This window comes from Streptomyces sp. NPDC001568 (genome assembly GCF_042893755.1).
Classification (GTDB): domain Bacteria; phylum Actinomycetota; class Actinomycetes; order Streptomycetales; family Streptomycetaceae; genus Streptomyces.
This window is the reverse complement of sequence record NZ_JBIAVF010000002.1, coordinates 519072-574404: the sequence shown is the minus strand read 5'-3', so window position 1 is coordinate 574404 and position 55333 is coordinate 519072. Positions and strand designations below refer to the sequence as shown.

The 55333-nt window shown below is 72.6% G+C and carries 54 protein-coding genes, 1 pseudogene and 1 riboswitch (1 of these 56 running past the window's edge); of the genes and pseudogenes, 22 read left to right on the top strand and 33 right to left on the bottom strand.

Going from position 1 to position 55333, the window contains the following annotated elements; all coding sequences use genetic code 11:
* Positions 1-72: 72 nt before the first annotated feature.
* From ACFY0I_RS05725 to ACFY0I_RS05700, 6 genes are all read right to left on the bottom strand, one after another.
* Positions 73-786, bottom strand: a complete 714-nt coding sequence (locus ACFY0I_RS05725; RefSeq protein ID WP_388890595.1) for a hypothetical protein — start codon at positions 784-786, stop codon at positions 73-75.
* 165 nt (positions 787-951) lie between these two features.
* Positions 952-2832 (bottom strand): SIP domain-containing protein, encoded by a 1881-nt coding sequence (locus ACFY0I_RS05720; RefSeq protein WP_388890592.1) that lies wholly within the window; start codon positions 2830-2832, stop codon positions 952-954.
* Positions 2833-2971: 139 nt separating this feature from the next.
* Positions 2972-4018 (bottom strand): ABC transporter substrate-binding protein, encoded by a 1047-nt coding sequence (locus tag ACFY0I_RS05715; protein WP_388890589.1) that lies wholly within the window; start codon positions 4016-4018, stop codon positions 2972-2974.
* 15 nt (positions 4019-4033) lie between these two features.
* A complete protein-coding gene (locus ACFY0I_RS05710; RefSeq protein WP_388890586.1) occupies positions 4034-4915 on the bottom strand; it encodes an ABC transporter ATP-binding protein in 882 nt (293 codons plus the stop codon).
* On the bottom strand, positions 4912-6105 hold the full coding sequence (locus ACFY0I_RS05705; RefSeq protein WP_388890583.1) for a FecCD family ABC transporter permease: 1194 nt from the start codon (positions 6103-6105) through the stop codon (positions 4912-4914). Before ACFY0I_RS05705 ends, ACFY0I_RS05710 begins: the two co-directional genes overlap by 4 nt.
* Positions 6102-7151 (bottom strand): FecCD family ABC transporter permease, encoded by a 1050-nt coding sequence (locus ACFY0I_RS05700; RefSeq protein WP_388890581.1) that lies wholly within the window; start codon positions 7149-7151, stop codon positions 6102-6104. Before ACFY0I_RS05700 ends, ACFY0I_RS05705 begins: the two co-directional genes overlap by 4 nt.
* Positions 7152-7397: 246 nt before the next feature.
* Here ACFY0I_RS05700 and tsaD point away from each other — a divergent pair, with 246 nt between their 5' ends.
* Positions 7398-8459, top strand: coding sequence for a tRNA (adenosine(37)-N6)-threonylcarbamoyltransferase complex transferase subunit TsaD (tsaD, locus tag ACFY0I_RS05695; protein WP_388890714.1), 1062 nt, complete (start codon positions 7398-7400; stop codon positions 8457-8459).
* A 64-nt stretch (positions 8460-8523) separates the two neighbouring features.
* On the opposite strand, the gene ACFY0I_RS05690 is transcribed toward tsaD, so the two are convergent.
* From ACFY0I_RS05690 to katG, 6 genes are all read right to left on the bottom strand, one after another.
* A complete protein-coding gene (locus ACFY0I_RS05690) occupies positions 8524-9438 on the bottom strand; it encodes an ABC transporter ATP-binding protein (RefSeq protein WP_388890578.1) in 915 nt (304 codons plus the stop codon).
* Positions 9438-10535: a FecCD family ABC transporter permease gene (locus ACFY0I_RS05685; RefSeq protein ID WP_388890576.1), complete on the bottom strand. Its 1098-nt coding sequence runs from the start codon at positions 10533-10535 to the stop codon at positions 9438-9440. Before ACFY0I_RS05685 ends, ACFY0I_RS05690 begins: the two co-directional genes overlap by 1 nt.
* A 5-nt stretch (positions 10536-10540) precedes the next feature.
* Positions 10541-11530, bottom strand: coding sequence for an ABC transporter substrate-binding protein (locus ACFY0I_RS05680; protein ID WP_388890574.1), 990 nt, complete (start codon positions 11528-11530; stop codon positions 10541-10543).
* A 91-nt stretch (positions 11531-11621) separates the two neighbouring features.
* On the bottom strand, positions 11622-11795 hold the full coding sequence (locus tag ACFY0I_RS05675; protein WP_388890572.1) for a hypothetical protein: 174 nt from the start codon (positions 11793-11795) through the stop codon (positions 11622-11624).
* A 113-nt stretch (positions 11796-11908) separates the two neighbouring features.
* A riboswitch (cobalamin riboswitch) is annotated at positions 11909-12047 on the bottom strand.
* 201 nt (positions 12048-12248) lie between these two features.
* Entirely contained in the window at positions 12249-13157 is a 909-nt protein-coding gene (prpB, locus tag ACFY0I_RS05670; RefSeq protein ID WP_388890570.1) for a methylisocitrate lyase, read from the bottom strand.
* Between the two features lie 207 nt (positions 13158-13364).
* Complete coding sequence (gene katG, locus ACFY0I_RS05665) at positions 13365-15602, bottom strand: catalase/peroxidase HPI (RefSeq protein ID WP_388890567.1); 2238 nt, start codon at positions 15600-15602, stop codon at positions 13365-13367.
* 265 nt (positions 15603-15867) lie between these two features.
* On the opposite strand from katG, the gene ACFY0I_RS05660 reads away from it, so the two are divergent.
* The 5 genes from ACFY0I_RS05660 (at position 15868) to ACFY0I_RS05640 (ending at position 21434) form a co-directional block, all read left to right on the top strand.
* Positions 15868-16281 (top strand): Fur family transcriptional regulator, encoded by a 414-nt coding sequence (locus ACFY0I_RS05660; protein ID WP_388890564.1) that lies wholly within the window; start codon positions 15868-15870, stop codon positions 16279-16281.
* Positions 16282-16513: 232 nt separating this feature from the next.
* Positions 16514-18013, top strand: coding sequence for an MFS transporter (locus tag ACFY0I_RS05655; protein ID WP_388890561.1), 1500 nt, complete (start codon positions 16514-16516; stop codon positions 18011-18013).
* Positions 18014-18227: 214 nt separating this feature from the next.
* Complete coding sequence (locus ACFY0I_RS05650; RefSeq protein WP_388890558.1) at positions 18228-19541, top strand: extracellular solute-binding protein; 1314 nt, start codon at positions 18228-18230, stop codon at positions 19539-19541.
* 13 nt (positions 19542-19554) lie between these two features.
* The gene (locus tag ACFY0I_RS05645; RefSeq protein WP_388890555.1) at positions 19555-20529 is read left to right on the top strand and encodes a carbohydrate ABC transporter permease; all 975 of its coding nucleotides are present in this window, start codon (positions 19555-19557) and stop codon (positions 20527-20529) included.
* Between the two features lie 80 nt (positions 20530-20609).
* Complete coding sequence (locus ACFY0I_RS05640; protein ID WP_388890711.1) at positions 20610-21434, top strand: carbohydrate ABC transporter permease; 825 nt, start codon at positions 20610-20612, stop codon at positions 21432-21434.
* A 238-nt stretch (positions 21435-21672) separates the two neighbouring features.
* On the opposite strand, the gene ACFY0I_RS05635 is transcribed toward ACFY0I_RS05640, so the two are convergent.
* The 4 genes from ACFY0I_RS05635 to ACFY0I_RS05620 all read right to left on the bottom strand — a co-directional run bounded on the left by ACFY0I_RS05635 (position 21673) and on the right by ACFY0I_RS05620 (position 24676).
* Positions 21673-22422 carry a hypothetical protein gene (locus ACFY0I_RS05635; protein WP_388890553.1) on the bottom strand — a complete coding sequence of 250 codons (750 nt, stop codon included), beginning with the start codon at positions 22420-22422 and terminating at the stop codon, positions 21673-21675.
* 178 nt (positions 22423-22600) lie between these two features.
* Entirely contained in the window at positions 22601-22942 is a 342-nt protein-coding gene (locus ACFY0I_RS05630; RefSeq protein ID WP_388890550.1) for a tyrosine-type recombinase/integrase, read from the bottom strand.
* Between the two features lie 362 nt (positions 22943-23304).
* Complete coding sequence (locus ACFY0I_RS05625) at positions 23305-23619, bottom strand: 4a-hydroxytetrahydrobiopterin dehydratase (protein ID WP_388890548.1); 315 nt, start codon at positions 23617-23619, stop codon at positions 23305-23307.
* Between the two features lies 1 nt (position 23620).
* Positions 23621-24676, bottom strand: coding sequence for a Twin-arginine translocation pathway signal (locus ACFY0I_RS05620; protein ID WP_388890545.1), 1056 nt, complete (start codon positions 24674-24676; stop codon positions 23621-23623).
* Between the two features lie 363 nt (positions 24677-25039).
* On the opposite strand from ACFY0I_RS05620, the gene ACFY0I_RS05615 reads away from it, so the two are divergent.
* From ACFY0I_RS05615 to ACFY0I_RS05600, 4 genes are all read left to right on the top strand, one after another.
* Positions 25040-25249 carry a hypothetical protein gene (locus ACFY0I_RS05615; protein WP_388890542.1) on the top strand — a complete coding sequence of 70 codons (210 nt, stop codon included), beginning with the start codon at positions 25040-25042 and terminating at the stop codon, positions 25247-25249.
* A complete protein-coding gene (locus ACFY0I_RS05610; RefSeq protein ID WP_388890539.1) occupies positions 25246-25386 on the top strand; it encodes a hypothetical protein in 141 nt (46 codons plus the stop codon). Before ACFY0I_RS05615 ends, ACFY0I_RS05610 begins: the two co-directional genes overlap by 4 nt.
* An 84-nt stretch (positions 25387-25470) precedes the next feature.
* Positions 25471-26010 carry a glycine-rich domain-containing protein gene (locus ACFY0I_RS05605; protein WP_388890536.1) on the top strand — a complete coding sequence of 180 codons (540 nt, stop codon included), beginning with the start codon at positions 25471-25473 and terminating at the stop codon, positions 26008-26010.
* Positions 26011-26042: 32 nt separating this feature from the next.
* Positions 26043-26249 carry a hypothetical protein gene (locus ACFY0I_RS05600; RefSeq protein WP_388890533.1) on the top strand — a complete coding sequence of 69 codons (207 nt, stop codon included), beginning with the start codon at positions 26043-26045 and terminating at the stop codon, positions 26247-26249.
* Between the two features lie 323 nt (positions 26250-26572).
* On the opposite strand, the gene ACFY0I_RS05595 is transcribed toward ACFY0I_RS05600, so the two are convergent.
* Positions 26573-27043 carry a Dps family protein gene (locus ACFY0I_RS05595; RefSeq protein WP_388890530.1) on the bottom strand — a complete coding sequence of 157 codons (471 nt, stop codon included), beginning with the start codon at positions 27041-27043 and terminating at the stop codon, positions 26573-26575.
* Between the two features lie 257 nt (positions 27044-27300).
* Here ACFY0I_RS05595 and ACFY0I_RS05590 point away from each other — a divergent pair, with 257 nt between their 5' ends.
* Entirely contained in the window at positions 27301-27780 is a 480-nt protein-coding gene (locus tag ACFY0I_RS05590; protein WP_388890527.1) for a peroxiredoxin, read from the top strand.
* A gap of 126 nt (positions 27781-27906) precedes the next feature.
* Here ACFY0I_RS05590 and ACFY0I_RS05585 read toward each other — a convergent pair whose 3' ends face one another.
* From ACFY0I_RS05585 to ACFY0I_RS05550, 8 genes are all read right to left on the bottom strand, one after another.
* A complete protein-coding gene (locus ACFY0I_RS05585; protein ID WP_385587028.1) occupies positions 27907-28062 on the bottom strand; it encodes a DUF6131 family protein in 156 nt (51 codons plus the stop codon).
* A 143-nt stretch (positions 28063-28205) separates the two neighbouring features.
* Positions 28206-29087, bottom strand: coding sequence for an ABC transporter substrate-binding protein (locus tag ACFY0I_RS05580; RefSeq protein ID WP_388890708.1), 882 nt, complete (start codon positions 29085-29087; stop codon positions 28206-28208).
* Positions 29088-29244: 157 nt separating this feature from the next.
* A complete protein-coding gene (locus tag ACFY0I_RS05575) occupies positions 29245-31170 on the bottom strand; it encodes an ABC transporter permease subunit (RefSeq protein ID WP_388890705.1) in 1926 nt (641 codons plus the stop codon).
* Positions 31171-31354: 184 nt separating this feature from the next.
* Positions 31355-32470 (bottom strand): glycine betaine/L-proline ABC transporter ATP-binding protein, encoded by a 1116-nt coding sequence (locus ACFY0I_RS05570; RefSeq protein ID WP_388890525.1) that lies wholly within the window; start codon positions 32468-32470, stop codon positions 31355-31357.
* Positions 32467-34044: a GMC family oxidoreductase gene (locus tag ACFY0I_RS05565; RefSeq protein ID WP_388890523.1), complete on the bottom strand. Its 1578-nt coding sequence runs from the start codon at positions 34042-34044 to the stop codon at positions 32467-32469. Before ACFY0I_RS05565 ends, ACFY0I_RS05570 begins: the two co-directional genes overlap by 4 nt.
* A 16-nt stretch (positions 34045-34060) precedes the next feature.
* Positions 34061-35638: an aldehyde dehydrogenase family protein gene (locus tag ACFY0I_RS05560; RefSeq protein ID WP_388890520.1), complete on the bottom strand. Its 1578-nt coding sequence runs from the start codon at positions 35636-35638 to the stop codon at positions 34061-34063.
* Positions 35639-35829: 191 nt separating this feature from the next.
* Complete coding sequence (locus ACFY0I_RS05555; RefSeq protein WP_388890517.1) at positions 35830-37137, bottom strand: ion channel protein; 1308 nt, start codon at positions 37135-37137, stop codon at positions 35830-35832.
* 91 nt (positions 37138-37228) lie between these two features.
* Positions 37229-38509, bottom strand: a complete 1281-nt coding sequence (locus ACFY0I_RS05550; RefSeq protein ID WP_388890514.1) for a ClC family H(+)/Cl(-) exchange transporter — start codon at positions 38507-38509, stop codon at positions 37229-37231.
* A 245-nt stretch (positions 38510-38754) separates the two neighbouring features.
* Between ACFY0I_RS05550 and ACFY0I_RS05545 the strand changes: the two genes are divergently transcribed.
* Positions 38755-40434: a BCCT family transporter gene (locus ACFY0I_RS05545; protein WP_388890511.1), complete on the top strand. Its 1680-nt coding sequence runs from the start codon at positions 38755-38757 to the stop codon at positions 40432-40434.
* Between the two features lie 25 nt (positions 40435-40459).
* Here ACFY0I_RS05545 and ACFY0I_RS05540 read toward each other — a convergent pair whose 3' ends face one another.
* Positions 40460-41050: a TetR family transcriptional regulator gene (locus ACFY0I_RS05540; protein WP_388890508.1), complete on the bottom strand. Its 591-nt coding sequence runs from the start codon at positions 41048-41050 to the stop codon at positions 40460-40462.
* A 154-nt stretch (positions 41051-41204) separates the two neighbouring features.
* Between ACFY0I_RS05540 and ACFY0I_RS05535 the strand changes: the two genes are divergently transcribed.
* Positions 41205-42188 (top strand): aldo/keto reductase, encoded by a 984-nt coding sequence (locus ACFY0I_RS05535; protein WP_388890506.1) that lies wholly within the window; start codon positions 41205-41207, stop codon positions 42186-42188.
* Between the two features lie 182 nt (positions 42189-42370).
* Positions 42371-42601 carry a chaplin gene (locus ACFY0I_RS05530; protein ID WP_388890703.1) on the top strand — a complete coding sequence of 77 codons (231 nt, stop codon included), beginning with the start codon at positions 42371-42373 and terminating at the stop codon, positions 42599-42601.
* Positions 42602-42683: 82 nt separating this feature from the next.
* On the opposite strand, the gene ACFY0I_RS05525 is transcribed toward ACFY0I_RS05530, so the two are convergent.
* Complete coding sequence (locus ACFY0I_RS05525; protein ID WP_388890503.1) at positions 42684-43103, bottom strand: C40 family peptidase; 420 nt, start codon at positions 43101-43103, stop codon at positions 42684-42686.
* A 154-nt stretch (positions 43104-43257) separates the two neighbouring features.
* On the opposite strand from ACFY0I_RS05525, the pseudogene ACFY0I_RS05520 reads away from it, so the two are divergent.
* Positions 43258-44319, top strand: a pseudogene (locus tag ACFY0I_RS05520) (YhjD/YihY/BrkB family envelope integrity protein); the annotation flags it as partial.
* 231 nt (positions 44320-44550) lie between these two features.
* Here the strand turns inward: ACFY0I_RS05520 and ACFY0I_RS05515 are convergent.
* Positions 44551-44733: a CsbD family protein gene (locus tag ACFY0I_RS05515; RefSeq protein ID WP_388890700.1), complete on the bottom strand. Its 183-nt coding sequence runs from the start codon at positions 44731-44733 to the stop codon at positions 44551-44553.
* Positions 44734-44918: 185 nt separating this feature from the next.
* On the opposite strand from ACFY0I_RS05515, the gene ACFY0I_RS05510 reads away from it, so the two are divergent.
* Complete coding sequence (locus ACFY0I_RS05510; protein WP_388890500.1) at positions 44919-45767, top strand: PP2C family protein-serine/threonine phosphatase; 849 nt, start codon at positions 44919-44921, stop codon at positions 45765-45767.
* Between the two features lie 45 nt (positions 45768-45812).
* Positions 45813-46841, top strand: a complete 1029-nt coding sequence (locus ACFY0I_RS05505) for an MASE1 domain-containing protein (RefSeq protein WP_388890697.1) — start codon at positions 45813-45815, stop codon at positions 46839-46841.
* Positions 46842-47054: 213 nt separating this feature from the next.
* Here the strand turns inward: ACFY0I_RS05505 and ACFY0I_RS05500 are convergent, their stop codons facing one another.
* The 4 genes from ACFY0I_RS05500 to ACFY0I_RS05485 all read right to left on the bottom strand — a co-directional run bounded on the left by ACFY0I_RS05500 (position 47055) and on the right by ACFY0I_RS05485 (position 49512).
* A complete protein-coding gene (locus ACFY0I_RS05500; protein ID WP_388890694.1) occupies positions 47055-47465 on the bottom strand; it encodes a rodlin in 411 nt (136 codons plus the stop codon).
* 121 nt (positions 47466-47586) lie between these two features.
* A complete protein-coding gene (locus ACFY0I_RS05495) occupies positions 47587-47766 on the bottom strand; it encodes a hypothetical protein (RefSeq protein ID WP_388890497.1) in 180 nt (59 codons plus the stop codon).
* 46 nt (positions 47767-47812) lie between these two features.
* Positions 47813-49099 (bottom strand): RNA polymerase sigma factor, encoded by a 1287-nt coding sequence (locus tag ACFY0I_RS05490; protein WP_388890494.1) that lies wholly within the window; start codon positions 49097-49099, stop codon positions 47813-47815.
* The gene (locus tag ACFY0I_RS05485) at positions 49096-49512 is read right to left on the bottom strand and encodes a YciI family protein (RefSeq protein ID WP_388890492.1); all 417 of its coding nucleotides are present in this window, start codon (positions 49510-49512) and stop codon (positions 49096-49098) included. Before ACFY0I_RS05485 ends, ACFY0I_RS05490 begins: the two co-directional genes overlap by 4 nt.
* Before the next feature lie 390 nt (positions 49513-49902).
* On the opposite strand from ACFY0I_RS05485, the gene ACFY0I_RS05480 reads away from it, so the two are divergent.
* The 3 genes from ACFY0I_RS05480 (at position 49903) to ACFY0I_RS05470 (ending at position 53245) form a co-directional block, all read left to right on the top strand.
* Positions 49903-51177, top strand: coding sequence for a class I SAM-dependent methyltransferase (locus tag ACFY0I_RS05480; protein WP_388890489.1), 1275 nt, complete (start codon positions 49903-49905; stop codon positions 51175-51177).
* A complete protein-coding gene (locus ACFY0I_RS05475; protein WP_388890486.1) occupies positions 51174-51893 on the top strand; it encodes an alpha/beta fold hydrolase in 720 nt (239 codons plus the stop codon). The genes ACFY0I_RS05480 and ACFY0I_RS05475 overlap by 4 nt, the downstream gene beginning before the upstream one ends.
* Before the next feature lie 110 nt (positions 51894-52003).
* Complete coding sequence (locus ACFY0I_RS05470) at positions 52004-53245, top strand: NAD(P)/FAD-dependent oxidoreductase (RefSeq protein WP_388890484.1); 1242 nt, start codon at positions 52004-52006, stop codon at positions 53243-53245.
* A gap of 6 nt (positions 53246-53251) precedes the next feature.
* Here ACFY0I_RS05470 and ACFY0I_RS05465 read toward each other — a convergent pair whose 3' ends face one another.
* Complete coding sequence (locus tag ACFY0I_RS05465; protein WP_388890691.1) at positions 53252-53518, bottom strand: UBP-type zinc finger domain-containing protein; 267 nt, start codon at positions 53516-53518, stop codon at positions 53252-53254.
* 268 nt (positions 53519-53786) lie between these two features.
* On the opposite strand from ACFY0I_RS05465, the gene ACFY0I_RS05460 reads away from it, so the two are divergent.
* Entirely contained in the window at positions 53787-54257 is a 471-nt protein-coding gene (locus tag ACFY0I_RS05460) for a cation:proton antiporter regulatory subunit (RefSeq protein WP_281209480.1), read from the top strand.
* A 7-nt stretch (positions 54258-54264) separates the two neighbouring features.
* Positions 54265-55333: the 5' portion of a cation:proton antiporter gene (locus tag ACFY0I_RS05455; RefSeq protein WP_388890481.1), read on the top strand. Its footprint extends 197 nt past the window's final position; only the first 1069 of its 1266 coding nucleotides appear in the window; its start codon is at positions 54265-54267; its stop codon lies beyond the right edge, outside the window.

The following is a 55333-nucleotide window of genomic DNA, read 5'->3' as shown; positions in this document are numbered from 1 at the left end:
GGGGCGGGCCCGCGGCTGCCGGGGTGGCGGGTCGCGGCCCGCCGCGGAAGCGGGGGAGGAGCCGGGGCGCGGCTACGGCGGATCGCGCTCCGCGTTGCGGCCCGGGAAGTCGCGGGAGACGCGGGCGGAGCGGTCGGCCGACCGGTCGCGACCCGGCGACGGGCGTCCCACCGGGCGCGGCGACAGCAGCGGGTCGTCGAGGTGCACGAGGCGGTACCCGGCCGAGGGCTTGCCCCGGGTGGAACCCGGCGCGGGGCCGGCTCCGCGGGAGCGCCGGGTGGTGGCCCCGCGGAGCTTGGGCCGGGCCCGTTGGGCGGCCTCCACCAGAGCCCCGACGGCCGGCGCCTCCTGGCGCAACCGGTTGAAGCCCCGTACGGAGAAACCGGCCAACTTGGCCGCGTACGGCCAGGGAGCGCCCTCGCGGATGGTCCGCAGGACCAGGTGGATCATGGCCGGTGTGGGCCCGTGCCCCGCGTGCAGCCCGCGCGAGGCGGCCAGGGTCCGGGCCGCGCCCATCGCGTGCGCGAACGCGGGGTCCTTTTCCAGCCACTCGCCCAGCATCCGGTCGGTCAGACCGGCCGCCGCGGCGGCCGCTTCGACGGACAGCCCCTGTGCCGAGGCCTTCAGCGCCTCCGCCATCCTGCTCGCGATGTCCCACCGGTGGCTCGACATCTCGGGCAGCGCGGCACGCAGCCGGCCGTCCGCCTGGTCGTGGCCCTCCAGCCATTCGACGAGGTCCCCCGCCCAGTCCTGCGGCTCGGGTTCCGCGCTCCGATCCCCGTGCATCCCCTACACCCCCACGCGAACGTGGACGGTGAGGCGTTCGGCCGGCCGCCCCGGCCCGCCCCGCCCGCGCCGGTCGGGCGCCGTGCTGCGATCCTGCATGTCTTCCTGCCCCCTTCAGGTCCCCGTCCCGGGTGCCGCGCCGTCGCGGAACCCGGAACGGCACTTTCAGATCTCGTCCGCCGCGGGCGCGAGCACCCACAGCCGGTGGTCCCAGCCGATGTCGCGGCAGTCGCGGACCCGCAGGCCCGCGCCCCGCGCCAGCTCCGTGATCTCCTCCTGCGAGCGCACGGCCGAGCCGAACGCCGAGGCCAGGCGCAGGTGGTGCAGCGCGGCCTCCACGTCGTCGGCGTCCGCGGTCGCGACCTGCTCCACCAGCAGCAGCGTTCCGCCGGCGGGCAATGCGGCGCCGCTCTCGCGCAGGACGAGCGCCGCGTCCGCGTCCGGCAGCAGGTCGAGCAGCCGGCACAGCAGGACGGTCTCGTCGCCGGGCGGAACCGGTCCGGTCGTGCCCACCAGCTCGACCCGGGGCAGCACGTCGGGATCCAGCACCCGTTCGCCGAGCACCCGCAGGGCCGACGGCTGGGCGGCGACCGTCACCTTCAGCCCGGGGAAGGCCTTGACCAGCGCGTTGGCGACGGCTCCGGCGCCGTGCCCCCCCGCGGTCAGCGAGGCCGCCGACGCCCAGTCGTACCCCGCGACGACGCCCGGGGCGATCCACAGGGCCTCGTCCTCGACGGCCGCGCGCGCCGAACCGGCCAGCCGCTCGTCCGAGGCCATCGCCTCGGCCAACGGCAGCCCCGACAGCGTCCGGTAGCCCGCCGCTCCGCTCCACAGGCTCTCCGCGAGACCCGCCAGGGACAGGTCCAGCGCCGCCTGCGCGCCGCGCAGGTCGTACTCCTCCAGGGAGTGGTCGTCCTCGACGAGTTCCTCGCCGACCGGCGTCAGCCGGTAGCGGGCCCCGCCGCCCGCGGCGTCCCCGCCCGCGGCGGACTCGTCCGCCGCGAGGACGTCGAGCGCGACGAGGTAGGTCAGCAGCGCCCCGAGGGTGCGCGGCGCGGTCCCGGTGCGGGCGGCCAGCTCGGGCGCCGTCCGCACGCCCTGGTAGACCAGGTCCACCAGACCCAGGGTGACCGCGGCCCGGATGGCCAGACCCGGTGCGAGGTCGGTGAGCTCGTGCAGCCGGTCGTGCGGGTCCGGCTCCGCCTCCACCGCCTCGGCCGCGGCCGGCCCCGGGGCGGGCTCGGTGCGGCGCCAGTAGCCGGTGACGTGCGTGCGCTCGCGCGGTACCTGACGGTCCGCCGCGAGGTGCCGCCGGATGCCCTTGAGGGTGACGGCCTCGCCCGCGGCCCAGGCGAAGACCTCGCCCGGCAGCCACTCCATGCCGCGAACCGCCTGCTCCAGGAGGTCCGTACGGCCGGCCGGGGCGCCGTCGCGCACCAGCCAGGTGATCTCGGCGTCGGCCCGCGTGGGCAGCTCCTGGCGGTGGCTCTCCTCGCCGACCTCGATGAACACCCGGGCCACCGCGTCGGCCGGCATCTCCGCCAGCCACCGCGCGATCGCGGGCAGCGCGGTCTCGTCGCCGATCACCAGCAGCCAGTCGGCGCCCTCGGGGTGGCCGTGCGACATCTTCGGCCCGGCGATCCAGGTGACGTCACCGGGCTTAGCGCCCTGCGCCCACGAGGAGGCGACGCCGCCCGCGTGGTTGACGAAGTCGAAGTCGATCTCCCCGGCCTGCGGGTCGTACCGGACCGGGGTGTAGTCCTTGGTCAGCGGACGGGCGTCGGGCCAGTCCAGGCTGGAGACGTTCTGGCCGGGCAGTACGGGAAGGTCCGCGCCGTTCTCGGCGAAGAAGAACTTCACGTGGTCGTCGAAGCCCTCCGAGCGCAGCGCCGGCAGGTCCAGGCCGTCCTTGGCGAACGCGCCCAACTGCGGCCCGCCCAGGGTCAGGCGCCGCATGCCCGGCGTGACGTCCCGGACGCGGAGCACGGTGAGCTCGCGCAGCACGATGGGGAAGGTGACGACCGGACGGGGATTGCGGCTGGACATCGGCAGGGCTCCTCAGGGGTTCGGGAAGGCACGCGCAGTGCGGTGCGCACGGGGGGCGGGAGCCCCGGGCGCCTGGGGTTGGTTCCGGGCGGCGCCCCCGCACCGCGCGGGTGCGGGGCCGCCGTGGTGCACGGGCCGACTACTGGCCGGCGACGGCCTTCGCGAGCAGCGGCGTCAGCTGCTGCGTGACCCACGGCGCGCTCAGCGGGTCCGGGTAGGCGATCGCCGAGGCGAGGGTGTTGTCCGACGGGACGACGGCGAAGTGCTTGTTCTTCACGGAGTTCAGCGACTGGAAGAGCTTGTTGCCCTCCAGCTCCTTCGGGCTGATCACCCCGCGGTCCCCGAACGGGTAGGTCACCAGCAGCACGTCGGCGTCGAGCTGGTCGAGGTTCTCCAGGCTCACGCCGTTCTTGTCCGGGCCGTAGTTCTTGGCCTTGTCCGTCTTCGTGAAGCCGAGCCGCTCGAACACGCCCGGGTCCTGGGCCGCGTACGACATGAAGCTGATCTGCTCCGGGTGGACCACCGTGTAGGTGTACGTCTTCCCCTTGAACTCGGGGTGCGCGGCGGCGGCGTCGTTCGTGGTCCTGTCGTTCGCCGCGATCACCTCGTTGGCCTTGTCCTCCAGGCCCAGGGCCTTCGCCGCCGTCTTCAGGCGCTCCTGCCAGGTGAGGGTGTCGGCCTGGGCCTTGTCGGTGAAGGTGACGACCGGCGCGATGGGGGACAGCTTCGCGTAGTCCTTGTCCATCTCCCAGGTGTTCATGCCGAGGATGATGTCCGGCGCCTCGGCGGCGATGGCCTCGTAGGCGGTGCCGTCGGTGTCGTCGTACGTCTTCAGCTTGGCCGCGCCGAGCTTGGTGATCGCCGCCTGCTTGTACTCGGCGACCTGCGAGCCGTCCTCCACGTCCGGGGTGATGACGGGGACGAGACCGAGGGCGAGCGCGATGGCGGTGTCGCCGTCGGAGACGGTGGCGACCTTGACCGGCTTCTTCTTCACCTCGGTGTTGCCCCAGGCGTTCTTCAGGCTGACGGGTGCGAAGGCCTTCGCACCGGCGTCGGCGGAACCCGCCGCCGCGGGCTTGCCCTCGTCCTCGGCGGAGCCCTCGCCGCAGCCGGCGAGCAGGCCGACGCAGGCGGCGGTGGCCACGAGGGCGCTGAGGGCACGGAGTCTGGTGTTGTTGCTGTGCATCGGGATGTTCTCCGTTTACGAGGTGATGTGACGGCCCAGGGGGAAGATCTGGGGCCGGTCGGAGCGGGGATGGGGGACGACGAGGCAGTCGAGGCCGAACACGTCGGCGACGGTCCGCTCGGTGAGGACCTCGGCGGGGCTGCCCTGCCGCACGATCCGGCCGTCGCGCATGGCGACGATGGTCGAGGCGTACAGAGCGGCCTGGTTGAGGTCGTGGGACACCAGGACGATGGTCTTTCCGGACTGCTCGTTGAGGTCCGCGAGCAGGTCCATGACCTCGATCTGGTGGGCGATGTCCAGGTAGGTGGTCGGTTCGTCGAGCAGCAGCAGGGGAGTCTCCTGCGCCAGCGCGAGGGCGATCCACACCCGCTGGCGCTGCCCGCCGGACAACTCGTCCACCGGACGGTCGACGAGCTCCGCCGTGCCGGTGGCGGCCAGGGCCCGGGCGATGACCTCGTCCTCGGCGGCCGTCCGGCGCTGCCCGAACCGCTGGTGGGGGTGGCGCCCCCGCCAGACCAGATCGGCGACGGTGATGCCCTCGGGGGCGATCGGCGACTGCGGCAGGATGCCGAGCCGGCGGGCGACCTCCCGCGTCGGCAGGGCGTGGATGTCCCTGCCGTCCAGGAGGACCGAGCCGCGGGACACCGGCAGCAGCCGGGCCATCGACTTCAGCAGGGTCGACTTGCCACAGGCGTTCGGGCCGACCAGGGCCGTGATGCGGCCCGGCTCGATCGTCAGCGACAGTTCCTCGATCACGTGCCGCCGGTCGTAACCGGCGCTGATCGCCCGTGCCTCCAGCCCGGGAGCCGGGGGACGGGCATCGGTGGGGTCCGAGGGCGCGAGGTCCGCGGACGTGAGGTGCGGGGAGGCGGGGCCGGGGGCCACGAGGTCCTTCATGAGCGTGCTCCTTGCCGCCGCAGCAGCAGCCGGACGAAGTAGGGGGCGCCGATCAGCGCCGTCAGGACCCCGGTGGGCACCGGGCTGATCAGCGGGCCGTGCTGGGCGAGCACGTCCGCCCCCAGCACGATGACCGCACCGACCGCGGGGGCCACCGGCAGCGTCCGCTCGGCGCCGACCAGCCGGACCGCGATCGGCCCGCTGATCAGCGAGACGAACCCGATCGGCCCGGTGACACCCGTGGCGAGGGCCGCGGCCGCCGCGCCGAGCAGCAGGGTGGCGGTCCGGGCGGCGCGCACCCGGGAGCCGAGCCCGTACGCCAGCTGGTCACCCAGGGTCAGCGCGCCGAGCGCCCGGTTCAGGGGCAGTACGCACACCGCGGCGCCGCCGAGCGCCACGGCCAGGACGCCCACCCCGGCCCAGTCGGCGCCCGAGACGCTGCCGACGAGCCAGCGGGTGACCTGGGCGATGCTGTGCTGACCGGCCGAGGAGAAGAGGTAGTTGATGTACGCGGCGCACACCGCGGACAGTGCGATGCCGATCAGGACGAGCCGGTTGGTGTCCACCCGACCCCCGCGCCGACTGAGCAGCAGGATGACGCCGACCAGCAGGAACGATCCGCCGATGGCGGCGCCCTCCACTCCGTACGGCAGGGCCGGGGCGAACAGCAGGACGGTGACCGCGCCCGCGCCGGCGCCGGAAGAGATGCCCACGATGTCGGGGGTGGCGAGCGGGTTGCGGATCAGTCGCTGGTAGAGGGCGCCGGAGAGCCCGAACAGCGCCCCGGCCAGTAGCGCGGCCAGTGCCCGCGGGAGCCTGATGCGGTGGATGACGTAGTCGGCGAGACCGGTGCGCATGCCGAACGCCGCGGGTAGCACGTCCCCGCCGGGTATCCCGCGCAGTCCGCCGAGCAGTACCGAGGCGACGAGCAGGGCGAGCGCGAGGGCGACCAGCACGCCGACGACGACCGTCGCACGGCGGGACCCGGCCCGCCGGGCGGCGCGGAGCCGGGCGGCCGTGGCGGCGACGGTGTCGGCGGAGGCTGCCTTGGCGGTGGCGGTGGCGGTGGCGGTGGTCGTGGTCGTGGTGGTCGTGGTGGTCGTGGGACGGGCCGTCACCGCGACGGCCGCCGTCCCGGAGGTCGAGGTGGAGCTCGTGTTCGCGGTCGTCTGGGCGTTCGTCGCGCTCATGCCTGCACCGCCCCGCGGCGCCGGGCCAGCCAGACGAAGTAGGGGGTGCCCACGATCGCGGTCATCACCGACACCTGCACCTCTCCGTGTTCGAGCACGAGCCGGCCGGCCGTGTCGGCCCCGACGACCAGCACCGCGCCGCAGAGCAGGGCCAGCGGCAGGGACCAGCGGTGGTCGCTGCCGACGAGGAGCCGGGCGACGTGGGCCGCGACGAGTCCGACGAAGGCGACGGGACCGACGGCGGCGGTGGCGGCGGCGCACAGCGTCACCGCGACGGCGGCGCTCGCCAGCTGGGCGCGCTCGACGCGCACCCCGAGCCCCCGCGCCGTCTCCTCACCGAGACCCAGCACGTTGAGCGTCCGGCCGAGGGGCAGCGCCAACAGCAGCCCGACCAGCGCGAACGGGGCCATCTCATCCAGGACTTGGGCCCGTCCGGTGAGCTGCCCCACCGACCAGAACCGCAGCGAGGAGTAGACGGCCTCGTCGCGGACGACCAGCAGGGTGACGATCGAGGCGAGCACGGCGGCGGTGGCGACGCCTGCCAGGACCAGTCCGAGCGTCGAACTCCCGGTGTTGGTGCGGGTGCCGATCAGATACACGAGGACCGCGGTGAACGCCGAGCCCGCCAGCGCCAGCCAGAAGAAGCCGCTCGCGTCCGACACGTCGAGGAAGAGGATGCCCACCACCACGAAGAGCGCCGCGCCCTGCTGGATGCCGAGGATCCCCGGATCGGCGAGCGGGTTCAGCGTCAGTGCCTGCATGACGAGGCCGGAGGCGCCGAGGGCGGCTCCGACCAGGAGCCCCAGCAGGGTGCGCGGGATCCGTTCGGTCCACAGGACGTCGTGGTCGTAGCCGGCGGCACCGGGATGCAGCAGGATCTTGACGATCTCCAGGGCGGAGATGTCGCGGGCGCCGAGGCCGACGCTCGCGACGGTCACCGCTGCCAGGATCAGGCCGGCGGACACCAACGCGACCGAACCGCGCGAGAACGTGGTCCTCGGGGCGCGGGGCGCGGACGTGGCCACCGACAGGGCCGATTGAGTCATGGGGGTGCGAGAACTCCTCAAGTGCGAACGTGTACTTAGGTTAGCCTTATCTAAGTCTGGTGATCCATTGCGGAGCTCGCGGCGATCGAACCGAGAGGCCGGAATGCCTACTTCCGACACCTCCGGCCGTCCGGTGTGAAGGGGCGGGAGGGCGCGCGCTTCGGCGACGTCGGGCGAGCCGGTACCTTATTGCACATCACTTGCAAGTGCGGAAACTGTGCGAAAGGGGCCGTGGTGGGCTCTCCTGTGGTGCTGGGCATCGAGTCCTCGTGCGACGAGACCGGGGCCGGAATCGTGTCCGGCGGCCGGCTCCTCGCCCACGTGGTGGCGTCGAGCATGGACGAACACGCCCGCTACGGCGGGGTGGTGCCCGAAATCGCCGCCCGCGCCCACCTGCACGCCTTCGACCCGGTCGTCCGGGAGGCCTTGGACCGCGCGGGACTACGGATGGCGGACCTCGACGCCGTCGCCGTCACCACCGGCCCCGGCCTCTCGGGGGCCCTGCAGGTCGGCCTCGCCGGGGCGAAGACCCTCGCCTACGCCGCCGGGATCCCCCTGTACGGGGTGCACCACCTGGCCGGACACGTCGCCGCCGACACCCTGGAACACGGGCCGCTCCCCGACCCCTGCGTGGTGCTGATCGTCTCGGGCGGCCACACCTCGCTGCTCCTCGTACGGGACCTCGTGCGCGATCCGATCCTGCACCTCGGCGACACCGTGGACGACGCTGCGGGCGAGTGCTTCGACAAGGTGGCCCGCGTCTTCGGCCTGCCCTACCCGGGCGGGCCCGCCATCGACCGGGCGTCCCGGGGCGGCGACGGCCGCGCGGTGGCGTTCCCGCGGCCGTTGACCCGTCCGGGGGACGCCCCGTACGCCTTCTCCTTCTCCGGGCTCAAGACCGCCGCCGCCCGCTGGGCGGAGCAGCACCGCGTCCGCGGTGAGGAACTGCCGCTCGCCGACGGCGCCGCCTCCCTCCAGGAGGCCGTCGCCGACGTGCTCACCCGCAAGGCGCTGGCCGCTTGCCGGGAACACGGGGTGCGCACGCTCGTCGTGGTGGGCGGGGTCGCGGCCAACTCCCGCGTCCGGGCCCTGGCCGAGGAACGGTGCGCCGCCGCCGGGGTCGAACTGCGGGTCCCTCCCCTCACCCTGTGCACCGACAACGGCGCCATGATCGCCGCCGTCGGCGACCTCCTGGTCCGCGCCGGAGCCTCCCCGGCCCACCTCGACGTCTCCGTCGACCCGTCCGCCCCACTGGAGTACGCGTCCCTGCACCCCGGCGGGACCCTCCGTACCCTCCGGACGGCATGACCCGTACCTGCCGGACCCGGCCCCGACCCGCGTCGTCCGGCAGGACGGATCCGGAAGGGACGGGCTAACCCACCGGACCGTCGAGACCCGGTAGCACGCTGATGAAGGGCACCCCGGTGCGCGGGTGTTCCATGACCTCGGCCTCCACCTCGTACACGTCGGACAGGAGTTCCGTCGTGAGCACCTCCCGGGGAGTGCCCGTCACGATGACGCGGCCCGCGGCCATGACGCAGATCCGGTCGCAGAAGGCGGCGGCGAGGTTCAGGTCGTGCAGCGCGACGACGGCGGTGACCCCGAGGCGCCGGACGAGCCGTAGCGCGTCGAGCTGGTGCCGCAGGTCCAGGTGGTTCGTCGGCTCGTCCAGGACCATCGTCCCCGTGCACTGGGCGAGCGCGCGGGCGATCAGCACCCGCTGCTTCTCCCCGCCCGACAACCGGTCGAACGGAGCGTGCGCCAGCGCGCCCACGTGGAGCTCGTCCAACGACCTGGTGATGACGTCGCGGTCTGCGGCGTCATCACCGGCGAAGGCCCGCTTGTGCGGGGTGCGGCCCATGGCCACCACGTCGTACACCGTCAGCTCGAAGTCCCCGGACGTCTCCTGCAACACGGCCGCGAGCCGCTGGGCGAGCCGCTTCCCGGGCATCCGCCACACGTCGTCGCCGTCCAGCAGGACCCGGCCCGACGTGGGCCGCAGCGCCCGGTAGAAGGTGCGCAACAACGTCGACTTGCCCGCGCCGTTGGGGCCGACCAGGCCCACCACCTCGCCGGGCGCCGCCCGCAGGGACACCCGGTCGACGAGGACCTCGCCGCCCAGGACGACGCTGACACCCTCGGCTTCGAGGGCACCGGGTGCTCCCGTCGTGCCGGTCGTTCCGTTCGTGCCCACCGTTGCGTTCGTCGTGTTCGTCGTGTTCGTCGCGTCCGTCGTGTCCCGCGCGTCCCGCGTGTCCCGCGCGTCCCTCGCGTTCGGCTCGTTCATCACCGGGCCGCCTTCCGTCGCATCAGCCAGAGGAAGAAGGGGCCGCCGACCAGGGCGGTGAGGATGCCAACGGGAATCTCCTCCGGGCTCATGATCGTCCGCGCGGCCAGGTCCGCGGCGATCAGGAACGCCGCCCCCAGGAGCGCGGCGGCGGGCAGCGCCCGCCGGTGGTCGGCGCCCACCAGCAGCCGCACCACGTGCGGCATGATCAGCCCGACGAAGCCGATCTGCCCGCTGACCGCGACGATCGTGCCGATCATCAGGGCCACCAGCGTGAACAGGGCGCCGCGGAAGCGGTGCACGTCCAGCCCGAGGGCCGCGGCGGCTTCCTCACCGGCCAGCAGGAGGTTGAGGGGACGGCAGACACCCAGCAGGACTGCCGTGCCGATCAGCACCGCGCCGACCGGGACCCACACCGTCGTCCAGGTGGTGCCGGCCAGGCCGCCGAGCATCCAGCGCAGGGCGGACTGCGTCTTGTGCGGATCGTTCGAGGTGACGATCAGGAAGCTCGCCACCGCCGACAGCACCTCGGCCGTCGCCACCCCCGCCAGGACCAGCCGCACCGTCGTCATCCTCCCGCCGGAGCGGGCGAGGAAGTAGACGGCGACCAAGGCCGCCAGCGCCCCGCAGAACGCCGCGATCGGCAGGGTGAACAGGCCGAGCAGGCTCAGGTTCAGGACCAGGACGAGCACCGCCCCGACCGAGGCCCCCGAGGACACGCCCAGCAGCATCGGGTCGGCCAGCGGGTTGCGGACCAGCGCCTGGAGCGCCATGCCGGCCACCGACAGGCCCGCGCCGACCACACCGGCCAGCAGCACCCGCGGCAACCGGACGTCGATGACGATCGTCTCGCGCACCGGAGTCCAGGTCGGCTCGACGAGGGCCGGGACCACTTGGTGCAGCAGGATGCTCCACACCTGACCGGTGGGGACGCTGATCGAGCCGACCGCGATCCCGGCCGTCGCGGTCCCCGCCACCAGGACGCCCAGGAACGCCAGCACGACCGGATAGGGCAGCCCGGGCCGCCGCCCGCGAACGGTCGCGACCACCGGACCGACGCCGGTCCCCGCGGCCTCCTCGGACGCCGCGGCCTTCACCCCGATCACCGGACCCGGCCCGGGTGGAGCTGACGCGCCAGCGACTCCACCGCCGCCGGCATCCGCACACCGAGCACGGTGGACGACAGCGGCAGCACCGCGAACCGCTGGTTCTTGATCGCCGGCACGTCCTTCAGCGCCGGATGGGCGAGCAGGAACTTCTTCTTGTCCTCGACCGACTGGTCGCCGTAGTCGTAGATGACGATGGCCTCGGGCGCCCGCTGCGCCACCTGCTCGAACGACACGTCACCGAAGGCCTTGTCCAGGTCCGCGAAGAGGTTCACGCCGCCGGCCCGCCGCATCATCTCGTTGCCGATGCCCTTGCCGCCCGCCGTGAAGGCCGTCTTGTCACCGCTGTCGTACACGAAGAGCTTGACCGGCGGGACACCCGCGAGCTGCGACTCGACGCGGTCGAGGACGCCGTGCAGCTTCGTCACCTGCTGCTCGCCCCGCTCGGGCACCCCGAAGATCTTCGCGACGGTACGGATCTCCGCGTCCATCGCGGCCGCGTCGACGGGGCCGGTCGGGCACTCCTCGCTGTTGAGGTGCGTGTTGATCCCGGCCTTGGTGAAGGCGGCGCGGCTACGGCCCTCCTTCTCGTCGAACGTCGAGGACCACCCTCCGTAGACGAGGTCCGGTTCGGCCTGCAGCAGGACCTCGAAGGAGGGGTACTCCTTCGACAGGACCTTCACGCTGTCGTAGGCGCCCTGGTACTCGGGGAGGATCCGGTCGTCGAGGTAGCCGGTGCCGACCATCGACTTCTCCAGGCCCAGCGCCAGCATGATCTCGGTCGCGTGCTGGTTCAGCGAGACGGCCCGCCGCGGCGGACGCTGATAGGTGTTCTTGACCCCGCAGTTGTCCACCGTGACCGGGAAACCCTTCACGGGCGCGGCCGACGAGGAATCGGCGGAGGGCTCGGCGCCGCCCCCGCAGCCGGATATGAGCAGGGCCACGGCGAGCGCGGGGAGCAGGGTCTTCGGGAGGTTGCGGGGCATGGGTGGGTCCTCTCACCGCGGATGGAACGGATGGTCTTCGGTGCCGGGTCGGCCCCGGGGCACGACGGTCGGGGCGTCGGGCGTGGGCGCGTCAGGTCGCGTACTCGGCCGATCCGTCGAGGAGGTCGCGCCCGGAGCGGGGCAGCCGTCGGGGGAGCGTGAGGAAGGCCACTTGTGTGCCGGGGGTCGGGAGCGTCGCGGCGACCGGGGACGGCAGGTGCCGTCCGGTGCGGGTGCGCCGCGTCTCCAGTTGTTCGGTCGCCACCGCCGGCCTCTCGTCCCTGCCGGGCGGGCTCGCTGCGTGGCGATGCACTCCCGTACACGGTCGAGCCGCGGGGGAGGTGCTGACGGCCACACCGTAGTCCGCGACGGCGTTCCTCGTGTACGTGACTGCGCGCCAGGTGTTCCGACTCGCCCGGCGGATGCCGGGCCTACGGTTGCGGGTCAGCGCCGGATTTCGACCGGCTTCCCCTGGAGCTGAGTACTTATCAGCCGGAGTGCAACACGGTCCGGCCCGGGGCGTCAAGCCGGCAGCCGTCCCACCGTCGTCACCGGCCCGCCGCGCCGGCCCGCGAGGTTGCCGATCTCCTGATCACTCGGGTACCGTCCACGGCCGCCCCGCGCGGGCACGCGCCGGGCGGCCTGCGCCGGGGACCTGGGCGCGGCCCTCGGCGTCCCGGGTCCGCACGACCCCCACGCCTCCCGCGTACTCCGGGGATCAACTGTCGCAAGGGGGCGGACCGACCTCGCGGACGCCGGTGTCGAACGCGCCGTACGAGCCGTAGTCGAGCACCTCGTACAGCCGGGATCGGGTCTGCATCCGGGGCAGCAGCGGTTCCTGGGTGCCCTCCTCGGCGAGCGTGCGCAGACCGTCCTCGACCGCGCCCATGGCGAGGCGGAAGAGGGTCACGGGGTAGATCACGATGTTGTAGCCGAGGTCTTCCAGGGTGCGGGCCCGCAGCAGCGGCCCCTTGCCGAACTCGGTCATGTTGGCCAGCAGCGGGACGTCGACCGCCCTGCGGAAGGCGTCGAACTCGGCCTCGTCCGCGAGGGCTTCGGGAAACACCGCGTCGGCCCCGGCGTCGACGTACGCCTTCGCCCGGTCGATCGCGGCGGCCAGTCCTTCCACGGCCCGGGCGTCGGTGCGGGCCATCAGCAGGAAGTCGGCGTCCCTGCGGGCGTCGGCGGCGGCGCGCACGCGCCGCACCATCGTCTCCCGGGACACCAGCGCCTTTCCGTCGAGGTGGCCGCACCGCTTGGGGTTGACCTGGTCCTCCAGATGGAGACCCGCGAGACCCGCGTCCTCCATCAACTGCACGGTGCGGGCGGCGTTCAACGGCTCCCCGAAGCCGGTGTCGGCGTCGACGAGCGCGGGCAGGTCCGTCGTCCGGGTGAGCTGGCCGGCGCGCGCGGCGACCTCGGTGGCGGTCGTCAGCCCGATGTCGGGCAAGCCGAGGTCGGCGGCGATCACCGCCCCGGAAAGGTAGACGCCGTCGAACCCGGCCTCCTGGATCAGCCGCGCCGAATACGGGTTGACCGCGCCCGGCATCCGCAGCAGACGCCCGGAGGCGAGCTGCTCACGCAACGTCCGGCGCCGGCCGGCCGGGGTGGTACGGGTGTGCAGCATCGGAATGCTCCCTTCGCGCCGACCCCCTCACCCTTCCCCGTTCCGCCACCGCGGCGGCGCCGCCATCCCGGCGATTCCCGCAGCCGCGCCCGGGTCCGCGCTCATCCGACGCGCTCATCCCACGCGCCCGCCCGACGCGCCCGCGGGCGCGTGGGGCGGGCGCGTGGGGGAGGGGCCGGCCGCAGAACACCGGCCGGCCCCCGGACGTCACCGTCGGACCAGGTCGAACCGGTCGAGGTTCATGACCTTGTCCCAGGCCGCCACGAAGTCCTTCACGAACTTCGCCTTCGCGTCGTCGCTCGCGTAGACCTCCGCGAGCGCGCGCAGCTCGGAGTTCGAGCCGAAGACGAGGTCGGCCCGGGTGCCGGTCCACTTGACCTCGCCCGTGGACGCGTCGCGTCCCTCGAAGGAGTTGCCGTCCCCGGCGCCGGCCGACCACGTCGTGCCCAGGTCGAGCAGGTTGACGAAGAAGTCGTTCGTCAGGGACCCGGGCGTCGTGGTGAGGACCCCGTGCCGCGACTGCTGGTGGTTCGCGCCGAGCACGCGCAGACCACCGACGAGCACCGTCATCTCGGGGGCGCTCAGGTTCAGCAGGTTGGCCCGGTCGATCAGCAGGTACTCGGCCGGCAGGCGGTTGCCCTTGCCCAGGTAGTTGCGGAAGCCGTCGGCGGCGGGTTCCATCGCCGCGAACGACTCGACGTCGGTCTGCTCCTGCGAGGCGTCCACGCGGCCCGGCGCGAACGGAACCTCGATGTCGAAGCCGGCGTCCTTCGCGGCCTGCTCGACGGCGGCCGCGCCCGCGAGGACGATCAGGTCGGCGAGCGAGATCCGCTTGTTCCCGGACGCGGCGGAGTGGAACTCCTCCTGGACCGACGTCAGGGTGCGCAGCACCGTCGCCAGCTGGTCCGGGTCGTTGGCCTCCCAGCCGCTCTGCGGCTGGAGGCGCACGCGCGCGCCGTTGGCGCCGCCGCGCTTGTCGCTGCCGCGGAACGACGCGGCCGAGGCCCACGCCACGGAGACCAGCTGGGACACCGACAGGTCCGAGCCGAGGATCCGCGCCTTGAGGGAGGCGACGTCGTCGGCGTCGACGAGCTCGTGCGCCGGAGCCGGGAGGGGGTCCTGCCACAGCAGCGTCTCGGTCGGGACCTCCGGACCGAGGTAGCGCACGAGCGGGCCCATGTCACGGTGGGTCAGCTTGTACCAGGCGCGGGCGAACGCGTCCGCGAACTCCGCCGGGTTCTCGTGGAAGCGCCGGGAGATCTGCTCGTAGGCCGGGTCGAACCGCAGCGAGAGGTCCGTCGTCAGCATCGTCGGCGCGTGGGTCTTCGACGGGTCGTGGGCGTCGGGCACGGTGCCCGCGCCGGCGCCGTCCTTCGGACGCCACTGGTGCGCGCCGGCCGGGCTCTTGAACAGCTCCCACTCGTAGCCGAAGAGGATGTCGAAGAAGCTGTTGTCCCAGGTGATCGGGGTGTCGGTCCAGATGCCTTCGAGACCGCTGGTGATCGCGTCGCCACCCTTGCCGGTGCCGTACGTGCTCTTCCAGCCGAAGCCCTGCTGCTCGATCGGCGCGGCCTCGGGGTCGTCTCCGACGCTCTCCGCCGGGCCCGCGCCGTGGGTCTTGCCGAAGGTGTGACCGCCGGCGACCAGGGCGACCGTCTCCTCGTCGTTCATCGCCATCCGGCGGAACGTCTCACGAATGTCGCGAGCCGCGGCGATCGGGTCGGGGTTGCCGTTCGGGCCTTCCGGGTTGACGTAGATGAGGCCCATCTGGACCGCGCCGAGCGGGTTCTCCAGCTCGCGGTCGCCGGTGTAGCGCTCGTCGTCGAGCCAGGTGGTCTCCGGGCCCCAGTAGACGTCCTCGTCGGGCTCCCAGACGTCGGCCCGGCCGCCGGCGAACCCGAAGGTCTCGAAGCCCATCTGCTCCAGGGCGACGTTGCCGGTGAGGATCATGAGGTCGGCCCAGGAGAGGTTCTGGCCGTACTTCTTCTTGACGGGCCACAGCAGGCGGCGGGCCTTGTCCAGGTTCCCGTTGTCCGGCCAGCTGTTCAGCGGGGCGAAGCGCTGCTGGCCGGCGCCGGCGCCGCCGCGGCCGTCGCTGATGCGGTAGGTGCCCGCGCTGTGCCAGGCCATCCGGATCATGAAGGGGCCGTAGTGGCCGAAGTCGGCGGGCCACCAGTCCTGCGAGGTGGTCAGCACCTCGGCGATGTCCCGCTTGACGGCCGGCAGGTCGAGGCTCTCGAACGCCTCGGCGTAGTCGAACTCCTCGCCGAGCGGGTTGGCCACGGCCGGGTTCTTGGCGAGGATCTTCAGGTTGAGGCGTTCGGGCCACCATTGGCGGTTCCCGCCGCCCTGCGTCGGGTGCGCGGCGCGCTCGTGCGCGACCGGACAGCCTCCACCGCCCCCGTCCTTCGCGTCTACGACGATTGCGTCATGGTTCTCAGACATGGGAATCCTTCCGGACCGGATCACGGTGCTCAGGAACTGCATGTATGTGGAACAGTCGGGGCGCAGGGCGCGGGGCCCCGGTCGGGCCCTCGGGTGTGGCCTCTCCTGCCGCGCTGGAGTCGTCCTGCCCCTTGGCTGTCAATAAATCCGATCCTACGATGGACGCAATCCAAGTCAAGAAGAACACCAAGCTCCGTGCCACGGGTTCCCGGCCTCCGTCGGTGGTCCTCCGGGAACCCTCCGCCCGACCGAACAGGGTGATGCCATGAGTGACCTGCTGGAACGACTGCGTGGGCGTGGCTGGAGGATGACCGCGCAGCGGCGCGTGGTCGCGGAGGTCCTCGACGGCGATCACGTACACCTCACGGCCGACGAGGTGCACGCCCGGGCCGTACGGAAGCTGCCGGAGATCTCCCGCGCGACGGTCTACAACGCCCTCGGCGAGCTGGTCTCCCTCGGCGAGGTCGCGGAGGTCTCCACCGACGGCCGGGCGAAGCGCTACGACCCGAACGCGCACCACCCGCACCAGCACCTGATCTGCACCGGCTGCGGTCTGATCCGCGACGTCCACCCGGCCGGTGATCCCCTCGCCGGCCTCCCGGACGGGGAACGGTTCGGCTTCACGGTCGCCGAGGTCGAGGTCACCTACCGGGGGCTCTGCCCGACCTGCGCCGCCTGAGGGCGCCGCCCGAGCGACGCCGCCCGAGCGACGCCGCAGCCCCGGCGCCCCCGAACCGTCCGGCGCGATTCCGCCGTCCCGGAACCGCCCCGAGCCCGGCCGCCGCGGCCGGCCCTCGTGCGCCCCGCCGCGGTCGTACCCGCGCGCCGCGCCGTGGCCCCCCGCGCCCCCTCCGTCCCGGAACCGGCAACAAGGTTTGCCGTGAAGGAACCCGCGCGCGCACGCTCCGCGCATGAACCCGTACAGCCGCTCCGCGCAGGATCCGGTCCCCGCCGCCGCCCGAGGTGCGGGCGAACCGCTCGGGCCCGCGGCCCGGTGGGCCCTGGCCGGCCTGTCCCTCTCCGTGCTGCTCGCCTCGCTCGGCACGAGCATCGCCCACGTGGGCCTCCCCGCCATGGCCGAGGCCTTCGACGCCTCGTACCCGGCGGTCCAGTGGATCGTCCTGGCCTACCTCCTCGCCCTCACCACCCTCATCGTCAGCGCCGGCCGCCTCGGTGATCTCCTCGGCCGCCGGCGTCTGCTCCTCGGCGGGATCGTCCTCTTCACGGCCGCCTCGCTGCTGTGCGCCGCGGCGCCCACCCTGGGGCTGCTGATCGCCGCCCGCGCGGCGCAGGGCCTCGGAGCCGCCGTGATGACGGCCCTCGCCATGGCCTTCGTCGCCGGGACGGTGCCGAAGGAGCGGACCGGACGCGCCATGGGGCTCCTCGGGGCCACCTCCGCGACGGGGACCGCCCTCGGCCCCTCCCTGGGCGGGCTCCTGCTCTCCGGGGCCGGCTGGCAGGCGATCTTCCTCGTCGGCGTGCCGCCCGGCCTGCTGGCCCTGCACCTGGTGCGTCGTCACCTTCCTGCCGACCCACCCCGATCCGCGGCCGGCCCGGCGCGCTTCGACACCCCCGGCACGCTGCTGCTGGCCCTGACGCTCGGGGCGTACGCCCTCGCCGTGACGCTCGGCCGCGGCGGCTTCGGACCGGTCGACGCCGCCCTGCTGTCGGCCGCCGCCGTGGGCGCGGCCCTGTTCGTACGCGTCGAGGCGCGGGCCGTGTCCCCGCTGATCCGACCGTCCGCGTTCCGGGATCCGGTACTCGGCCCGGGCCTCGTCACGAGCGCCCTCGTCTCCACGGTGATGATGACGACCCTCGTCGTCGGACCGTTCTACCTCGCGCGCGGGCTCGGGCTCCCGGGAGCCCTCGCCGGACTCGTCCTGGCGTCCGGTCCGGTCGTCGCCGCCCTGACCGGCGTGCCGGCCGGCCGGCTGGCGGACCGCTTCGGCGCGCACCGTACGACCGTCGCCGGGCTCGCGGCCATGACGACCGGAACCGTCTCCCTGGCCGTCCTGCCCACCGGCCTCGGGGTGTTCGGGTACGTCGTCCCCCTCGTGGTGGTCACGGCCGGATACGCGGTGTTCCAGACCGCGAACAACACCGCCGTCATGGCCGGGGTCCCCGCGGACCGCCGGGGCGTGGTGTCCGCAGTGCTCAACCTGTCGCGCAACCTCGGTCTCGTCACGGGCGCTTCCGTCATGGGCGCCGTCTTCGCCCTCGGCTCGGCGAGCGCCGACCTCACGACGGCGGCCCCCGCGTCCGTCGGCGCCGGCATGCGCATCACGTACGCGGTGGCGGCGGGCCTGACCGTCCTCGCGCTGGCCGTCGCCGCCGGAAGCGCCGGCCCCGCACGCCGGCTCGTACGCCGCCTCGTACGCCGATCGCCCGCCTCGCCGGCCCGGCGTACCTGAGCCGAACCGGGACCGAACCGCGCCCCTTCCGGGGGCGGGTGAGGCGGTGTCAACGGCCCCTTCCGGGTTGCGCAGGATGCTCCGTCCGGTCACAGAGTGGTGGAGACCACTTGTCCCCGGCGTTTGAGTCGTTCTAGCCTCCTCCAAGTTGTGCATGACGAAACAGGCGTTGCGCACTGTGCAACGCATTCGCACTCACTCCCGGGGACCGCCCATGAAGCTCCGCTCCCGCATAGCCGTACCCCTCGCCGCCCTCGCCCTGACCGGACTGACCGCGCTGACGTCCACCGCCTGCGCGCCCCAGACCTCCGGCGCCACCTCGTCGAAGGACGAGACGTCCGGCACCCTGCGCGTCTGGCTCTTCCAGGAGGTCAACAACGAGCCCAAGAAGAAGGTCGTCGACGGAGCCGTCGCCGCCTTCACCGGGCAGCACGGCGGCGTGAAGGTCGAGGTGGAGTACATCCCGGTCGAGACCCGCGCCCAGCGCATCAAGGCCGCCTTCAACGATCCGAAGAGCGCCCCCGACCTGATCGAGTACGGCAACACCGACACCGCCGGCTACGTCAAGGACGGCGGACTCGCCGACATCAGCGCGGAGTTCGCCGCCTGGCCCGAGGCCAAGGACACCGACGGCACGGCCACCCGGTCGGTCACCGTCGGCGGCAAGGTGTACGGCGCGCCGCTCTTCGTCGGCGTGCGCGCCCTGTACTACCGCACCGACGTCTTCACGGAGCTCGGACTGACGCCGCCGAAGACCCAGGACGAACTGGTCGCGACGGCCAAGCAGATCCGCAAGGCGAAGCCCGAGCTGTACGGGCTCGCCGTCGGCGGCGCCTACACCTACGGCGCGATGCCCTTCATCTGGGCCAACGGCGGCGAACTCGCCGAGGAGAGCGGCGGCACGTTCAGGTCGACGATCGACAGCGACGCCGCGCGCAAGGGCATCGAGACGTACACCTCCCTCTTCGGCGACGACAACTGTCCGGCCGCCAAGTGCGCCGCGATGGGCGGCAACGCCACCGTCACCGCCTTCGCCGCCGGCAACGCGGCCATGGCCATCGGCGGCGACTTCAGCCACCAGGCCGTCGAAGCGGGCGCGGTGAAGGGGAAGTACGCCGTCGTCCCGCTGCCCGGGGTCAAGCAGGGCGAGATCGCCCCGGCCTTCGCCGGCGGCAACAACATCGGTGTTCTCAAGAGCAGTTCCCACCGCACCCTCGCCGTCGACCTGATGAAGCGGTTCGCGGGCAAGGACACCCAGCGGCAGCTCTTCGACGCCATGGGCTTCCTGCCCACCTACACCGACGTCCGCGCCGAGGTGGCGCGCAAGGACCCGTTCGTCGAGCCGTTCGTACGGACCCTCGCGGCGGGCACCAGGTTCGTGCCGGCCTCCCCGGGCTGGGGACAGATCGACGCCTCGACCGTCCTGCCGACGATGTTCCAGGAGATCGTCAGCGGCAAGAAGGACGTACCCGCCGCCGCCGGGGACGCGGCGAAGAAGATGGACGCGGCCTTCTCCAGCGCCGGCTGACCGGCCCGACGACATGACGCACGAAGCAACCGCCCTCGCCCCGCCCACCACCTCCCCGAAGACCGCACCGGCCCCCGCGCCCCGGTCCCCGCGCACCCGTGGCGGCGGGCGTCACGGCAGCCGCTGGACGCCCTGGCTCTACCTCGCCCCCGCCCTGCTCGTCCTCGCCGCGCTGCTGGTCTACCCGATCTACCAACTCGGCCTGATCTCCTTCCTCGAGTACACCCAGGCGCAGGTCAGCGGCGGTGAACCGACCACCTTCAAGGGTTTCGGCAACTACCGGACCCTCTTCGCCGACGCCCAGTTCCGGCAGGTCCTGTTCGCGACCGTCGTCTTCGCCGCGGCGTGCGTGGTCACCACCCTCGCCGTCGGCTGCGCGCTCGCCGTTCTGCTGACCCGGATCCGGGCGCTCCCCAGGCTCGCCCTGATGCTGGCCGCACTCGGCGCCTGGGCCACCCCCGCCGTCACCGGCTCCACCGTCTGGGTCTTCCTCTTCGACCCGGACTACGGCCCGGTCAACCGACTGCTCGGCCTCGGGGACTTCTCCTGGACGTACGGGCGCTTCAGCGCCTTCGCCCTCGTCCTCTTCGAGGTCGTCTGGTGCTCGTTCCCGTTCGTCATGGTCACCGTGTACGCGGGCATCAAGGCGATCCCGTCCGAGGTCCTGGAAGCGGCCTCGCTGGACGGCGCCTCCCAGTGGCGGATCTGGTGCTCCGTCATCGCGCCGATGCTGCGGCCCATCCTGATCGTCGTCACCATCCAGTCGATCATCTGGGACTTCAAGGTCTTCACCCAGATCTACGTGATGACCGCCGGCGGCGGCATCGCGGGCCAGAACCTCGTCCTCAACGTCTACGCCTACCAGAAGGCCTTCGCGTCCTCCCAGTACAGCCTGGGCTCGGCGATCGGCGTCGTCATGCTGCTGATCCTGCTGACCGTCACCCTCGTCTACCTACGCCTCATGCGACGGCAGGGAGAAGAACTGTGAGCCCCACCGGCACCCTCCCCACGCCCCCGAGGGCCCGACCGGCCGGGGCGGCCCGGACGGTCCGGGCCGCCCGGTTCGGGATCCGTCGCCCCTGGCGGCTCGCGGCCGAGGCGTCCGCCCTGACCGTCGCCGTGGTCGTCGCGTTCCCCCTCTACTGGATGGTGCTCTCCGCCCTCAAACCGGCGGGGGAGATCCAGTCGACGCAGGCCCGCCCGTGGACCCTCGCCCCGTCCCTCGATTCCTTCCGCCGCGTCTTCGAACAGCAGGATCTCGGCCGCTACTTCCTCAACAGCCTCTTCGTCGCGGGCTCCGTGGTCCTCGCGTCCGCACTGATCGCTTTCCTCGCGGCGACCGCCGTCACCCGCTTCCGGTTCCGCTTCCGTACGACGCTGCTCATCATGTTCCTGGTCGCGCAGATGGTGCCGATCGAGGCCCTGACGATCCCGCTCTTCTTCCTGATGCGGGACACGGGACAGCTCAACACCCTGTGGTCGCTGGTCCTGCCCCACATCGCCTTCTCCCTGCCGTTCGCGATCTGGATGCTGCGCGGCTTCGTGAAGGCGGTCCCGCAGGCGCTGGAGGAAGCGGCGTACATCGACGGGGCGAGCCGCACCCGCTTCCTGTGGCAGATCCTCTTTCCGCTGGTCTTCCCCGGGCTGGTGGCGACGAGCGTCTTCTCCTTCATCTCCACCTGGAACGACTTCCTCTTCGCCAAGTCGTTCATCATCAGCGACACCTCCCAGTCGACCCTCCCCATGGCCCTCCTGGTGTTCTTCAAACCGGACGAGAACGACTGGGGCGGCATCATGGCCGGCTCCACGGTGATGACCCTGCCGGTCCTGATCTTCTTCGTCCTGGTCCAACGCCGCCTGGTCTCGGGCCTGGGCGGCGCGGTGAAGGACTGAGCCCCGATCCCCGTCCGCCCCGACCCGCAGCAGCACAGGGCCCCCTCCCGCCCCCCGGCGGGAGGGCCTTCGTGCGCGGAGACCGACTCCCGGACCGTCGAGCCCGGCAGTTCGGGGCCTCCCGGCCGCCCGGAGCCCGGCCCTCCTCGAAGGGCGCCACCACCTCTGCGGCACCGCCGGGTTCCGCCGGCGTCGGCCCACCGGAGCTCGCCGCGAACCCGGCGGGTCGGACGCGTCCCTAACGCGTCGCCGACCATGCGGCGGCGACCTGGCCGGCCACCGAGAAGTCCCTTTCGCAGTCCGGGCAGGTCGCATCTCCGAAGACGAAGGTCAGCGCCTCGGCGACCTCGCGTTGCCCGTCGGTGACCGCGACCTCGTGAAGCCGTCGCGCGATGCCCTCGAGACCGCCGGGATCGGCGGGTCGCAAGGGCGTCTTCGCCACATCGGCGTCCGACAGCGCGTAGTCCCCGCTGGTGGAGAAGAACCCGCACTCACCGACCACGATGAACAGCATCGCTTGGCAGTCGGGGCAAGGAATCTCGAATTCCTCCATCGCCAGCCCCCAGGCCAAGGCCTCGCTCCAGTCCAAGACGCCTTCGAAGCTCAGTACGGCCTCCAGGAGGTCGATGTACTTTCTTCGTTCCGAGGCCTTCCGAAGGTGCTCGTTCGCACGTGACAGCAGTGTCGAGATCTCGCCCGCACGCTCCGCGCGGACGTCGCCGGCGCCATGGGGTTGATCGGCTCCCTCCACGATCGCGCCGGCCAGGGTCAGCGCGCTCACCGCCTGCTCGCCGTCGTCCCCCGCAGCCACGCCGGCCAGCCAGGGCAAAGCCGCGAAGCTGGCCGAATACACACTGCCCTGGTGGCAGAGCGCCGACCACAGGCTGCTCCAGAGCTCGGCGTCCGGTTCCGAGACGATCCGGTCCATCAGTGCGGGTATGTCTTCCGCCGAGCCGTACGCGTGGCTGAGTTGCGACCAATCCGTCATGCGGGGATCCAATCACGGCTCCCCCTGCCGACATGTACCGGCCGCCCGCCGAGGCCGAGCACCAACAGGGCCACTGCTCCGACCCACTGACATGCGGATGTCCCACCCGCCGACCGGCGGGTGGGGCATCGCCGCTGTGGGGCCTTCGGCCTGGAACATCCAGTGGTGATGTCGCCGGCTACGCCCTGACCTGGGTCAGAGCCGTGATCGGGCCTCGGGATTCCGGAATCCATCCGCCCGTCTCCGAGGATTCCGTCACAGGGGAGTGCTCGCCGGGCTCCGCCCACGCGGCGTCGAGGACATTGCGAGTCTGCTCCTCGGCCTCGGCGAACAGATGGGCGTGCGTCCGCATCGTCGTCATCACGTCCTTGTGCCCGAGCCGCTTCGAGACCACCGCAGGGTTCTCGCCGCCGGCGATGAGCACGCACGCGTAGTGATGGCGCAGCTCGTGCCAGTGCCGCGGTCCCGCGCCCGCCTTCTCGCAGATGCTCTTCAGCGTCCAGGACCGAGGAGGGCACATGGAACGCCTTCTCACGGTGGTGTTCAAGGACGGGCCGATGGCCGGCAAGGCCATCGACTTGACCGGGTTGATGGCCCGCGCGGCGCCCCGCGCCGTGGTAGTGGCGAGCCCGTACTGGCCGGGGGTGCAGCACCAGTACGAGCGGACGAGTGTGGAAAACCGAACACGGAGTGCCCGCTGTTCCGGTTCCTGGCCCCTGCCGGCCGCTCCGCGGCGCCGGGCCGGGTCTGCCTGGTCAAGGACCGCGTCAGCATCACCGATATCCGGTACTGGGACGGCACCCTCGCCCGGCGCGTGCACAACCACTGAACGAACGCCCCCCTCTCGCCCTCGGGCGGGAGGGGGCGCTTTCGTGTGCGGGATCAGTCCAGGGGGAGTTCCTGGTGCGCGGCCACGATGGCGTCGATCCGGTGCGCCAGGTCGAAGTCTGCGCGCGTCAGCCGGTTCCCCGCGTCGTGCGTGGTGATCGAGGCACGGAGGTGATCGATACGGAGGTCGAGATCGGCGTGGTGCTGAATCCTTCGGGACCGGTCGGCGATCGTGACGATCGCGGCCACCGCGGCGTGGTAGCGGATCGGGTAGGTGCGGGTGATCGCGTCGCCTTCTTGTGCCCAGCCGGGCAGGCCGGCCAAGTGCTCGGCGATCTCCTCGTGTGTCATCGGCGTCGGCACACCCATGTCATACCCCCTCGGTCACGGGCGCCAGGAGCTCGGCAAGGTCCCGGCCTACGGGCGCATCTTGCCACGGGCGCATGACCCGCTCCAGAGTGGCCAGTTCCCGGACCATTCGGGCGGACCGGGTCTCGGCTGCGATCTCCGCCGCCTCGCGGGCGATCTCCAGTGCCTGCTCCGGTTCCCGAGCTCCGGCCGCTGCGGTGGCGTGCCGGGCCAGGTAGACCCCGCGGTCCCGGCGGGCGGTCGCGGGGACCGCGGCCAGCACTTGAGACCAGAGCGATTCGGCTTCGCGGCCGAGACCAAGCCGGCCGTAGCAGGTGGCGCGCTGTACCTCCAGGTAGCCAGGCGTGCGACGGCAGGCGTTACCCCAGGGCAGGTCATCGTCCACTCGGGAGATCAGCCCGCCCGCAGTGTCGATCAGCCGGTCGACGGCGGTGCGGTCGCCGGTGAGGCTGGCGCCGTGAGCCTGCTGCTGCATGGCCATGACCTGCACTTTCGGGAGAATCCGGGGAGCGTCGAGGGCGGATTCGCACAGGTCGATGACGCCGTGCCCGTCACCGAGGTCGGTACGGACCTGGGCATGGTTCACCAGCGCGTACCCGACGAGGTGTGGATCGCGGGACCGTACCGCTATCTCCTGCGTGATGCCCCGCCAGAACGCAGCGGCGCCGACGTCGCCCGCGTCCTGGTAGAGCCAGCCGACGAGTGCCGCGTAGGCGGCGCCGACGCGCAGCAGCCCGCGGCGGGTCTCGCCCTTCGCGGAGCGTAGGAGCTTGTCGATGAGCTCGTACTGGGTGGATACCGTGCCGATGAGGTCGTGCGGGCCCAGGAACATGTCCGCGCGGTAGTGACCCTCCAACTGCTGCTGGAAGTAGTCGATCAGCGCGGGGTCCACGTGCTGAGTGGCGGTGGGGCCGGGCATGAGCGCGGAGGCGGTGACGGAGCCGAAGGTCCTGCGTTTCACGTCTTCCTCTTGGTGTGCCTCGGGTCGGATCCAGCCGGCGGGCGCCGTGAATCCCAGCTCCTCGGGCCACCTGCCGAGCGCGTCGTGAAGGACCATCGCGGTTTCCTCGGGGGGCCAGCCAGGCTTCGCACCTTCCCATCGCCGCCAAGTCCGCGGGGCGACGTCGAATGATCGGTCGTCGAGAAACTTTCGGCCGTGAGCGCTGAGCGCTGCTGCTGCGGCGTCCATGCTGCGCCAGCCCGCGCGGAGCCGAGCGGCCCGGAGCGCGTCGTTTCGGTGGCCCATGGCCCCAGTGTGAGGTGTCATCGCGTCTGTTCCCGGCCGTGGCCGCTACGTGGCCACCGATGGCCACGCGATGGCCTATCTGCCCAACGGCGTGTCAGCCCATCATCCTCGTGTGGCCCCGATCTCCGCAGCTGAACGGGCCCAACCCGCTGACGAGGTAGGGAGCGCAGTCCGATGGCCGAGGTCTACGAGTACGTCCCGCACGCACTCCTGTACAAACGGGTCCGCGACATCGCATCCGGAGCCAAGGGCGTTCTGATGGCTGTCGTCCACCAGAACGTGTCGGACACCGCGATCGAGCACTGGGTCGACCTCGCCTACATCCGGCTGCCCTCCGGCCGAGAGACCACCACCGTCGTCACGAACATCGAGGCGACGGCGTGATCCGCAAGCAGCCGGCCCCGGCCCGCCGCGACTGCCCGCACTGCGGCGCCATCCCGGTCCCCGGCGCCGGCCCCGAGGGCGGCGCGACGATCCACGAGGAGGGCTGCCCGCGCGGCGGCCGCACCAGGATCCGCTGAACTCCCCGCCGCTGGTGCTCCGCCGTGCGCTGGTGGTCGGGTCCCCGACTCCTGCACGTTCATACACACGACCGAAGGAGAGTCATGTCCACTCCGCCCGTACCGCCCTGCTCCACCCGGCCCGGCAACCCGGTCCCGCCGTCCGCACGGAGCCTCCTCACGGACGCCCAGTTCAACGACGTCCGCGCCACCATCCTCGACAACAACCCGGGCATGGAACCCGAGATGGCCAGCCGTCTCGTGATCGAGGCCCTCAAGTTCGTCGCCGCGGCCGCGCTGTTCCCGACGGTTCGGATCGCCCCGACGCGCGAGGTCGACGAGGGCTGGCATGCACTCATCCTGCACACCCACCTGTACGCGTCCCTGACGAACAGGTTCGGCCGGATGGTGCACCACTACCCGGAGCGGCCCGACCGGACCCGCCACGACCCCGACGTCCTGACCCGGACGATCGCCCTGATCGAGCAGGCCGGGTACACCCTGGACGCGGAGCTGTGGGTGGGACCGAAGCGGTCGCTCGTGTCCGTCGCGGCGAACTGCTCGCACACGCCGGTTCCGGGCGGCTGTGGCCCGATCAATCCGGGCAACTGCGCCACGCACGGTGGTGGCGGCGACGAGGAATAGGCTCAGCGCACTCACGACGAAAGGGTGATGGCATGACTGCGGCCGAGGCACACCAGCTCCACGTCTCCATGAGGCAGTACGGGATCCGGGGGGTCGTGATCCCCGCCGACCCGGACCGTCTCGACGGGGCCTGGCTCGTGGCCGACGAGGATGGACGGGACATCACATCCGCGGTCTACGCCCAGGTGCTGACCGCGCGCCGGCAGAATCCCCAGCGGGGCTTCGTCGTTTCGCGCTGATCGAGGACCGCCCCGGCCGACAGTCCCCCTGTCGGCCGGGGCTACCCGTGCGCCGTTTGCGTCGAGTCGAACCTCATTCGGGTACGGGACGGGCCGACACGCGACAACGCCGAGTCGGAAACGATCTTGTGTCCGTACTCAAACGGTCGCATCCGGCATACCGGCGCCCCGGCCGTCGCTGGACGGTCGGGGCGGCACGTCGTTCCGGTCGGACCTCGGATTCCGGCGAAATTCCGTACGTTCACGGGACCCTGGGGAACGTTGCGAAACGCAATGAAATACGTTCCGGTGCGGGTCAGGGGCTCGAAGGGTCTCGGAACCGCTCAGGCGCTTTCGGCCTGGAACATCCAGTGGTGCTTCTCGAGGTCCCCCGTGAGGCCGATCAGGATGTCCTCGGTGACCGGGTCGGCGTCGCCCGTCGCCTGGATGCGCTCGCGCATGCGGGTGATCACCGCGCCCAGGCCGTCCACGAGGACCTGTACGGCGTCCACGTCCTTCACCCAGCCCTCCTTCACCCCGGCGATCGCGCTGGTCGAGGCCACCGTCGCGGCCCGGCCGTCGGGGGAGACCCCGAGGGCGGAGGCGCGCTCGGCGACCACGTCGGAGTGGGTGCGGGCCGAGGTGACGACCTCGTCGAGCTGGAGGTGGACCGAGCGGAACCGCGGGCCCACGACGTTCCAGTGCACCTGCTTCGCGACGAGGGAGAGGTCGACGAGGTCCACCAGGGCGCCTTGCAGGGCGTCGCCCACGATCTTCAGGTCGGCGTCCTTGAGGGAGCTCTTCACGATGGCCACTGGGAATCTCCACTTCGCGATGTCGCCGACGTACCCGCGCCCCCATCGGGGCGGCGGAATCGGCGAACACGGTGTCTCGGTCGAAACCTCGCCTACCCACCCCAGTCGGGAGGAAACAGTCAAGAACCGGCCAGTCGACGTGCACCCCGACGCACGCCCGTCGCTCCGAACCCCGGGGCCCCGTACCGAACGGTCGGCACGGGGCGCACAATGGCTGCCGACGCGACGCGTCACCGACTACGGAAGGAACCACCAACATGGGCCGTACTCCCGCAGTGGGGGACATCGTGGGCGACTTCTCCCTGCCCGGAGGAGTCCTGCTCCAGGACCGGTTCGAACGCTCCGACTACGCCCTCGCGGACCACCGGGGCAAGCCCGTGGTCCTGGCCTTCTACCCCGGGGACAACACCCCCGTCTGCACCAGACAGCTGTGCTCCTACTCGGACGGCCTCGACGGCCTCCGGACGTCCGGCGCGACCGTCTGGGGCATCAGCCCCCAGGACGTCGACAGCCACGAACGGTTCGCCCGCGACCGTGACCTGCGCATTCCCCTGCTCGCGGACGAGGGACGGACGGTGGCCCGCGCCTTCGGCATCGATGCCCCGCTGATCGGGCTGCGCCGTTCCGTGTTCATCGTGGCGCCCGACGGACGCCTGCACTGGAAGCGCGTCGGCGCGGTCGGCGCGACGTTCCCCGCGCCCGAGGTGCTGAGCCGGCAGCTCGCCGCCCTCGGGTAGCCCCGAAGCCCGGCGCCCGCACCGGACGCGAGCGCCCCCGCCCCGCGCACGGATGTGCGGCGGCCCGCACCCGGCGCGGGCCGCCGCACATCGACGGAGGACTGATGGTGACTGACGCCCCGGTCCCTACCAGTAGTGCTTGCGTCCACCAACGGCGTGGCCGAGGGAACCCACGATCCACAGGATCGCCCCGACGACCAGGAGGATGATGCCGATGGTCCACAGGATGCTGATGCCGGTGACGAAGCCGATGATGAGCAGAATGAGGCCGATGACGATCATGTTGCCCTCCGATTTCTGTTGATGCTTCTTCCGGGTGGTGGGCACGTCCGGAGCGGTCACGGAGGTGATCACGTGCTGCGCCTACCCGCTATCGGGCCCCGCACTCCCCCGGATCGGGGCGCCCCCCGTTCGGCCCATTCCCGTCAGTTCACCCACGCCCGCCAGGTGCTCTCGTTGCGCTCCACCCACTTCTTCGCCGCCTCGGCCGGCGCCATCTTCTCCTCGGCGATCATCAGCGACACCTCGTTCTGCTCCTCGACCGACCAGCGGAACTTCTTCAGGAACGAGGCCGCCTCGCCGCCCCGCTCCGCGAACCGCGTGTTCAGGTACTTCTGCAGCGGGGTGTGCGGGTAGGCGCAGGCCACCTTCTCCGGCTCGGCGTCGCAGCCCTCCTTGTACTCGGGGAGCTTCACCTCCGTCATGGGGACCCGCTCGAAGAGCCACTGCGGCTTGTACCAGTAGGTGAGGAACGGCTTGCGCTCCTTCGCGAACTGCTTGATCTGGGTGATCTGCGCCGCCTCGGAGCCCGCGAAGACCACCTCGAAGTCCAGTCCGAGGTTCTTCACCAGCGCCTTGTCGTTCGTGACGTACGAGGGTGAGCCGTCCATCAGCTGCCCCTTGCCGCGGCTCTCGGGGGTCCGCAACCGGTCGGCGTACTTGTCGAGGTTCTTCCAGTCGGTGACGTCCGGATGCTCCTCGGCGAAGTACGTCGGCACGAACCATCCGATGTGGCCGGTGACGCCGAGGTCACCGCCCGGGGTGATGGTCTTCTTGTCCTCCACGTACCGCTTTTCCTGCTCGGGGTGGCCCCAGTCCTCCAGGATCGCGTCGACCCGGCCCTGACTGAGCGCGTCCCAGGCCGGGACCTCGTCGACCTGGACGGTGTCGACGCGGTAGCCCAACTCGTGTTCGAGCAGGTAGGAGGCGACGGCGGTGTTCGCCTGTGCGCCGACCCAGGACTGGACGGACAGGGTGACCGTCTTCGCGCCCTCGGCCGCCGCGTACGGCGATGCCTGACGGGTCATGTCGGCCGCGCCGCAGCCGGTGAGCACGGCCAGGGCGGTACCCGCCGCGAACGCGGCGGCGATGCGACCGCCCCGGCGCCCGAGGGTGCCGATGGGGCGGGCTCCGGCGTCACGGCCCGGGCGGACGCGGTGACCTTCGTGGTTGCGCTCGTGCATGTCAGGCCTCCTTCGCGGGCTGGGTGACGCGGTCGAGCATCAGGCCGAGGCAGACGATCGCCGCGCCGGCGACGAGTCCGGTGGCCAGGTCGCCCTGGGCGAGGCCGAGGACGACGTCGTAGCCGAGCGCGCCGCCACCCACCAGGCCGCCGATGATGACCACGGCGAGTACGAGGACCACCGCCTGGTTCACCGCCAGCAGCAACGCGGGCCGGGCCAACGGCAGTCGGACCTGCCGCAGCTGCTGCGCGCCGGTCGCGCCCAGCGAGCGGGCCGATTCCACGGCGGCGGGGTTCACGTCGAGCAGGCCCTGCGTGGTGATGCGGACGACGGCGGGCAGCGCGTACACGACCGCGGCGGCCGCGGCGGGCGCCCTGCCGACGCCGAACAGCGCGACGACCGGAATCAGGTAGACGAACTGCGGCATGGTCTGGCAGACGTCGAGCACCGGCCGCAGCAGCCGCTGCGTGCGCGGGCTGCGGGCGGCGCCGACGGCGATCGCGAAACCGAGTACGAGGGTGACGGCGACGGCCGCCAGCACCTGGGACAGGGTGTCGAGCGAGGGCTCCCACACCCCGAGGACGCCGATCGCGGCGAGCGCGAGAACCGCGGTCAGCGCGGTCCGCCAGGTGCCGACGAGGACGCCGATCACCGCGGTGAGCAGCAGCAGCGACCACCAGGGGGCGGCCTCCAGGCCGGCGCGCAGCGGGTCGAGGATCCAGCCGGTGAAGCGGGCCGCCCAGTCGGCGGTGCCGCCGATCACGGGCACCCCGGAGTAGAGGTGGTCGGTCATCCAGGCGACCGCCCGGTTGACGGGCTCCGCGATCGGCACGGTCCAGGATCCGGGCCACAGGGTCGTCCCCGCCATGTGACCCACCACGGCGGCGGCGACGGCGGTGAGCACGGTGAGCAGCCGTCCGTACCAGCCCGCGAACACCCTGCGCAGCAGGGGCTGTTCCTCCGGCGGAACCGGGGCGGTGCCCAGTCGGCGGCCGGCCGCGTCGGCCGTGCGGTCGAGGACCACGGCGAGCAGCACGATCGGGATGCCGGCGGCGAGCGCGGCTCCGACGTCGACCGAGGCGAGGGCCTGGTAGACCCGGTCGCCGAGGCCGCCCGCACCGATCACCGAGGCGATGACGGCCATCGACAGGGCCATCATGATGGCCTGGTTGACGCCCAGCAGCAGTTGTCCGCGGGCGAGCGGGATCCGCGCCGTCAGCAGCCGCTGGCGGCCGGTCGCGCCGAGCGAGGTCGAGGCCTCGATCACCCCGGCGTCCGCGCCGCGCAGGCCCAGCGCGGTGAGTCGGGCCATCGGCGGGGCCGCGTACACCACGGTCGCCAGGACCGCGGCGGGCACGCCGATGCCGAAGACCAGCACCATCGGCAGCAGGTACGCGAAGGCGGGCAGCACCTGCATGGTGTCCAGGACGGGCCGAAGCAGCCGGTCGGCGCGCGACGACAGCCCGGCGGCGAGGCCGAGCAGGGCGCCGACGACGACGGACACGGCGACGGCGACGACCATCAGCGCGAGGGTCTGCATCGTCGGCACCCACATGCCGAGGAGCCCGCACGCGGCGAAGGCCGCCACACAGGTCAGGGCGAGCCGCACGCCCGCCAGGCGCAGCGCGACCAGACCGGCCAGGGCGGTGACGCCGGTCCAGCCCGCGGCGAGCAGGACGACGTACACCGCGCGCACGGACACCACGACGGCGTTGCTGATGTGCCCGAAGAAGTAGAGGAAGAGAGGGTGGCCGTCCCGGTTGTCGACGATCCAGTCGCCGGCCCGGCCCAGCGGCCCGGAGAGGTCCACGGACAGGGCCGCGGGCCAGCTACCGGAGCCGGGGAAGACGACGGCGAGCGGTATCAACACCAGCGCGGCGACGGCGAGGGGCAGGACCCTGCGGCCGGCGCGGTGGTGGAACAGCATCGCCCTGAGGCGGCCTCCGGGGGAGACGGAGGAGCCCGCGCCGGGTCGGGCGGGACGCCCGCCGCCGTCCGGCCTGTCGGAGGTCGGGGGGCGGTCCCGGCGACCGGGTTCCCGTACGGGTCTGGTCGTCGTGGTCATCCGCACCACCGCCCGGTGTCGGTGCCGTCGCGACGAGGTCGGCGCGTCATGCCGCCACCCCCCGTCCGGCCGGGGTCGGCAGGCCGGCCACCACCGCGAGCAGGGCGGCGTCGTCGACGACGCCCAGGCACCGGCCCCGGTCGACGACCCGGGCGGGCGCGCCGCTGCGGGCGACGGCCTCGATGGCCTCGGCGACCGTGGTGGTGGGGGCGAGGGCGACCCCCTGGGCGTCCTCGCCGGCCTCCGCGGGGCGCATGGCGCCGCGCACGGTGAGGACCTGCTCGCGCGGCACGTCACGGACGAAGTCCCGTACGTAGTCGTCGGCGGGCGAGCCCACGATCTCCTCCGGCGTGCCGAGTTGGACGATGCGGCCGTCGCGCATCAGCGCGATCCGGTCGCCGAGGCGCAGGGCCTCCGACAGGTCGTGGGTGATGAAGACCATGGTGCGGCCCTCCTCGTGGTGGAGCCGGGCCACCTCGTCCTGCATCTCGCGACGGATCAACGGGTCGAGGGCGCTGAACGGCTCGTCGAACAGGAGCACTTCGGGGTCGGCGGCCAGCGCACGGGCGAGGCCGACGCGCTGCTGCTGACCTCCGGACAACTGGCCGGGGCGGCGGGACTCCAGGCCTTCGAGTCCGACCTTGGCGACCATCTCGGCCGCCCTGGCGCGCCGCCCGGTGCGGCTCATGCCCTGGATCTCCAGGCCGTAGGCGACGTTGTCGAGGACGGTGCGGTGCGGCAGCAGCCCGAAGTGCTGGAAGACCATGGCGGCCCGGTGGCGCCGCAGTTCGCGCAGCCGGCCCGCATCCATGGCGAGGACGTCCTCGCCGTCGATGGACAGGGATCCCGCCGTGGGCTCGATGAGCCGGGTCAGGCAGCGCACGAGGGTGGACTTGCCCGAGCCGGACAACCCCATGACGACGAACACCTCACCCTTGCGGACGTCGAAGGTGACGTCGCGGACGGCGGCGGTGCAGCCGGTCCGCTCGCGCAGTTCCGCGGCGGGCAGCGAGGCGTCCTCGGATCCGGGGACCCGGGCCGCCTTCCGCTCGGGCCCGAAGACCTTCCACAGGCCCTGAACGCCGAACACGGGGGCGCCGTCGCCGTCGGGCGCGGTGGTGGTGCCGGAACCGGCGCCGGTATGGGGAGCGGTGGTGGTCACAGGACCTCACCGCCCAGCAGCTCGGCAGCCTTTTCGCCGACCATGAGTACTCCGATCATCGGGTTGACCGCGGGCATCGTCGGGAAGACGGAGGCGTCGGCGATGCGGATGCCTTCGAGACCACGGACCTTCAGGTCCGGCCCCACGACCGCTTCCTGGTCGTCCGCGGCGCCCATCCGGCAGGTGCCGGCCGGGTGATAGACCGTGTGCGCTACCGAGCGGGCGTACGCACTGAGGGCCTCGTCGTCGGTGATCTCCGGTCCCGGGCACACCTCGCGGCGCAGCCAAGAGGCCAGGGGCTCGGTCGCCGCGATCCGGCGGGCCAGCTTGATGCCGTCCACCAGGGTGCGACCGTCGTAGTCGTCCTCGTCCGTGAAGTAGCGGAAGTCCAGGGCGGGTTTGACCTCGGGGTCCGCACTGGTCAGGTAAAGACGGCCGCGACTGCGGGGCTTGGGGATGTTGGGGGTCAACGAGACGCCGTAGGGCGGGCGTTCGTAGCCCAGCCGCTCCGGATTGTCCGTGAACGGGATCTGGTAGAAGTGGAACATCAGGTCGGGACCGGGGGAGTCCGGGTCGCGCTGCACGAACAGACCGGCGTCGCTGTCCATCGCCGAGTTCTCGGGTATCGGACCCTCCGTCTCCCAGACGATCACGGACTCCGGGTGGTCGAGGAGGTTCTCGCCCACCCCGGGCAGGTCGTGGACCGGCGGGATCCCGAGGGCCTCCAGGTCCTCACGGGGGCCGATGCCCGAGTGCAGCAGCAGTCTCGGCGTGTCCACGGCGCCCGCGCACACGACGACCTCGCGCCGGGCGGTCACCAGCGACCGGGTGCCGTCCGCCGAGCGGACGTGGACGCCGCGCGCCCGCGTCCCGTCCAGCTCCAGGCGGTACGCCCAGGTCTCCAGCAGGATCCGCAGGTTGGGCCGCTCGTCCATGACCGGGTGCAGGTACGCCACCGACGCCGAGGACCGCTTGTTGGTCTCCGGGTGGTAGGCGAGGTCGAAGAACCCGGCGCCCTCGTGGAACGGCTTGCTGTTGAAGCCCTCGACGAGCGGCACGCCCAGGGCCTCCTGGGCCGCGTCCACGAAGTCGCGGGCGATGGCGTTGCGGTCCGCCTCGGCGACCGGCACCACGTTGTTCAGCAGTCGGTCGAAGTACGGGTCCATGGCAGCCGCGTGCCAACCCTCGGCTCCCGCCCGCGACCACTCGTCCCAGTCGGAGGGGAGCGGCTTGAAGGCGATGAGGGTGTTGTGCGAGGAACAGCCGCCGAGGACACGCGCCCGGCTGTGCCGGATGTACGAGTTTCCGCGCGGCTGCTCGGTGGTGGGGTAGTCGTAGTCGAGCTCGCCGCCGAGCAGGCCCATCCAGCGGCGCAGCGTCAGCACGTCCGGGCGGTCGACGTCGCTCGGGCCGCCCTCGATGACGGCGACGGTGACGTCCGGGTCCTCGGTCAGCCGGGAGGCGATCACGGAGCCGGCGGTGCCGCCTCCGACGATCACGTAGTCGTACTCCTGCACGGACGAGGAGTCGCCGGACGCGGGTCGTTCCTGATGGTGGGGGGTGGTCGTGCTCATCTCTTCTCCTGCCTCCTCAACCCGCGAACCAGCGCACGGGGCGCGGGGCGAGGTTCTGGTACACGTGCTTGGACTCGCGGTACTCGGCCAACCCGGACGGACCGAGCTCGCGCCCGATCCCGGACTTCCCGAAACCGCCCCACTCGGCCTGCGGCAGGTACGGGTGGAAGTCGTTGATCCAGACGGTGCCGTGCCGCATGCGGCCGGCGACCCGCCGGGCGCGGCCCGCGTCGGACGTCCAGACGCCGCCGGCGAGGCCGTACTCGGTGTCGTTGGCGAGGGCGACGGCCTCCTCCTCGCTGCGGAAGGTCTCCACGGTCAGCACCGGTCCGAACACCTCCTCGCGCACGACGCGCATCCGCCGGTGACAGCGGTCGAGGACGGTGGGCCGGTAGAAGTAGCCGGGCCCGTCGGGGCGTTCGCCGCCGGCGCGCAGGACGGCGCCCTCGGCGAGCGCGGCGGCCACGTGGGACTCGGTGCGCTCGCGCTGCGCGGCGGAGACGAGCGGGCCGCACTCGACGCCCGGGTCGGTGCCGCGGCCGATGCGTATCCGCTCGGCACGACGGGCGAGTTCCGTGACGAAGCGCTCGTGCACCGACTCCTCGACGATGAGGCGCGAACCGGCCGAGCAGACCTGGCCGCTGTGGATGAACGCGGCGTTCAGGGCCTGGTCGACGGCGGTGTCGAAGCCCTCGTCGGTGGCGCAGGCGTCGGCGAAGACGACGTTGGGGTTCTTGCCGCCGAGTTCGAGGGCGACCTTCTTCACCGATTCGGCCGCCGCGCGCATCACCTTCGTACCGCTGACGAGTCCACCGGTGAACGACACCAGGTCGACGTCGGGGTGCGCGGAGAGGCGCGCGCCGACGGGATCGCCCGCTCCGGTGACCAGATTGGCCACCCCGTCGGGCAGACCGGCCTCCGCCAGCAGCTCCATCAGGGCCACCGTGGTCAGCGGGGTGATCTCGCTCGGCTTGATGACGAAGGTGTTGCCCGCGGCCAGGGCCGGCGCGATCTTCCAGCTGGCCTGGAGCAGCGGGTAGTTCCACGGGGTGATCAGGGCGCAGACCCCGACCGGCTCGTGGACGACGACGCTGTGCACGTCGGGGTCACCGGCGTCGACGACCCGACCCGCGTCCTCACCGGCGACGAGGCCGGCGAAGTAGCGGAACGCGTCGACGACGCAGTCCACGTCCGCGCGGCCCTCCTCGAGGGTCTTGCCCGCGTCCAGGCTCTCCATGAGGCCGATGCGGTCGCGGTCGCGGCGCAGCAGGTCGGCCGTGCGGTGCAGCAGCGCCGCCCGCTCGCGGGCCGGGACGGTGCGCCACGGGCCCAGGTCGAACGCGTCGCGTGCCGCGCTCACGGCCGCGTCGACGTCCGTGGTGCCGCCTTCCGCGACCACGGCGAGGACGGACCCGTCCGCCGGATCCAGGACCTCCCTGGTCGCTCCCGAGGCCGCGGACCGCCATGCCCCGGCTGTGTAGATCGTTTTTCGCTCCGACACGACGCGCTGTACCTCCGCTTGTGCCACCGCGGCGGACCCGCGGTGAGCTGGCAATGACCTCGCTTGCCCCGCACCCCGCAGGTCATGTCCCATCGGTCACTCGAAGTGACCGGTGTCACTCTCGGCGATCGACGTGGCGCGCGGGAGCGGTGCGGTGCGGAGCGGGGCCGCAGGAGCCGTACGGAGCTGGGCGGCAGGAGCCGTACGGGCGGCCGGACGCAGGGTCGGTGAGGCGCGGGGTGAGGTCGGTGCGTCACATCGGATCGGCGCGGCGCCACGTCCGATCAGCGCAGCGGTACGCCCGCCTCCGTCAGCTGCATCTGCGGACGCCCGCTGACCAGCAGCCAGGCGGGCAGCAGCGCCACGCACAGGAGCGGCAGCAGTCCCGGATCCGGGGCCAGGATCGCGGCGGTGAACAGGCTGACCCAGCCCTGCCGGGTGACGGCCAGCAGTACGCCGAGCACCGCGCAGGTCACCGCGACCGGCGGCTGCACCGACGGGACGAGGGCGCTGACCGCGAATCCGAGCGCGGCCCCCGCGAAGACGGACGGGAAGATCCGGCCGCCGCGGAACCCGGACCCGCAGGCCACCAGGACGGCGGCCAGCTTCACCACGGACATCAGCACCAACGAGCCGAAGGAGTACGCACCCGGATCGGCGGCCAGCTCGCCCATCTCCTCGAGCCCCTTGAACAGGGTCAGCCGCCCACCGAGCGCCGCGAGCAGGCCCAGCACCACGCCGCCCAGGGTCAGCGCGAGCACCGGGTGCGGCAGCAGGTGGAAGACGCGGTGGACGTACGGGAACGCGTAGACGGCGGCCATGGCGATCGCGGCGGCGACCGAGGAGACCACGAACGCGCCGAGCAGGTCGGCCCAGCCCGGGCCGGTGAAGGGCGGCAGCGGCAGCCCGAAGACGGGCGCCTCCAGCAACCTGCTCGTCAGCGCGCCCGCGCCCGCGGCGATCAGCGGGGCGAAGAGCTGGTCCCACAGCGTGGGCGGCTTCCCGCCCGGGACCGCCGGTGGCTGCCGGGGTCCCGACACCATCGACTCGGTGAGGATCAGCACGGCCGCGACCGGAGTGCCGAACAGCGCCCCGACCGTGCCGGCGGCGCCCAGCCCCACCCACACCTGCGGGGCCCCGGCCGGCATGAACCTGCGGCCCAGCCAGAAGGCCAGGGCGATGTTCGCGGCGGTGATCGGGTTCTCCGGGCCCAGGCTGACGCCGCCGGCCAGCGACAGCATGGTCGCCAGCAGCAGGCCGGGGAGCACCGCGGGCGGCAGCGGCGGGTCGACCAGCCCGGTCGTCGCCGGGTCGGGTCCGGCGTGGCCGTGGACCTTCCACACGACGAGCCCGACCGCGAGACCGGTCACGGTCAGGACGGTCAGGGTCCACCCGACGGACCAGCGGCCCACCCCGATCGCGTCCGGGAGGATCTCCCACAGCACGTTCTTCAGCAGGTCGGCCAGTTCGCTGACGCCGGTCAGCAGCAGGCTGGAGCCCACACCGACCACGAGGGCGGGCAGGACCAGCGGGAGCAGGGCCCTGACGGGGGAGGCCGGCGGGAGGGCGGCGGCCGGTGCGGGGGCGGTCACCGGATCAACGTAACGGGCAATCACCCCAAAACCCGTCAAGTCGGGAGCCCGTGCGGGTTCCGTCCCGTGGCGGGCGAGGGCCGCGCCGCCGTCAGGACGACCGTGTCATGCGCAGCCGCAAGGTGTCGTAGACGGGTGGGGTACCCAGCCGGTCGGCCGTCAGCGTCGCCGCGAAACAGGCCGTGAGCAGCGGAACGAGCAGCGCGGTCGCCCCCGTCATCTCGACCACCAGCACGACACCGGTCAGGGGCGCCCGCACCACCGCCGCGAACAACGCCGCCATGCCGACGGCCGCGAACGAGGCCGCCCCGGTCCCGCCCGGCAGGACCGGAGCCGCGAGGCCCTGGACGAGCGCTCCCCACAGGGCGCCCAGCGCCAGCAGCGGAGCGAACAGGCCGCCCGGCGCACCGGCCGCGTAGCTCAGCGGCCCGGCCACGAAGCGCACCACCAGGTAGCCCGCGAGGACGGTGACCACCGGCACCTCGCCGTCCACCAGGAGCCCGCTCAGCTGCTCCCCGCCGCCGCCCAGCGACGGGTCGACGCCCAGCAGCAGCCCCACGAGGGCCCCGATGACGGCCGCCCGCGCGACCGGCCCGACCCGGGTGACGCCGTCGCAGTAGGCGAGGGCGCCGACCACCAGCCGGCTGTAGGCCACCCCCAGCACGCCGGTGGCGAAGCCCAGCAGCAGGAAGACCGGCAGGAGCAGCAGGGGCGGGGTCGCCGGGTCGGGCATCGCGAAGACGGGCCGGTCGCCCAGGATCAGTTGCGCGCAACCGACGGCGGTGGCGGTGCCGATGAGGGTGAGCAGGACCAGGCGCGCCCGCACCGTCCGCGTCACCTCCTCGAAGACGAACACGGCTCCGCCGAGCGGGGCGGTGAAGGCGACCGCGAGCCCGGCCCCGGCCAGCGAGGTGTGCAGCAGGGTGATGTCCCGTGCGCTCATCCGCGTCCGACGTCCGGCCTCCGTGCCGATCGCGGCGCCCATGTGCACGGTGGGCCCCTCACGGCCCAGCAGGAGGCCCGAGCCCATGGCGATCACGCCGCCCACGAACTTGGCCGGCAGCAGCGGCAGCAGGCGCGGCGGCTCCCGCTCCCCGCGCCACACGGCTTCGACGTCCTGGATGCCGCTGCCCGCTGCGGCCGGGACCCGCCGGGCGATCGCGCAGGCGAGGGCGGCGCCCACCGCCGCGAGGGCCACCGGGACCAGCAGGCCGGCGACGCCGAGGTCCTCGGAGGCGTCCAGCAGCGAGCCGCGCAGCGTCTCGGCCCGATCGAGGCACCAGCGGAAGGCTCCGCCGACCAGCCCCACGACGCAGCCGGCGAGCGCCCCGACCAGGTAGACGGCCGGTCCGCCGCGGGAAGCACCGGGCATGCGTGGACACCTCCGCCGGGCCGTGGTTCGCGTCCCGTCCGAGACTGACCCGCGAGCGCCGCACCGCCCCGGACATCGCGCCGGCCGCGCCGAAAGCGGCCCCGACTGGGCCAACGACCGGGCGGCGTGCCCGGCCGCCGCGAGGATGAGCCCGGTTCCGTCCGAGAAGCGTGATAGGTCAGGTATCCACGCAAACGTTCCTGCGTGGCCACGGCGAACGAGGTCACGCGTGAGAGGGGACCTCGTTGTCGAAAGAGCAACCGACCGGCCCCCGCTCCCGTACGGACACGGTGGTCTTCGGGGTCACGGCCGTCCTGACGCTCGCCTTCGTGCTCTGGGGCGCCCTGGCCACCGACTCGCTGGAGAGCGTGTCGAGCAGTCTGCTGAAGGGGCTGATCCACAACGGCGGCTGGGCCTTCATGCTCGCCGCCAGCGGCTTCGTCGTGTTCGCGCTGTGGCTGGCCATCAGCCGTTACGGCCGCATCAGCCTCGGCCGCGAGGGCGAGGAACCCGAATTCCGCACCGTGTCCTGGGTCGCGATGATGTTCAGCGCCGGCATGGGGATCGGGCTCATGTTCTACGGCGTGAGCGAGCCCCTGGCCCACTACGACAAGCCCCCGCCCGGCACCCACCCCGTCGACTCCGCCGAACGCATGCAGACGGCGATGGCGACCACCCTCTTCCACTGGACGCTGCACCCCTGGGCGATCTACGCCGTCGTCGGCCTGGCCATCGCCTACAGCACGTTCCGGCGCGGGCGCCGCCAGACGATCAGCGCCGTGTTCGAGCCGCTCATCGGCGAACGGCACGCCCACGGCGCGGCGGGCCGGGTCATCGACATCCTGGCCATCTTCGCCACCCTCTTCGGCTCCGCGGCCTCGCTGGGCCTGGGCGCCCTGCAGATCGGCAGCGGTTTCCGGGAACTGGGGTGGATGGACTCGGTCAGCACCGGCCTGCTCGTCGGAGTCATCGCCGTGCTCACCGTCGCGTTCGTGGCCTCGGCGGTCTCCGGCGTCGAGCGCGGCATCCAATGGCTTTCGAACATCAACATGGTCCTCGCCCTCGTGCTGGCCGTCTTCGTGTTCGTCGCCGGACCGACGATCATCGTGCTCGACCTGCTCCCCACCTCCCTGGGCGCCTACCTCGGCGACCTGCCGCAGCTCATCGGCCGTACGGAGGCCACCGGCGCCGGCGAGGTCGCCACCTGGCTGGGCAGCTGGACGGTCTTCTACTGGGCCTGGTGGATCTCCTGGACCCCGTTCGTCGGCATGTTCATCGCCCGCATCAGCCGCGGTCGTACGATCCGCCAGTTCATCGGCGGGGTCATCCTCGTCCCGAGCACCGTCAGCCTGCTGTGGTTCGCCATCTTCGGCGGCACGGCGATGAAGCTCCAGGAGGGCGGCCGGCTCAGCGGCGAGAGCACCCCGGAGGGGCAACTCTTCGGTCTGCTCCAGCAGTTCCCGATCCCGACGGTGATGAGCCTGCTGGTGATGGTCCTCGTCGGGATCTTCTTCGTCTCGGGAGCGGACGCCGCGTCCATCGTGATGGGCACGCTCTCGCAGAAGGGCACCTTCGAACCGGCCCGACTGGTCGTCGTGTTCTGGGGCGTGGTCACCGGCGCCGTCGCGGCCGTCATGCTGCTCATCGGCAACGGCAAGGGGGACGCGCTCGCCGGACTGCAGAACCTGACGATCCTCGTGGCGGCCCCGTTCACCGTCGTGATGATCGGCATGTGCGTGGCCCTCCTGCGCGACCTGCGCAGGGACCCGCTGATCGTGCGGGGCGAGATGGGCGAGGAGGCCGTCGCCCAGGCGGTGGTCGCCGGCCACGAGGAGTACGACGGCGACTTCGAACTCCGCATCGGGCCGGGCAACGGCCCCGAACCGGACGCCGACCGGCCGTCCCCGCTGGAGGACGCGACGTAACGACGGCCCGGCGGCCGGGCCCCGGTCAGCCGACCGGGGCCCCCGGCGGGGCGGTCATGCGGCGTACGGACTCCACCACGGCCGCGCGGTGGCGGGCCAGCCGCTCCTGCGGCCAGCCCGCGTCGGCGCTCCCGGCAGCCGGTCCGCCGAGCGCGCCGAACCAGGCCTGGGACAGGCCCATGACCAGCACGAGGAGGTCGACGGGGTCGATCGCCGGATCGACGGAGCCGGCCTGCTGGGCCCGCTCCACCACGCCGACCTTGGCGGCGTAGGACTCCGCCTCCGCGGGCGTGGAGCCCGGTCGCTCCAGTTGCTTCCACAGCACCAGGCGCATCAGGTCCGGCCGCTCCACGAGATGGTCGAAGACCGCCCCCGCGTACCCCGGCAGGTCCTCGGCGCGGAACGGAACGGTCTCGGAGCCCGCCTCCAGTGCCCGCTGGAGCACGACGTCGAAGAGCTGCTCCTTGTTGCCGAAGTAGACGTAGATGAGCCGCTTGTTCGCCCGGGCCGCCTCGGCGATCCGGTCCACGCGCGCTCCGGCGATGCCGTGGGTCGCGAACTCGGAGAAGGCCGCGTCGAGCAGCCGTGCCTTGGTTGCGCTGGAGTCCCGTGCCATACCGGCAGCCTAGCAAGTAACTATCCGGTTATTGACATGCCGCACCGGGTGCGTGCATGCTCTACCTATCCAGTTAGTTACTTTCGATTTCACCCACGGGCGTTATCGCACCGGACGCCGGCGGGGATCACCGGACACCACCGAGGAGAACACCATGGACATCCGCGCACTGGGCGGCCAGGGCCTGAAGGTCGGCGCCGAAGGACTGGGCCTGATGGGCATGAGCGCCCACTACGGCGCCACCGACGACACCGAATCGCTCGCCACCATCGACCGGGCCCTGGAACTGGGCGTGACGCTGCTCGACACCGCCGAGGGCTACGGCCCCTTCCGCAACGAGCAACTGCTCGGAAAGGCCCTCACCGGTCGCCGGGAATCCGTCGTCGTCGCCACGAAGACGGGGATCGAGTTCACCGACGAGGGCGAGTTCCGCGGCCACAACGCGACCCCGGAGTACATCCGCAGGTCCGCCGACCGGTCGCTGCGCCACCTCGGCACCGACCACATCGACCTCTACTACCTCCACCGCATCGACCCGCAGGTCCCCGTCGAGGAGAGCGTCGGCGCCCTGGCGGAACTCGTGGCGGCCGGCAAGGTGCGCCACATCGGCCTGTGCGAGGCCGCGCCCGCCACCATCCGCCGGGCCCACGCCGTGCACCCCCTCGCCGCGGTGCAGACGGAGTACAGCCTCTTCGAGCGCGGCATCGAGCAGGACGGCGTCCGCGCCGCCCTCGACGAACTCGGGATCGGCCTCGTCGCCTACTCGCCCCTCGGGCGCGGCTTCCTCTCCGGAGCCCTCACCAGCCCCGACGACTTCGCCGCCGACGACTTCCGCCGAACGGACCCCCGCTTCCAGGGTGAGAACTTCGACCGCAACCTCGCCGTCGTCGACCTGCTCCGCGGCCTCGCCGCCGAGAAGGGGGTCACCCCTTCCCAGCTGGCCCTCGCCTGGACGCTGCGCCAGGGCGCGGTGCCCATCCCGGGCACCAAGCGCCGCCGGTACCTGGAGGAGAACGTCGCCGCCACCGCCGTCGACGTCTCCGACGAGGACCTCGCCCGCATCGACGCGGTGGCCCCGCTCGGCGTGGCCTCGGGCGACCGCTACGCCCCCGAGCTGATGAAGGGCCTGGGCGGCTGACGGATCCGGGCGCGGTACGGCCGATCAGTGGCGCACCGGCACTCCTTAGGGGGAAAGCGTCGTCCAGGGACGGTGCTGGGCGCCCGATCCTGCCGAAGAGAGGGGGACGGCCCCGGCCCGGGGCCGTGCGGCGCGCGGACGCGCCGCTGCGGCAGTTGCGAGGAGATGTACGCGTGATGCGAATGTGGAAGAGCGCGGGTCTTGCCCTGGCGGTCGGCATGGCGGTTCTGGGCGGTGCCTCGGCGGCGTCCGCCGACGCCCGGGCCGAGGGGATCGCCGCCGGCTCGCCCGGCGTCCTGTCGGGCAACCTGATCCAGGTCCCGGTCCACGTGCCGATCAACATCTGCGGCAACAGCGTGAACGTGATCGGCCTGCTGAACCCGGCCGTCGGCAACGTCTGCTACAACGACTGATCCCCCCGGCCCCGGCCCCTTCCGTCCGCCCCCGTCCGGGCGGCTCCGGGAGGGGCCGGGGCCTCCTCATGCCGTCATCGCGTCACCCGGCCCGGCCGTAGCGGACGTTATTGCTCCAAATGCGTTCCAGCCTTACCCGAGTGCCCGGCCGGGGCGCGTGCCAGATCTTGTCGTGACCGGCATAAATACCCACGTGTTCCACGGTGGAGCCCTGCGGGAAGAACACAAGATCGCCCAATGCGCGTTTGTCGCGGGATACGTGGGAAGTGTGCTCGTACTGCTGCTCGGCGGTACGGGGCAGCTGTTTCCCGGCTTTCCGGAACGAATACAGCGTCAGTCCCGAGCAGTCGAACCTTTTAGGTCCCATGGCGCCGCGCGCATAAGGGGCACCTTCCTTCGATGCCGCCACGGCCAACGCTTCGGCGCCGTACGGCGTGGCCGCCTCGGCCGGTGATACCGGCCCGGCCAGGGTGCCCGCGGTCAGCAGGCACAGGAGCAACAAAAGGCGAGGGGGACGGAATCCGACGGTGCGGCTGACAACTCGGAGAGCCTCTCGGGCTTTATGGGAGTCATTCCTGCAGACGGACATCGTGATACCTCCGCGTTCGGGTGGACTTGAGGTCGTTCGGATACCTGTGAAGGTCCTGCTTTCTCGGATGTCATTCCTGGAACGCAACGGCGGACAGTTTTCTCCGAAGCCGCCCGAAATTCAGGTCCGGACATGGGTGCAGATGTATCGGTTCTGTAACGGATTCGCGAACATATGGAAAAAGACCTGGTGGTGGCTGTCCTTCGCCGGCGCCGCGTCCGCGGAAATCCGGGATCGGGCGGCGCCCGGGGTGCCGCACCCCGCCCGATCCCGCATCCTGCTCGTGGACGGCGCCGCCGCAGGTGAAAGGGCGCCCGTTCCCCCGGAAGGAGCCGTCACCGTGCCCGGAACGCGCCTCTGGCCGCGCCGCTTCGTCGTGCCGGCCTGGGTGCGCACGTACGCGCCGTTCCTCGGCCGGGTCCTGGAACAGCTGGCACGGGTCCACGTACTGGACTGCGCCACCCGATTGGCCGCACAGGCCTTCCTCGGGGCGATTCCCGCGCTGTTCGTGATCGGCGCACTGGCCCCCGAGTGGATGCGCCAGGAGCTCATCAGGACGATCAGCACCACCCTGGGCATGACGGACGCCGCCCTCGATCAGGTCCGCGCGGTGTACGCCGCCGGCGACACCGTGGCCGTCGCCAGTACCGGCGCCGTGGGCGTGCTGGTGACGCTGCTGTCCGCCACGGCCTGCAGCCGGGCCCTCCAGACGACCTGCGAACGGTCCTGGCACCTGCCGAAGGCCGGAGCCCGGCTCGCCGCCTGGCGGTGGGTCGCCTGGCTGGGCGTGTGGATGACCGCACTGCTCTTCCAGGGCCCGGTCCAGGACGCGTTCGGCGCCGGCCGCGTCGTCGGCGCGTTCGTCTCCCTGGTCAGCGGCACGCTGCTGTGGTGGTGGACCCAGCACCTGTTGCTCGGCTCCAGGGTTCCGTGGCTGCCGCTGCTGCCCGGTGCGGTCCTCGTCGCCGTCGGGGCGCAGGCCGTCACCCTGGGGTCGCGGTACTACATGCCGCGCGCCGTCGACCGCAGCCTGGAGCAGTTCGGCGGGCTGGGGCTCGTCTTCGTCGTGCTGTCCTGGCTCATCGGGTTCTTCGTCGTCGTCACCGTGGGCATCGCCCTGGGCCGGGTACTGGCCCACGAGCGGCGGGCCGCGCACCGGCTCGGCACACCGGAAGACCCCCGGGGTGGGGGGGGGGGCCCGCCCCGCCCCCCCCCCCCGGCCCGGGGGGCGCCCCCGGGGGGGCGGGGGGGGCCCCCCGGGGGGGGGCGCCGCCCCCCCGGCCCCCCCCCGCCCCCCCCCGGGGGGGGGGCGGGCCCCCCCCCCCCCCCCCACCCCGGGGGCCCGATGACGCGGAACCGGTCAGTGCTTCCGGTGCCGGAAGATGTCCTTCATCTTCTCCTTCGCCTGACGGATGTCGCCCTTCGTCCGCTCGCCGCGACCCTCGGCCGCCAGCCGGTCGTTGCCCACCGCACGGCCCGCCGCTTCCTTGAGCTTGCCCACGGCCTGCTCGGCCTTGGCCCGACTCTTCTCGTTGTCCGGCACAGCTGATCACTCCCTGGAGTGGGACGGGAACACGTACCCCTCGTGTGGCCCGGATCCCGAACCTCAAACGCCCGCGCCGTACGGACCGCTCCGCGCCGACGCGGATGTGATCAGCGGGCCGCCGAAATATGATGAGTGCTGTCTCGCGTCAGAACCCTGAAGGCGGACGTACCCCGGAGCGGTCCATGACCTCCCATCGGTCCCCGCGGTCGGCGACCGCCGACGATTTGCTGACGAGGCTCGGCCGGCTGACGGCCCAGGCCAGGGAAGGCGCGGAACTCCAGCAGGCCCGCGTGGAGCTCGCCGAGGCGCTCCAGCGCGAGATCCTGCCCGCCTCGCTCCCCGCCGTCCCCGGCCTGCGCACGGCTGCCCGGTACACGCCGGCCCGTCACGGCCTGAGCGTCGGCGGTGACTGGTACGACGGCTTCGCGCTCCCCGGCGGAGCCCTCGGATTCTCCATCGGCGACGTGGAGGGCCATGACGTGGAGGCGGCCGCGTTCATGGGCCAGGTCCGCATCGCGGTGCGCGCGGTGGCCGCGGCCGCCGCCGATCCGGGCGAGGTGCTCAGCCGGGCCAACGACCTGCTGCTCTCCGTGGACTGCGACCTCTTCGCGACCTGCACCTTCCTCCGGTTCGACCCCGACACCTGGGAGATCCAGACGGCCCGCGCCGGCCACGTGCCCGGCGTGTGGGCCACCGTCGACGGCCGGTCCGGCGTCGTCGAGGACGAGGGCGGGACCCCGCTCGGCATGCTGCCCGGCGCGGAGTACCCCGTGACCCGGCGCCGACTGACGACGGCGGGCTCGTACGTCCTGGTCACCGACGGGGTCGTCGAAGGCCCGTCGTTCCCGATGGAGGCGGGGCTGGCACGGGTCGCCGCAGCGGCCCGGGACGCCGCCGGCGCGGAACCGGGGGAGTTGGCCGCCGAGGTGATGAAGGTCGCCGATTCGACGGGCCACGAGGACGACGCCGCCGTCCTGGTCCTGCGCCACGAGGCCTCCCGCGCCGGACCGGGTGACGCGCGCGGCGCCTGAGGCGTGTCACGCCCCGTGGACGGGCCGGGGCTGTTGTCTGATGCAGTGATGCGCACCGAGGGCTTGCGACGTCCGTTCCTGGCCGTGGTCCGGATCCTCGCCGTTGCCGCCGCCTACTTCGCGGGCGCACGGATCGGGCTGCTCCAGCAGGTGGTGATCGAGGGTGCGGTCGTCACCCCGCTGTGGCCGCCCACCGGCATCGCCCTCGCCTGCCTGCTCTGGCAGGGGCTCCGGGTCTGGCCCGGTATCGCGCTCGGCGCGTTCCTGGTCATCCGCTCGCTCGGCTCCGAGGACCCCGTCGGCCTCGTGATCGTCGCGGGCAACACGCTCGCTCCGGTGTGCGCCGCCCTGATGCTGCGCCGGGCCGGATTCCGCCGGGACCTCGACCGGCTCCGCGACGGGGTGGCCCTGGTGTTCCTCGGAGGGCTGGCGCCGATGCTGATCAGCGCCACCGTCGGCGCCTGGTTGCTGGTCTTCACCCACAGCCTGCCGGACAGCGGGTTCTGGACGGTGTGGTGGACGTGGTGGGCGGGCGACGCGATGGGCGTGCTCGTGCTGACACCGCTGCTGCTGGTCGCGCACAAGGTCCACGTGTCGCAGGACCCCTACCGCTGGGCCGAGGCCGCCGCCCTGATGATCGGCGCGCTCGCGATCACGCTGCTCGCGACCAGGAGCAGCCTGGCCCTGCTCTTCCTCGTCTTCCCGCTCCTGATCTGGGCTGCCCTGCGCTTCCAACTGGCCGGGAGCGCGCCCGTCATGCTGCTCGTGTCGGTCATGGCGAACGCCGCGGCCATCGCCCGGACGGGCCCCTTCGCCGATCACACCTTCGTGGAGGGCATGGTCAACCTCCAGGCGCTCAACGGCTGCGCGGCACTGACCTCCCTGCTGCTGTCGGCGCTCGTCACCGAGCAGAACACCATCCGACTGCGGATCGAGCAGGCGTGCCTGGACCTCGCCGAGGTGGTGGACCAGCTCGCGTCGGGCAAGGGGGCCTCCCACTGGCATCCGCCCGACGCGGCCGGCCCGCGCGGGGAGGGAACGCGCGGAGAGGGATCCCGGGCGGACGGCGGATAGGGCGCGGGCGGTTCGCCGGAAAGTTCGGGGGCGTCGCAGGAATCCGGCCCGGGACACGTCAAGAGCCCCCGGGCCCGATCGGACCGGAGGCTCTTGACGTCAAAGGTGGTGCCCACGCGGAGGGTTCGGATCCGCGGATCCGGGTGGTGCAAGCCGGGGCCCCGTGGGCACTCGCGCAGGCGTCGGAGGCCCCGGCTCGAAGAGGGGAGCGGGTCAGCTGTTGGCGGACAGGTTGCCCGAGAGGACCGGGATGTTGTCCAGGATGTGCGAGAGCGACTCGTCGCCCTTGGCCTGGGTGGAGTTCTCGGTGCACTGCTGGTTCTGCGGGTTGGACAGGACGTTGATGTCCTGGACGCCGATGTTCAGCGCGGCGATGAGCGACTGGGCGTTGACCTTCGCCGGCAGGCCGATGCAGGGCTTGTTGAGCGTGCCCTGAACGAGGCCGAGCTGCGGGCTCTGGTCGCCGTGGGTCTTCTGGTTGCCGTAGACCTGGGAGGCGCCGTTGCCGTTGACGGTGTTGACGCCGTTGTCGTTGCCGATGGCCATGGCCGGAGCGGCGACTGCGGCGCCCGCGCCGAGGATGGAGGCGGTGGCGGCGGCGGTGGCCATCATCTTCTTGATCATCATGGTCCTTCTGTTGCACGAGTGCACGGTGGTGAGCGCCTTGATCAACGCCCGGACCTGCGGCAGGTTGCTCTTGTTCACCCGATCGGCCCCGCCCCGTGCGCCGCGCCGCGGCCCCGGTTCAGGCCGCCGTGACGACCGACGCCCGTATCGCCGACGCCCACTCCTCCAGCAGCGCCGCGTGGCGCACCCGCTCGTCGTCACGAAGACGCCCCTCGGCGCGGGCGAACAGGCAACGGATGTCCGCGTTGATGTCGGAGAGGGGACGGCCGGCCGTCGTGGAGTCAGGGGTCGGGCTCATGTGATCAAGAGTAGGCGGAGGGTACGACAGCCGAGGTTCGTGTCCGTCATGCGGACGCCCCCGCCCGGTCGTTGGCGTCCCCACCGGGGTCCGCGCCCAGTCGGGCGGCCCGGGACCGCAGGTAGCGGCGCTCGGGGAGACTGAGGGTCAGCTCGGCGGCCCTGGTGTAGGCGGCGCGGGCCGCCACCGGGTCGCCGGCCCGCTCCAGCAGGTGGGCCCGTACGGCTTCCAGGCGGTGGTGGCCCGCGAGGTGTTCGTCCCGCTCCAGGTCGCCGAGCAGGACGAGGGCCCGGGCCGGGCCGTGGACCATGGCCACGGCCACCACGTGGCCCAGCTGTTCCGCCGGCCCGGGCACCAGCCGGATCAGTACCTCGTACAGGCCGAGGATGTCCGCCCAGTCGGTGTCCTCGTCGCCGGCGGCCTCGTCGTGGACGGCCGCGATGGCGGCCCGCACCTGGTACGGGCCGAGCGGCGCCCGGGTCAGGGCGCCGCTGACCAGGGCGACGCCCTCGGCGATCGCCGCCCCGTCCCACCGACCGCGGTCCTGCTCGGCGAGCGGGACCAGGCTGCCGTCCGGCGTCGTCCGGGCCTCCCGGCGCGCGTCGGCGAGCAGCATCAGGGCCAGCAGCCCCGCCACCTCCCCGTCGGCGGGCAGCAGGGCGTGGACGGCCCGGGTGAGACGGATCGCCTCGGCGGCGAGGGCGGCGCGCCGCAGTTCACGGCCCGAGGTGGCGGTGTAGCCCTCGTTGAAGATCAGGTAGAGCACCTGGAGGACGTCCCCGAGGCGCTCGGCGCGGTCGTCCTCGTCCGGCATGCCGAAGGGAGCCCCCGCGGACCGGATCCGCCGCTTCGCCCGGCTGATCCGCTGTGCCACCGTGGCCTCCGGGACCAGGAGCGCCCGGCCGATCTCGGCGGTGGTCAGACCGCCCACGGCGCGCAGCGTCAGCGCGATCCGGGCGGCCGGGCCCAGGTCGGCGCGGCAGCACAGGAACAGCAGCTTCAGGGTGTCGTCCTCGGCCGGGGCGCGGGCCTCGCCCGGCGGCGGGGCGAGGAACTCGTCGCGCGGGGTCAGCGCGGCGGCCGACTCCTCGCGGCGCCTGCGCGCCTCCTCGCCGCGGAGCAGGTCCGTCAGCCGGCGGGAGGCGACCCGGATCAGCCAGCCGCGCGGATTGTCGGGCCGCCCTTCCCGCGGCCACTGCCGGGCGGCGGCCAGCAGCGCCTCCTGCACGGCGTCCTCGGCGAGGTCGAAGTGGCCGTAGCGGCGCACGAGCGCCCCGAGGACCTGCGGCGCCGTACGGCGCCGCAGGTCCTCGGGGACGGGGCCCGTCGTCACATCTCGGTCCCCGCGCCCTCGTCGACCGGCTGGACGACGACCGGGTAGTTCGGCGCGCCCTCGGGGACGGGGCAGGCGTAGGCGCGCGCGGCGATCTCCGCGGCCCGCGCGAAATCGGCGACGTCGACGATCCAGTAGCCGGCGAGCACCTCCTTCGTCTCCCCGTACGGACCGTCGGACACGACCGGCGAGCCGTCGGCGCCGGCGCTCACCAACCGGGCCCGGCGCGGTTCGGCGAGGCCCTGGCCGTCGACCCACTCGCCCGACTCGGCGAGGTCGTCGTTCAGCGCGTTCATGTGGGCGAACATCGCCTTGACGTCCGCCTCGGACCAGGCCGGGTTGCCGGCGCTGCCCTTGCCGCCCATGGCGTCGTAGTCGGCCTGGTTGCCGAGGACCATCAACATGTACTTCATGGGGTGCCACTCCTCCTGATCGTGGGCCGCCTCCGCGGTGGCCTCTCACGGGGGACGTCGGAGCCGTGGCTCCCATTTCGACACGCGGCCCGGTGCCGCGCGCGACGACCCGCCGTCCGGAACCGGGATCGGGTACGTCACCGCAGGTCCGGGCGCTGCGACGGGTCGGAAAATTCCTGTCGCGGGATGCGGGGCGGACGGCTTCGGAGGGTACGGAACGGCTCAAAAGCGGCATGCTCCGGGGCTCGGGGGGTGGGAAGCGCCGCGCCGGGCGAAACCCGACCCATCCAAATCCGCGCCGGCCGCGAAGCACAGGGTGACAGGCCGCTGCCGGGCGGCACGACACACAGCGGCCCGGTGCGGAACGCAGCGACCGGAAGGCCCCACTCCGTGACCCTCTCGACGCCCCGTGCCACGCGTGAGGACCAGTCCGTTCCCCGCCTGCGCATACCGGCCGACCCCCGGTCCTGGCCCGACGTGGTGCGCTGCCCGGAACCTCCGCTCGGCCACACGGCCATCGCCCGCCACCTCCTTCGGCGCGCCTTCGCCCGCCTCCCGCTGCGCGTGCGCCTCGGTGACCTCGCGCCGTCGGGCAACGGGCCCGAGCTCACCGTGCACGATCCGGACGCCTTCTTCCGCCGGATCGCCGCCCACGGGCTCATCGGCTTCGGCGAGTCGTACATGGCCGGCGAATGGGACGCCGCCGACCTGCCCGGCGTCCTCACCGTCCTCGCCGCCCACGTGGACGAGCTCGTCCCCGCCCCGTTGCGCCGGCTGCGCGCCGCCTGGGTGCGGCGCAGGCCGGACGCGCAACGAGGCACCCCGGAAGGCGCCCGGGAGAACATCCAGCACCACTACGACCTGTCGAACGAGCTCTTCGAACTCTTCCTCGACCCGTCGATGAGCTACTCCTCCGCCGTGTTCACCGCCTTCCCCGCCCGCCCCGAGATCCTGGAGGCGGCGCAGCACCGGAAGATCGACCGGCTCCTCGACCTCGCCGGCGTCGGCCCGGACCGGCGGGTCCTGGAGATCGGCACGGGCTGGGGCGAACTCGCGATGCGCGCCGCCGCACGCGGCGCCGACGTCGTGACGCTCACCCTCTCCGCCGAACAACGGGACCTGGCCGTGCGGCGGATCGCCGAAGCCGGGCTGTCGGACCGGGTCACCGTGCGGCTACAGGACTACCGCGAGGTGCGGGGCACGTACGACTCCGTCGTCAGCGTGGAGATGATCGAGGCCGTCGGCGCCGACTACTGGCCCGTCTACTTCCGCTCCCTGCGCGACGCCCTCGCCCCGGGCGGCCGGATCGCCCTCCAGTCCATCACCATGCCGCACGACCGGATGCTCCTCACCGACCGCACCCACACCTGGATCAGCAAGTACGTCTTCCCCGGCGGACTGATCCCCTCCCGGCGCGCCATCGAGGAACACGCCGGCCGCGCGGGCCTCGGCATCGTCTCCGACGAGGGCTACGGCGACCACTACGCGGAGACGCTGCGCCTGTGGCGGGAACGGTTCATCGCCCGCACCGACGAAGTCGCCGACCTCGGGTTCGACCGTACGTTCCGCCGCATGTGGGAGCTGTACCTCGCCTACTCCGAAGCCGGGTTCCGGGCGCGCTACCTCGACGTCCGCCAACTGCTCCTCGCCGAAGGGGCCCGGTGAGTCCCGTGACCGGCCGCCCCGCCGGGCCCGCCCGGGAGGCGCGCGGGGCCCGTGAGAGCGATGAGGCCGGTGCGTCGGCCGATGCGCTGAGCGTCCGGCGGGCGCCGCAGCGGGCCGCCTGCGCCGTCCTGCTGCTCCACGGCGGCCGGGCGGAAGGACTGGCGCCGCCCCCGCGGGCCGGCCTGCCGAGGCTCCGCATGCGGCCCTTCGCCGCCTCCGTCCTGCGCGCCACCCGGGCGGACCGGGTCCTGGTGGCCGACGTCCGCTACCGACACCGGGGTTGGAACGGCGACCGGGCGGATCCCGTCCGGGACGCCCGGCGGGCCCTGTCGGAACTGCGTCGCACCGCCGGGCCGATACCCGTCGTGCTGATCGGGCACTCGATGGGCGCCCGCGCCGCGCTCCGGGTGGCCGACGAGCCCGACGTCCGGGGCGTCGTCGGCCTCGCTCCCTGGTGTCCGCCCGGCGAGCCGGTGGACCACCTCCGGGGCACCCCGATCGTCCTGCTCCACGACGAACAGGACCGGGTCACCCGCGCCGAGGACTCCTGGGAGTACCTGCGTCGAGCCCGCGCCGGCGGCGTACGGGCCGAGGGCATCGCCATGCCGTACGGGAGCCACGCCATGCTCCGCGACGCCCGTACCTGGCACCGGACCGCCACCGCCGCCGCCCTCGCGCTCCTCGGCCTCGGCCCCATGCCCGCCACCGGGCGCTGAGCCGGCGTCGCCCGGTACCGGCCGCGTACCGAGGGTGCATCCGCCCGACGTCCGCGGGCCGAAGGGGCAGTGACAGCAGCAGCCGTAGGGACCGGAAAGGACGGCGGCCCATGCGCGGCACCCGTGGAGGAAACCGCTCCGTCATCGTGATCGGCGCCGGGGCGGCGGGCCTGGCCTGCGCCGCGGACCTCGCCCGCGCCGGGGTCGACGTGTCGCTGCTGGAGGCGTCCGACCGGGTGGGCGGCCGGATGCGGACCGACGTACGCGACGGGTTCCGCCTGGACCGGGGCTTCCAGGTGTTCAACACCTCCTACCCCCAGGTCAAACGCCGCCTGGACCTGCGCGCCCTGCGGCTGCACCCGTTCACCCCCGGGATGCTCGTCCACACCGATCGGGGACGCGTCCGCTTCGCGGATCCGACCCGGCGTCCCGGCGACGCCCTCGGCCTGCTGCGCGACGGTCGGCTGTCCCCGGCGGGCGCCGCCGGCGCGGGCGCGCTCGGCGCGGCGGGCCTGCTGCTGCCGGCCCCGCTCCTCAAGCGGCTGCCGGAGACCGGCACGCGCGAGGCCCTGCGCTCCTGGGGCCTGCCGACCCCTCTGACCGAGGAGGTGCTGACCCCCTTCCTGGCCGGCGTGTTCCTCGAGGACCGCATGGAGACCTCCAGCCGGGTGTTCCACATGATCTGGCGCAGCTTCCTGCGCGGCACCCAGGCGCTGCCCGACGCGGGCATCGGCGCGGTGCCGCGGCAACTCGCCGAGGCCGTCCCCGCCGGCCGGCTGGAACTGGGAACCCCCGTCGCCGCCCTCGCCGACGGGGGAGTGGTCCTGACCGACGGCTCCACCCGCGAGGCCGACACCGTCGTCGTCGCCACCGACCCGGCCACCGCGTCCCGCCTGCTCCCCGGGCGCCCCGCCGTCGCCACCCGCACGGTGACCACGTACTACCACGCCTGCGCCACGTCCCCGCTGAAGGAACCGACCCTGCTGCTCGACGCCCGCCGGAGGTTCCTCAACAGCTGCGTGCTGACCGAGGTGGCCCCGTCCTACGCGAGCGACGGCCGGGCCCTCGTGTCCACATCGGTCCTCGGCGCGGGCGCCCCCGAAGCCCCCGCGGACCTGCTGGCGGCGCTGACCGAGGCCTACGGGACGGACACGGGCGGGTGGGAGCCGGTCGCCGCCGTCACGGTGGAGGGGGCGCTGCCCGTCATGCTCCCGCCGTGGCCCCTCAGCCGTCCCACCCGCCTCGCCGACGGCCTCCACCTGTGCGGCGACCACCGGGCGACCGGCTCGCTCCAGGGCGCCCTGGCCTCCGGCGCCCGGGCCGCGCGCGAGGTGCTGCACGCCCGCGCCTGAGCGGTCTCAGTCCCGCCGACCGGCCGCCGGGACGAGGAACACCTCGTCCTCGTAGCACCAGGCCCACGCCTCGCCGTCCTCGACGGAACGGGCCAGCGGGTGGCCCGACGCGGCGGCGTGCGACGCGGCGTGCTTCCCGGAGGAGCTGTCGCAACAGCCGACGTGACCGCAGGTCAGGCACAGCCGCAGGTGCACCCACGGCCGACCGGTCTCCAGGCACCCGGCGCAGCCGTCGCCGAGCGCGGGAGGTTCGGCCCCGCCCGCCGCGTCCAGGTGCCCGCACTCGCGTCCCTCGGGCCTGCCCGCGTCATGGGCGACGGTCCAGCGCGTCACGCCGGCTCCCTTCGTGCGACAGGCCCCCGCCCCATCCTCGCCGCCGTTCGGGCCCGTGTCCATCCGTCATGACACCCATATCCCCGACTCGTTCGCAGGTGGCAACATGTGGTCTTGCCGCGCCGGATCACCTGCCTGAATCCGCCGCGCGCCACACCACCATCGCAAAGAACGAGATTGAGGGGGATGGGCTGTGCCTGCTCCACGGATGAGCACGACACCGCTGCCCGGCATCGGCGTGCAGTACGACCTCACCACCCGGGAACACCGGCACCTGTCGGTGATCGCGCACCGGGACGGGACCCGGACGGTGAACGTGTACCGGGCCGACGACCCCGACGCGTGCGCGCAGTCCCTGCACCTGACGGGGGCGGAGACCACGTCCCTGATCGACGCCCTGATGCCCGCGCACCACAGCCCGAACCTGCTGCACACCACCGACTTGGGCCTGGTCGCCGAACGCATCGAACTGTCGGCGCACTCGCACTGGAACGGCCGGGTGCTCGGCGAGACCCGGATGCGGACCGAGACGGGCGTGTCCGTCGTCGCCGTTCTGCGCCGCGCCGAGGCCCGTCCCTCGCCCGCGCCGGACTTCCGCCTCGCGGGCGGCGACACCCTCATCGTGATCGGCACCCGCGAGGGCGTCGACGCGGCCGCCTCGATACTCGGACGGGAGTGATCCGCACGTGCATTCAGCAGTCTTCCTGATCGAATTCGGTGCGATCATCCTCGGCCTGGGTCTGCTGGGCAGACTCGCCGGCCGCTTCCACTTCTCCCCGATCCCCCTCTACCTGCTCGCGGGCCTCGCCTTCGGCACCGGTGGGCTCCTGCCGCTGGGCGCGAGCGAGGAGTTCGTCGCCATCGGCGCCGAGATCGGCGTCATCCTGCTCCTCCTCATGCTGGGTCTCGAGTACACCGCCAGCGATCTGGTGTCGAACCTCAAGACCCAGTACCCCGCGGGTCTCGTCGACTTCACCCTCAACGCCGTACCCGGCGCGGTCGCCGCGCTGCTGATGGGCTGGGGGCCGGTCGCCGCCGTCGTGCTGGCGGGGGTCACCTGGATCTCGTCCTCCGGGGTCATCGCCAAGGTGATGGGGGACCTGGGGCGGCTCGGCAACCGCGAGACGCCGGTCATCCTCAGCATCCTGGTGCTCGAAGACCTGGCCATGGCCGTCTACCTGCCGATCGTCACCGCGCTCCTCGCGGGCGTCGGCCTCGCCGCGGGCAGCCTGACCCTGGCCATCGCCCTCGGCGTCGCGGGCGCCGTCCTGTTCGTCGCCGTCCGCTACGGCCGGGTCATCTCCCGCTTCGTCTCCAGTGACGACCCGGAGAAGCTCCTCCTCGTCGTCCTCGGTCTGACCCTGCTGGTCGCCGGCGTCGCCCAGCAGCTCCAGGTCTCCGCCGCCGTCGGAGCCTTCCTCGTCGGCATCGCCCTCTCCGGTGAGGTCGCCGAGGGCACGCACACCCTGCTCAGCCCGCTGCGGGACCTCTTCGCCGCCGTGTTCTTCGTCTTCTTCGGCCTGCACACGGACCCCGCGAGCATCCCGCCCGTGCTGCTGCCGGCGCTCGCGCTCGCCGTGGTGACCGCACTGACGAAGATCGCCACCGGCTACTGGGCCGCCAAGCGGGCCGGCGTCGGGGTCAACGGGCGCTGGCGGGCCGGGGGTACGCTCGTCGCCCGCGGCGAGTTCTCCATCGTCATCGCGGGCCTCGCCGTCACCGCCGGGATCGAACCCGCGCTGGGGCCGCTCGCCA

What these genes read in the sequence shown, in the direction of transcription:
- ACFY0I_RS05700 (WP_388890581.1), bottom strand. Translation starts at nt 7,151, where the DNA reads ATGACTCAATCGGCCCTGTCGGTGGCCACGTCCGCGCCCCGCGCCCCG.
- prpB (WP_388890570.1), bottom strand. Translation starts at nt 13,157, where the DNA reads ATGCTGCACACCCGTACCACCCCGGCCGGCCGGCGCCGGACGTTGCGT.
- ACFY0I_RS05600 (WP_388890533.1), top strand. Translation starts at nt 26,043, where the DNA reads ATGACTGCGGCCGAGGCACACCAGCTCCACGTCTCCATGAGGCAGTAC.
- ACFY0I_RS05530 (WP_388890703.1), top strand. Translation starts at nt 42,371, where the DNA reads ATGTGGAAGAGCGCGGGTCTTGCCCTGGCGGTCGGCATGGCGGTTCTG.
- ACFY0I_RS05680 (WP_388890574.1), bottom strand. Translation starts at nt 11,530, where the DNA reads ATGCCCCGCAACCTCCCGAAGACCCTGCTCCCCGCGCTCGCCGTGGCC.
- ACFY0I_RS05605 (WP_388890536.1), top strand. Translation starts at nt 25,471, where the DNA reads ATGTCCACTCCGCCCGTACCGCCCTGCTCCACCCGGCCCGGCAACCCG.
- ACFY0I_RS05585 (WP_385587028.1), bottom strand. Translation starts at nt 28,062, where the DNA reads ATGATCGTCATCGGCCTCATTCTGCTCATCATCGGCTTCGTCACCGGC.
- ACFY0I_RS05510 (WP_388890500.1), top strand. Translation starts at nt 44,919, where the DNA reads ATGACCTCCCATCGGTCCCCGCGGTCGGCGACCGCCGACGATTTGCTG.
- ACFY0I_RS05590 (WP_388890527.1), top strand. Translation starts at nt 27,301, where the DNA reads ATGGGCCGTACTCCCGCAGTGGGGGACATCGTGGGCGACTTCTCCCTG.
- katG (WP_388890567.1), bottom strand. Translation starts at nt 15,602, where the DNA reads ATGTCTGAGAACCATGACGCAATCGTCGTAGACGCGAAGGACGGGGGC.
- ACFY0I_RS05645 (WP_388890555.1), top strand. Translation starts at nt 19,555, where the DNA reads ATGACGCACGAAGCAACCGCCCTCGCCCCGCCCACCACCTCCCCGAAG.
- ACFY0I_RS05550 (WP_388890514.1), bottom strand. Translation starts at nt 38,509, where the DNA reads ATGCCCGGTGCTTCCCGCGGCGGACCGGCCGTCTACCTGGTCGGGGCG.
- ACFY0I_RS05720 (WP_388890592.1), bottom strand. Translation starts at nt 2,832, where the DNA reads ATGTCCAGCCGCAATCCCCGTCCGGTCGTCACCTTCCCCATCGTGCTG.
- ACFY0I_RS05500 (WP_388890694.1), bottom strand. Translation starts at nt 47,465, where the DNA reads ATGATCAAGAAGATGATGGCCACCGCCGCCGCCACCGCCTCCATCCTC.
- ACFY0I_RS05660 (WP_388890564.1), top strand. Translation starts at nt 15,868, where the DNA reads ATGAGTGACCTGCTGGAACGACTGCGTGGGCGTGGCTGGAGGATGACC.
- ACFY0I_RS05715 (WP_388890589.1), bottom strand. Translation starts at nt 4,018, where the DNA reads ATGCACAGCAACAACACCAGACTCCGTGCCCTCAGCGCCCTCGTGGCC.
- ACFY0I_RS05655 (WP_388890561.1), top strand. Translation starts at nt 16,514, where the DNA reads ATGAACCCGTACAGCCGCTCCGCGCAGGATCCGGTCCCCGCCGCCGCC.
- ACFY0I_RS05565 (WP_388890523.1), bottom strand. Translation starts at nt 34,044, where the DNA reads ATGAGCACGACCACCCCCCACCATCAGGAACGACCCGCGTCCGGCGAC.
- ACFY0I_RS05470 (WP_388890484.1), top strand. Translation starts at nt 52,004, where the DNA reads ATGCGCGGCACCCGTGGAGGAAACCGCTCCGTCATCGTGATCGGCGCC.
- ACFY0I_RS05710 (WP_388890586.1), bottom strand. Translation starts at nt 4,915, where the DNA reads ATGAAGGACCTCGTGGCCCCCGGCCCCGCCTCCCCGCACCTCACGTCC.
- ACFY0I_RS05560 (WP_388890520.1), bottom strand. Translation starts at nt 35,638, where the DNA reads ATGGGACATGACCTGCGGGGTGCGGGGCAAGCGAGGTCATTGCCAGCT.
- ACFY0I_RS05540 (WP_388890508.1), bottom strand. Translation starts at nt 41,050, where the DNA reads ATGGCACGGGACTCCAGCGCAACCAAGGCACGGCTGCTCGACGCGGCC.
- ACFY0I_RS05580 (WP_388890708.1), bottom strand. Translation starts at nt 29,087, where the DNA reads ATGACCCGTCAGGCATCGCCGTACGCGGCGGCCGAGGGCGCGAAGACG.
- ACFY0I_RS05620 (WP_388890545.1), bottom strand. Translation starts at nt 24,676, where the DNA reads ATGGTCCTTCACGACGCGCTCGGCAGGTGGCCCGAGGAGCTGGGATTC.
- ACFY0I_RS05650 (WP_388890558.1), top strand. Translation starts at nt 18,228, where the DNA reads ATGAAGCTCCGCTCCCGCATAGCCGTACCCCTCGCCGCCCTCGCCCTG.
- ACFY0I_RS05705 (WP_388890583.1), bottom strand. Translation starts at nt 6,105, where the DNA reads ATGAGCGCGACGAACGCCCAGACGACCGCGAACACGAGCTCCACCTCG.
- ACFY0I_RS05635 (WP_388890553.1), bottom strand. Translation starts at nt 22,422, where the DNA reads ATGACGGATTGGTCGCAACTCAGCCACGCGTACGGCTCGGCGGAAGAC.
- ACFY0I_RS05460 (WP_281209480.1), top strand. Translation starts at nt 53,787, where the DNA reads ATGAGCACGACACCGCTGCCCGGCATCGGCGTGCAGTACGACCTCACC.
- ACFY0I_RS05615 (WP_388890542.1), top strand. Translation starts at nt 25,040, where the DNA reads ATGGCCGAGGTCTACGAGTACGTCCCGCACGCACTCCTGTACAAACGG.
- ACFY0I_RS05495 (WP_388890497.1), bottom strand. Translation starts at nt 47,766, where the DNA reads ATGAGCCCGACCCCTGACTCCACGACGGCCGGCCGTCCCCTCTCCGAC.
- ACFY0I_RS05690 (WP_388890578.1), bottom strand. Translation starts at nt 9,438, where the DNA reads ATGAACGAGCCGAACGCGAGGGACGCGCGGGACACGCGGGACGCGCGG.
- ACFY0I_RS05725 (WP_388890595.1), bottom strand. Translation starts at nt 786, where the DNA reads ATGCACGGGGATCGGAGCGCGGAACCCGAGCCGCAGGACTGGGCGGGG.
- ACFY0I_RS05575 (WP_388890705.1), bottom strand. Translation starts at nt 31,170, where the DNA reads ATGCTGTTCCACCACCGCGCCGGCCGCAGGGTCCTGCCCCTCGCCGTC.
- ACFY0I_RS05630 (WP_388890550.1), bottom strand. Translation starts at nt 22,942, where the DNA reads ATGTGCCCTCCTCGGTCCTGGACGCTGAAGAGCATCTGCGAGAAGGCG.
- ACFY0I_RS05535 (WP_388890506.1), top strand. Translation starts at nt 41,205, where the DNA reads ATGGACATCCGCGCACTGGGCGGCCAGGGCCTGAAGGTCGGCGCCGAA.
- ACFY0I_RS05485 (WP_388890492.1), bottom strand. Translation starts at nt 49,512, where the DNA reads ATGAAGTACATGTTGATGGTCCTCGGCAACCAGGCCGACTACGACGCC.
- ACFY0I_RS05625 (WP_388890548.1), bottom strand. Translation starts at nt 23,619, where the DNA reads ATGGGTGTGCCGACGCCGATGACACACGAGGAGATCGCCGAGCACTTG.